Source organism: Dermacoccus sp. MPR-E5 (genome assembly GCF_058809565.1).
Genome location: NZ_JBXASS010000015.1, coordinates 1 through 56313 on the forward strand (window position 1 = coordinate 1; position 56313 = coordinate 56313).

Sequence of the window (56313 nt, forward strand, 5' to 3'; positions counted from 1 at the left end):
GGCGTTGGAACACGCCGTGGACACCCGCGCCCGAGCGGGCGTCGACGTGGCCGGCTGCATCGTCCACAGCGACCGCGGGTCCCAGTTCCGGTCCCGCAAGTACCTGCGCGCCCTGTCCCGGCACGACCTGCTCGGATCCATGGGACAAGTCGGCTCGAGCGCGGACAACGCCGCCATGGAGAGCTGGTTCGCACTCCTGCAGAAGAACGTCCTGGACCGCCGAACCTGGGACACCCGCGACCAGCTGAGGCTGGCCATCGTCACCTGGACCGAACGGACTTACCACCGCCGACGACGCCAAGCCCGCCTCGGCAAGTTGACCCCCATCGAGTACGAGACCATCATGACCACAGCGGCCACCCAGGCCGCATGACCAACATGTCACCTATCCGTGCAGCAGTCCCCACCAAGAGCGGCGCCGACCTGATCGACACGCTCAACAAGACCCAGGAGTGGCTCATCTGCTCACTCGTTCACAAGTTCCGCGCCGCTGACAATGACAAGAACCAGGACGAGGCGGCGGGTGACTTCATCAAGGAACTGAGCGCCTCGATCCCGAAGGACTTCTCGGCCAAGGGCAACCTGTTCGTCTTCGTCGACGAAGCCCACCGCCGCACTCAGTCCGGCAAGATGCACACCGCCATGAAGCAGCTGCTCCCGGGTGCCATGTTCATCGGCTTCACCGGTACGCCGCTACTCAAGGCCGACAAGGCCACCAGCATCGAGACGTTCGGCTCGTTCATCCACACCTACAAGTTCGACGAAGCGGTCGAGGACGGCGTCGTGCTCGATCTGCGCTACGAAGCCCGCAACATCGACCAGCACCTGACCAGCCCGAAGAAGATCGACCAGTGGTTTGACATCAAGACCAAGGGCATGACCGACCTCAGCAAAGCCGAACTCAAGAAGCGCTGGGGCACGATGCAGAAGGTCGTCTCTAGCGAGCCTCGAGCCAAGCAGATCGTCAACGACATCTTGCTCGACATGGAAACCAAGCCCCGCCTGATGAACGGGCGCGGCAACGCCATGCTGGTCGGAGCCAGCATCTACCAAGCGTGCAAGTTCTACGACCTGTTCGTGGCCAGTGGCTTCAAGGGCAAGTGCGCCATCGTCACCAGCTACGCTCCCAACGCCAGCGACATCTCCAAGGAAGACTCCGGCGAGGGTAAGACCGAGAAGATCCGCCAGTACGACACCTACCGCAAGATGCTGGCTGACTACTTCGACCAGCCCGAAGACGTCGCCGTCACCCGAGTCGAGGAGTTCGAGAAGGCGGTCAAGAAGCAGTTCGTCGAGAACCCAGGCCAGATGCGCCTGCTGATCGTGGTCGACAAGCTGCTCACCGGCTTCGATGCACCGAGCGCCACCTACCTCTACATCGACAAGAAGATGCGCGACCACGGGCTGTTCCAAGCCATCTGCCGCGTCAACCGACTCGACGGCGACGACAAGGACTACGGCTACATCGTCGACTACCAAGACCTGTTCAACTCACTCGAAGATGCGATCACCGACTACACCTCGGGTGCGCTCGACGGGTACGAGAAGAAGGACATCGAGGGTCTGCTCTCTGACCGTGTTGAGAAAGCGCGCCAAGATCTGGACGAGGCGCTGGAAGCTGTGCGGGCGCTCGTCGAGCCGGTGCCGAATCCGAAGAACACGGTCGACTACTTGCGCTACTTCGCGACCGTCGACGCCGACGGCGAGCTCCTGAAGAACAACGAGCAGAAGCGCGTCGCCTTCTACAAAGCCGTCACTGCCGTCACTCGCTGCTACGCCAACCTCGCCAACGAGATGACCGAAGCCGGCTACACCGACGCCGAGGCTGCGGCCATCAAGCACGAGGTTGCCCACTTCGTTGACGTCAGGGCTGAGGTCAAGCTCGGCGCTGGCGAGGATGTCGACTTCAAGCAGTACGAAGCCGGCATGCGCCACCTCCTCGACACCTACATCCAAGCCGACGACTCCGAGGTGGTGTCCGAGTTCGACAACGTCGGACTGGTCGACCTCATCGTCAAGCTCGGTGCTGGAGCGATCGACACGCTGCCAACGGGCATCAAGAAGGATCCCGAGGCCGTCGCCGAAACGATCACCAACAACATGCGCAAAGTCATCATCGACGAGCACGCCACCAACCCGGCGTACTACGACAAGATGAGCGCCCTGCTCGACTCGATCATCGAGGCTCGCCGCAAGGCCGCAATCGACTACAAGCAGTACCTCGCGTCACTGCTCGATGCCGCGAAGCAACTCGGCAGCAAGGGATCTGACCAGGCATACCCGGAGTGGGTACACAACGGAGCGCAGCGAGCCCTGATCGACTTCAGCTTCCCAGACAAGGCCCTGGCGATTGATGTCGATACTGCGGTTAGGACGTCGAAGCCACACAACTGGGTCGGCAACGCTATGAAGGAAAAGGTCGTGCGCCGCGCCGTTGCCCGAGTGCTGCCTGACGGATTTGACCGCCTGGATGAGCTGTTCGATCTTGTAAAGGCGCGTGATGAATACCGCTAACGCCTACCTGACCGTCCGAGGGATCGACATTGACGTCATCTACAAGGACATCAAGAACCTGCACATCGGCGTTTACCCGCCGCTTGGTCGAGTCCGTGTGGCCGCGCCCACTCGACTTGACGACAACGCTGTACGGCTAGCCGTCATACAGCGGTTGCCGTGGATCAAGCAACAGCGCCAGCAGTTCAAGGACGCGGAGCGGCAATCCGAGCGCGAGATGGTCGCCGGAGAGTCTCACTACGTCTGGGGCAACCGGTATCGACTTAAGACCATCGAGCGCCCCGGAGGCACTCATTTTGAGATCGACGGCGACCGTCTCGTGCTCTATATCCCGCCGGGGCGTGACAGCGCCCAACGCCGCACTGCCCTCGATCGGTGGTACCGCGAACAGCTACGCCACGTGCTACCCGACGTGATTGCCACGTGGGAGGACAAACTTGGCCTGTCGGTGCCGAAGTGGTCGATCCGACGGATGAAGACGAAGTGGGGCTCGTGCAACCGGGAAACCCGGCACATCTGGTTCAACACTGAGCTCGCCAAGAAGCACCCCGACTGTGTGGAGTACATCGTCGTCCACGAGATGACCCACTACCTCGAACGGGGACACGGCGAACGGTTCACGAAACTGATGGATCGAGAACTGCCCGATTGGCGGAGCCGCCGCGAACGACTGAACCGCGAACCGTTGGCCGAGGACACCCGGGGTCGTAAGGACGAGGCCTGATGGCAAGCCAGGTCATGAAGGCTCTGCACGGGTAACCTCGGGCCCATGCCCCAGTGCAAGCCTCGCAAGAAAGACCTCCCCCACGGTTTCGAGCCGGCCTCGAGCTCAGCCTGGATACTTCGCCGTGCCAGCACCGGCGAAGGCTTCCTGTGGCAGGGCCAAACTCACGACGGCCCTGAGGGGCAGCTGTGGCACTGCACGGCCGATGGGTGGGCGAGCGAAGCTCGTCCGAGTGCGATGCCCGACGAAGTGAGCGTGTTCGACGTCCCGGCGAACGTCGCGATGTGGGTGTGCGGATTCCCCGAGGACGAGGTGCTGCACCGACTCCGCACGGCTGGCGACGGAGAGCCCGACGAGCACGACTGGGCCTTCTCCACCAAGCAGTTCGAGTCGCAGGACGACGAGTTCCCTGGCTCCTGGGAGGCGTCGGCACGCCGGTATGTATGTGTCGACGGCAGGCGAGTCCAGTTCGCCGAACCCAGCGGGGCCCCGTTCCTCACACAGAATGACGCGCCCGTGGGCGTCACACTCGCCACGTTCCACTGGGGAAGCGAAGACGGCATGATGAGCGGCGCATCCAGCTGGACCCTCACCCAGGTCAGCCCCACCCGCGCCATCGCGAGCGCCGACGGTGACGCCACCGCCCCGCCCGTCGAGATGGCCCTCTCCTCCGAGCGCCTCGCCGAGGTGGTCGCGCGCTGGCTGGCTGACGTCGAAGGTGGCACGATCGGAGTGCCGTTGGCCGCAGCGATCGAGCTCGAACCCTTCGACCTCGCCGGGCAGTTGCCCGACGCCGAACGTCGCTCGTGGGAGAGCCTCCTGGCCGATCTGCGCTCCGGGTACGGCACCACGCTCAAGTGCACCGTCGCCCTCGACGGCGACGATCGGGAACACCTACGCAACATCCTCGCCGAGGATGACGAGTACCGCGCGATTCGCGACGCCCTGGCGAACCCGGCGAAGCACGATGAATGGCTGCGGGCCCAGCTCCAGCAAGACGATCCCTACGACCTGGACGACTGATCCACGGCCGTCAGCGTTGCTGTCGGCGTTCTCTCCTCGGCGCGCCAGGGCCGTAGTCGAGTTGCGGGTCGCGTCGAGCTGACCGCACGATCTCGTCGAGGTCGGCGTCGCCGGCGTCCTCCCAGTACGCCGCATGGCCCATGGCAGCGATCGTGCCCAGCCTTTCCGCCGGGTAGAGGACGCCACCACGTTCGACGATGCGGGCCATGCCGTTGCCCAGACCCACGACATAGCGCCCGTCGCCCATGTTCGCCGTGAGCTCGACGGCGTAGAAGTCCCCCGCGAGCCATAGGCAGCCTTGGGCTCCGTCGCAGTCGAGTTGCCCGCACTCTCCGCAACGGCGCACCAGGCCCGACGCGACGCGACGCGCCTCCCCTGCGTCGAACTCATCGACCCGCGTGACGGCGCGGACCCACGACACGTCGCCGTCAGAGACCACGTCAGCCGCGTGGAGTTGCACGACCTCGCCGACCGTGACGGGAGCGCCGGCGTCCGCCGTCCACGGTTCGTGACCCCACACCCAGACGGCGTCACCACTTGGCACGCGCAGTTGGAGGAAGCCGTCGACGACCGACAACACCTCCGCCTGGGCAGGATTGCTCGACGCATGCACCGACCGCATCCGAGGCGGGCTCATCTCGTGCCCACCCCCGACCCAGCACTCGTGGTCGGGGCCGTACCCATTGATCCTCGTGATGTCCACTCGTCGACCTCTCGTCTCTCTCGGCGCGCGGGGCGCGCGGGGCCCTGGCCGTCAGGCCGGGTTGCTCTGCGTTCCTGACGTGTCTGTCAGCTCCGCCACCGCATCGAACGCCAGGGCGCGGGCAGCGGGCGTGTAGTCCTGCCCCGATCGTCGCAAGCGCCAGTTCTGTTCGACGTGCTCGAGCATGCGCATCATGGGCCACACGCACGGGCCGATGTCGCGCCAACTCGGCGGTGAGCCGTCGGGCATGCGCCATCCCACGTCCGCGATGAGTTCGCGGATCATCTCGTACGTGTGCTCCTGCGGAAAAGCTGAGGCGACGAGCAGCGCGTAGAGCGTTCGCGCGCAGGCCTCGAACTCGTCGGCTTTCGCCGGCACCAGCGCGGCAGCGAGGTCGCGCCACAACTGCTCCAACTCGCCCGCAGCGATCGCCTTCGCGACCACCTGGCCACGCTTCGTCAGCACGAACTCGCCGCGATAGTGACGCGCGTAGCCCATCGTCTTCAACGACTCGTGCAGCGCCCTCACCGGCACGACATCCATCTCTCGACGGCTACTGCCGTGCGTCCAGATGCCTAGCGCGTCGACGATCCTGCCGACGGTGTCAGGCTTCAGGTAGCCCGCCTGCGTCAGCGGCAACGCGCCCTCCGCGAGCATGCCGATGAGCGTCACCCACGAGCGCAACGCGTCGGCGCGCTCTGCGTCCGTCGGTTCGACACGCTCCTTGCGAGCCCGCGACACCGAACCGAGCAACACCACCTGCGCACGCGGCGACGCCCGCCGCATCGTCTGGCCGAGCATCGAGGACGGATCCACCGCCCCCTCTTCAGCGATCCTCTGAAGAGCCTCCTTCTCCTTCGACAGCACGATGATCGCGGCGTTCGCCTCGTCGACCGAGAAGCGCGCCGGATCCCAGCCCGGCGGCACCCACTCGGCCAATTCCCGTGGCAAGGTGCGCGCCTTGTGCCCCTGGACGAGTTCGTTGTACTGCCACGGTCCGCCCGAATCCTCCAACGGGCACGCGTTACGACCGGCAACGCACTCCGCGAGCGGACCGTCGCCGTCAGGTGCACCGCTCGTCGCGAGCTCGACGACCTTCTCGACGTTGATCGTGTGCACCCAGTCGTCACCGAAGTCGTACACATAGAACACGCGATCGCCGGGAGCGCGCAGCACCTGATCGAGCACGACCTCGGTCTCGACGCCGGACGCTTCGTCGAGGTCGTCACCCGTCTCTACGTCTGCCACGCTCGCGAGGAACGGCCCACGCCAGACATCCTTCTTCGGCCCGAGCGTGAACCGGTGCAGATGGGCGTCCGCCCAGCCGAGCGTCGCCTGGAGGACGTCGTGGAACTGCGCCATCGTCACGTCGCTGCGCACCTCGATACGGCGCCAAACAGCCGGTTTGACCTCGTCGACGTCGACGCGGACGGTGAGGAGCCGCACGCCGTCACGTGCAGGCGGCAACGTCACCCTCGGCCGCGGCGGTGGTGGCGTGAAGAACCTTCGCGCGATGCCTTCCGTCGAGCCTGCGGGCGCGCCCGCTGCGGGAAGGCCGAACGCCGCACCGGGCATGCTGCCGGCGCCTGACGCCTGCTGGTCGCCCCCGGCCTGCGGTGGCAACCCGAGCTCACGGGCAACGTCAGGCCAGTTCTCCTCATCGTTCAACTGCTCACGAAACGACTGGATGAACGCCTCGACCGACGGGTCGTCAAAATCAGCCATGCCCCATCGTGTCATCGCGGCCCCGGTTCGATGGGACAGCCGTCGCGACCTTCGCCACCCCGGTCACTCTCAACGAGAACCGAGGCTCCGCGATCAGCACATGACCCGGCGCTCCGAACGGGTCAGACACCGATAAGGGCGTTCTTCCCGATAGCCCGCTCAGCAGGGAGCGACCTGGCACGATGAGGCGAATGGAATACTTCAACCCGCCTCCTGGCTGGCCCCCGACGCCCCACGCCTGGCGACCGTCCCAAGGTTGGCAGCCGGACCCTCGCTGGCCAGACGCCCCCGCAGACTGGCCCTTTTGGGTCGACGAATCCCGACGCCCTGTCGCTGGACCCGAGGGCCTGTATGGCGCGGAATCATCTCCCTCGTGGCGCGATGCCCGTGAACGAATCGGCGGCGCCCTCCGCTCCCTCGACGCCAATACGGCAGAAGCCAGACGCGCGGCGGCGAGCACGGCGGCGGAAGCCACGCGAACGGCCCGAAACACGGCCGCGAACCTGCGCCAGCGCTACGAGAACCGGGGCGCAGACGACCAGGCCCCAACTGTTCCAGAGCCAACGCAGCCCGTGACGCAAACCCGGGCTCACAACCTGCCGCAGTCGATCCCACGCTCCTGGCCCCGTCAGACACCAAGTGGGGCTACGGTGGCGGCCTCGTCGACGGCGTCAACCGCCAACCGAACGGGCCTTCTGAAAAAGGTCGGAATGGGAGGCGCTGGTCTCGTCCTTGTCTCATTGCTCGTCGCGCAGTGCAATGGCGGCTCAGGCGCCAGTTCGAATCCGTCAGTCTCCGCGTCATCGGCTACGACAACCGCCACTCAGTCGAGCGTGGCGCCATCTCGGACAACCCCCACGACGAGCACCGCCGCCAGCACGGCGAGCACGGCCGAGACCAGCCAGGAACGAGATACCTCGGACAGCACGCGTTCCCGAACAACACCCGTCACCCCGCGGGCCGCGACAACGCGATCAACAGCACCGACTCGCAACGAAACGCCCGCGACCAGCGAGCCCATTGCACCCGTGGTGCCGCAAAGGACGGACGAGCCCGACACCCCAGACGCCGAACCCACTGGCTCCGCCAGCTACAGCAACTGTAGGCAGGTCAAGGCAGCAGGGGCTGCTCCGCTCTACGCCGGCCAACCTGGGTACAGCCGCAAGCTCGATCGTGATGGAGACGGAGTCGCCTGCGAGAAGTGATCCTCATCCGAGAAATCGCAAACCCGTGAGCGTTCGCCAGACTGAGGATAGAGGTGCATGCCGTAACGCTGACGCGGGCGCTACTCGGCCAGCGAGCCGTACCTCAACACGTGATCGTCAGCGCCGCCCGAACACTCGGGCAGGTGCAGTTCGATGAGTTTCGCGAGCGTCAGCACGTAATGGCGCGCGCAGAAGAGTTGCGCGTCGCCGCCGCCGGCGTGCTCGGCGAACACGACGTAGTGCGTCGGGGTCTCGGTGCACACGCACTCGTTCCACGTGCAGCGGGTGCTATCGCCGTCGTCGAACTCGTCGAACCCGGTGTCGCCCAAGTCGAGTTCGTGCGTCACGTTCGTCATGCCAGCTCCTTCATCGTCGCTTCGACAGCGCCGACGCCGCGCGCCAATTCGTCACGCGTCAGTTCCTCGTCGGTGTTGAACCAGCGCGCCCACTTCAACCGGAAATCCTGCTCGGCACGCCTGCGCGCGACGCTCGTCTCGGCCTCTTCGGCGCGGAACACGAAGCTCGCTCCGTCCGCATCCGTCGACACCGTGACGAACGAATCCTCCACGGGCACAGCGATACCCGACACCATGCCTTGTGCGCGCACGGCTATCCACCGGCGAGACGCGGGTACATCGTCCGCGAACTCGTCGGCGACGAACGGCGCCACCTCACCCCATGCGAGCGCCCGCTCGACGGCGAACGCTGACACCTGACCGCCCCCTTCGGAGTAACCCCACACGTACGCCGAGCCGACACCGCCGTCCGCCGTCGTGAACCACGTCTGCGCCGACTCGACGTCGGGCTTCACCGCGAGCCACTTCACGACGATCTGCGATGGATCGTCGTCGGACGTCTCGTGGTACTGGTGCAACAGGCCGTCCTCATCCTGCGCACGCTTGGCCTCGAGCCAGCCAGCCGCGTCGAACGCGACGATCTCGAACGGCACGAGCGGCTTCGGCGAGAGCCGTGCCACCCACTCGCGAATCGCCGCAACACTGTCGAACACCGACAGCAGCGCTGTCTGCTCGCCCATCGCGACGACGTCAGCCTCCGCGCGCTCGAGTTGCGAGTCGACGTCGTCGCCCGCCCACTCATCGCTACGCGGCTCCGACGCCATGAGCGCATCACGACGCTGCAGCCACGCGAACCATGCGACGAGCGGCTGTGCATCGTCGCCGGTCTCGAACGTCAGGTCGTCGCGGAACTTGACGACCGCCCCTGCGTCATGGCACACGAACGTCGGCTCGCCGGCCGGTCCGCCGTCGACGGATGCGAGGCACAGCTCGTACGTGACGAGTTCGCGCTCCTCGTCGTAGGCATCGAGACGCCACAGCCCCGGCAGCTCCACCGCGTCCGCGTCGTCGTCTTGACTGGTGACGGCGATGAGATCCGACGGCGTCACCCGCGCCCACTGCGGCTGCTCACCCTGCGGCCACCAAGCCTGCTGCGGCCCGGCCTCCTGCACCCGACGCGCCTCACCCCACGTCACACTCACGCCATCCACCCCTCGTCGCTCGATGACCGACTCATTCGGCCCGCTCACAACGTAGCCCCCAGCGGTGACAACCCCCACACCATCGCGATGGAGGGCTCTTGATCGGGGCGCAGCAGACCTCGTCATCAGCGGCCAGCGCCGAACCGCGAGACACGAACACCCCCGCGCCTCGCCGCGCTCCCGCCGGGCCCCGCTAGGTGGGCGCGGTAAGTATGAGTTCGGTTGTAAGTTCAGCCCCCACAACCCCGATGAAGAGCTGTGGACCGTTGCAGCGCGACGCTCTTGCCTTGAACTCATGATCCGCCGCGCACTATGAGTTCAGCTTTGAGCCCCTCAGTCAGGCACCTCGACGAACGTCGTCACCGTCGTGACGGCGGGTCGGCGCGGCGTCGAGCTGAATCCGAAACCGGGCTCAGGGGTGACGTCCGCGAGCGCCCCGACGTCATCGCCCGCCCACGTGCCGCGCACGGCCGTGACGGCGCGCAGATCCTGCGCGAGATAGAACTCGCGACGCCCGTTTCCGGCCGTCCCCGCCGTGCGAACCCCCGGCATGAGCACGCGCGCGAACGGGTCGATCGCGCGCGCCGTGCCCGGGTGAACGAGCGCCCCACGAATCGGCCACAGCGGCCACGCGAGCGCGCGGCGGCGACCGAACGTCAGGCTCAGATCCAGTTCACCGGCGGCGATGTTCCACGTGAAACCAGCGCCCGTGGCGCCGTCGATCGCGACGTCGACGACCGTCACGTCGTCGAACTGATAGGTCGCACAGACGTATTCGGCCACCTCCCCGTTCGGGGCGAGCAGTTCCCGTCGCCCGTCAGGGTGTGCCACCATGACGTCCGCGAACGATCCCAACGGCGAGCGCGACCACCGTCCGACGACGAAACGTCGACCTGACGTCGTCCCCACGCCGGCGATGTGCCCGTCGAACCTGTCGCGTCTCATGCGTCCACCATCACTCATGCCCCCATCGTCCCTGTTCCGCCGCGCCACGTCACCCACCCCGACGTCGGGCACCCGCGATGTCGACGAAACGCCCAGGCAAGCGTGGGTGATCTCACGACGCTGCTGGTCGCAGCCCCCCCAGCGCGCCGGGGGATAATTCGACGGCACCCCCACCGACGAAACCGACGAAAGAGGCTTGATGTCGACGTCCCCCGCACCACGAGGTACCTACCGCGCGGAGGACGGCACGCCCGTCGAGTTCGCCGACGCCCTGAAGGTCTGGACGCGCATCGCCTACGAGCGGCTGCAGCAGGTCGCGACGCACTACAACGGCCTCATCACCTACAAGGAGCTCGCGCAGCACGTGCAGCGCGAATCGGGCATCCACACCTCGTCGACGCCGGCGAACATGGTCGGCAAGATCCTCGAACTGTGCGCCGTGCAGGCCGCCACCGCCGGCGACCCGCCCCTGACGTCGCTGTGCCTCAAGACCGACGGAACCGTCGGCACCGCCTACTGGCGCACGCCCATCGCCGAGGGCCTGACGATGCCCGAACTCGTCGGCGAACCCGACGTCGAAGCGGACGCCGCCGAACACCGCCTCATGTGCTACCGCGCCTACGCCACCGACCTGCCCGAGAGCGGCGGCGTCGCCCGCATCCCCGAACAGGTCATCGTGCGCCGCGAACGCGCCGACCGCGCCGCCGAACGCACCCGCGCCGCCAAGCGCGAGGACGAACCGCAGCCCGTCTGCCCGTCATGCTTCACCCAGCTGCCCGCCAGCGGCGTGTGCTGGCAGTGCGACTGAACCGCCACCAGGACGTGTGAACGCCCCGTCGACGGATGCCGTCGGCGGGGCGTCGTCCACCCGGGGCTGCAGGTGCCTCGGACTCAGACGTGTGTGAGTCAGGCGTGCTCGCGCTTACCGCGGAAGTGCTTGACGACGAAGAAGCCGATGATGCCGACGAGCAGGGCGATGCCGATCCAGTTGGCGTAGCGCTCGACCGACTTGTACTGGCTGCCGGCGATGTAGCCGATGAGGACGAACGCCGTCGCCCAGATCGACCCGCCGAGCGCGTTCCAGAACACGAACTTCACGTACGGCAACCCGCTCATGCCCGCGGCACCGGGGATGAGGGCGCGCAGCGCGGCGATGAAACGCCCGAAGAACACCGATTTGCCGCCGTGACGGCGCAGCGCGTCCTTCGCGTTCTCCATCTTGCGCTTGTCGAGCAGGCGGTCGGGCAGCTTGCTCAGGATCTGCTCACCCCAACGCTTGCCGACCTCGTAGCCGATCGAGTCGCCGATGACAGCCCCCGCGATCGACGCCACGAGCACCGCCCACACGGGCAACTTCCCCTGATTCGCGACGACCCCCGCGAGCACGACGCCGATCTCACCCGGCACGACCACGCCGACGAACGCCGACGCCTCGAGCGCCGGAAAGAGGAACGCGCAGACGAGGACGAGCCACGGCGGCAGGTTGAGGATGAACTCGAAGATCCTCGACACGAGGGCACAGCGTACGGCTCCACACTGGAAGGCGCCCGCGAGCGCCGCGCTGCCGCATCGGCCACGCATCGTGCGCGCAACTGCGACGCGCCCGGCGCCCACCCCGCCATCCGCGCCGCAGTTGCACGCGAACACCGTTGCGCGACAGGCTGGAAACAACCAGGTGGCATCAGCCACGACCCCGCGCGAAGGAGCACCGTCATGACAGCGAACACGTACGACGTCAAGGGCAAGGTCGTCATCGTGACGGGCGCCGGCACCGGCATCGGCGCCGCCATCACCGATGCGTTCCTCGACAACGGCGCCACCGTCGTCGTCGCCGGGCGCCGCAAGGAGAAGCTCGACGAGGTCATCGCCGGGCGCGACAACGCCCTCGCCGTGCAGACCGACGTGTCGAAGCACGACGACGTCGCCGCCCTCGTCAAGACGGCCGTCGACACGTACGGCCACCTGGACGTCGTCATCAACAACGCCGGCCAGCACGTCGGCGGTGACGTCACCGAGACGAGCGACGACGACTTCGCGGCCGCCTACGGCACCAACGTCGACGGCTTCTTCTACATGCTCAAGGAAGCGCTGCCCGAACTGGCGAAGACGAACGGCTCGATCACCGTCGTCACGAGCGTCAGCGGCATCGGCGGCGACTGGGGCCAGCCCGTCTACAACTCGACGAAGTACGCGCTCAACGGCCTCATCCAGAGCGCCGCCCTCGACTGGGGCGCCAAGGGCGTGCGCATCAACGGCATCGCGCCCGCCTTCACCAAGACGCCGATGACGGCCGACATGGCCGACAGCGACGACGACCTGCAGCCCTTCGTCGACCGCCTCGCGCTCGGCCGCGTCGGTGTGCCCGAGGACCTCGCCGGCATCGCGCTGTTCCTGTCGACCAAGGACGCTCAGTACATCACCGGCCAGATCATCCCCGTCGACGGCGGCACGACCGCTTCCAACGGCCAACCGCGCCGCTGACGCATCGGCGGCTCTCCCCGAGCGAATGACGGGGAGAGCCGCTGCGGTGCGCCGTTTCCGCGTTTTCGTCCGGTCGGACTCGACGGAGCGTCGCCTCGTCGGCTCGTCGACGCCGGGTTCGTCGGCGTTGGTGACGACCGCGTGTGGGTACTCGTCGGAGCGCATGCCGCGCCTTCTCGAGGCGAGCCAGCACGAACGTCGCGTGAACCTTGGGTACTGCACACGCCGAACCACCACGCGGCGCCCACGTGTGATGTGCTCATGGTGAACCCACAGGCAGCACGCTGACCCCGGGAGACACCATGGCCCGTACTCGCTCACTCACCCTCGCGTCGTTCGGTGCGCTGACGCTCGCCCTGGCGGCATGCGGCGGCTCCGGCGACACGACCGCCGACTCCACCCCACCCAGCGCGACGAGTACCTCGCCCTCACCGAGTTCCTCGACGTCAGCCTCCTCGACGACCTCGACGTCGACGCCGGCTGCTGCTACGTCGACATCGTCGTCCGCCACGTCGGCGTCCTCACCAGCTACCAGCGCGAGCGCGTCGTCAGGTCCCTCGGAACCGTCCGCGACGTCGCCCTCCCCGGCCGGTTCTTCGTCACGAGCATCGAACACCGCGCGATCGTCGGCCCCGGCCACCGTCGCTGGTGCCCCCACCGTCAGCACGACCGTCTGGCCCGACGCATCGTGGAACGTGCCGACCCTCGACAACGACGGCTGCAGCATGGGCTTCGATTCGTCCTCACCCAGCGCCGATGTGAGCCCCTACTCCAAGACCGGCAAGTCCTTCACGTGCGGGGCGATCGCCGCCGGTCTCATCGCGTGCCAGAAGGAGAAGTCGACCGGAAACGTGTTGTGCCTGCAGAGCCTCGAACAGAGGATGGCGGTTCGGTTCCCGTCGAACGTGTCGAAGATCCGGCCGCGTGACCCCGGCGAGCAGCCGACTCCCCTGCAGGTGAAGCTCGCCAACGGGGCGACGTGTTCTGCTGCGTCGCACGACCAGACGACGCACTACCAAGACCGTCGCAGCTGGCTTTACTGCGACAGCGCCGGCGACGCAGTGCTGTTGCTGCCCAAGGATTTCGACCCTACGAAGGGTGCTGGGCAGAAATACTTCGACAAGACCAACGCGACGTGGACGGCTCAGTACAGCGTCAACAACATGGCCCCGAAGACGGTGGCCGTGACGAATGTCGTCTACGCACCGTGACCGCGGTGCGACGTCATGGGCGGTGCTGACGCGCGCCGACCGCGGCGCCCGCGCTGCCCGGCAAGCACCGGCAGAAGACCGACGAAGAAGGCGCGCACGAGGGCGTTGATTCCAATTTGCGTGGGCCCATGAGATCACTGGATCCCACCTCGCAGGGTGAGTAGAACTACTCACGGCCGAGGGATGATCTAGACGTCTGCATCACGCGCATGGAAGGACAAGTGACGTGGCGAAGAACCAGGACAAACGTGGCTCGAACGACGACCCGGGCCCGTCGGTCAAGGACGACGAGATGTACGAGGCGCTGCGGCGCGAGGGCAACAGCAAGGAGAAGTCGGCCCGCATCGCCAACGCGGCCGCGAACTCGTCACGCAGCGCCGTTGGTCGCAAGGGCGGCGAGCACGGCAGCTACGACGACTGGACCGTCGACGAACTGCGTGAGCGCGCCCGCGAACTCGAGGTCGAGGGCCGCAGCACGATGACGAAGGACGAACTCATCGAGGCCCTGCGCGACGGGTGACGCCCGGCGCTCAGACGGCGGTTTCGACTGGACGCCCACCGTCTCGACTGCCTCTCGGCGGATCGCCCACCTCGGCGCGCCGTTCGGGCAGCCGAGCGCGAGACCTCGCTCTCACATGTCATGAGGCACTCAGCGGGCGTTCTGGCGGCGTGCCTAGGCTGGGGACAAATCCGTTGTTCTCCAAGCGAATCGGGGTCAGCATGAGCACCATCACGACGAAGATCGCCGACACGCTGGGCAAGCTGCCGGATCAGACGGCCGCCTTCCTCGCGGACGGTTACCTGTTCCAGAGCCGCGTCCGCGAGGCGCGCGGGCGCGACGCCGGCGACGGGCGTCCGCTCGGTCTGCGCATGCTCGGCAAACCAGCCCTCCTCGTGCGCGGGCGCGAAGGCGTCGAGCTGTTCTACGACACGACCCGCATGAAGCGTGACGGCGCGATGCCGCTGCCCATCCGCGGCCCTCTGTTCGGCAAGGGCGCCGTCCACGGCCTCGACGACGACGAGCACCGTCACCGCAAGGCCATGTTCGTGCGCATCGCGTACGACGACGCTCAGGTGCGCCGTCTCATGCCGTACCTCGAGGACGAGATGCGCAAGACGCTGGAGCGCTGGGTCGAGGCACCCGGCACGGTGTACGACGGCAGCGTCATCACATACGGACGGGCCGCGCTGCGCTGGGCCGGCATCCCCGGTGACGACGCCGAGCTCGACGTCTGGGCCGAGCGCCTCGGCCAGATCGTCGACGGGTTCGGCAAGAAGAGCCCCGCCCACGTCGAGGCGTGGCTCAACCGCCGCCGCTGCGACGCGTGGGCCGCCGACCTCGTCGCGCGCACGCGTCGCGGTGAGATCACGCCCGCCGAGGGCACCGCGCTCGCTGAGGTCGCCAAGCAGACCCACCTCGACGGCTCCCTGCTCGACGAGCACACGGCCGGAGTCGAACTGCAGAACGCCACTCGACCGACGATTGCGGTCGCGCGTTTCGCCGCCTTCGCGGCGCGTGCGCTCGTCGAGCATCCCGAGTACCGCGAGCGCATCGCGGGCGAGGTGGTTTCACGTGGAACGTTGCTCGGGAATCCGACGGCCGTCGCGTTCGCGCAGGAGGTGCGTCGCACGTCGCCGTTCGTCCCGATGCTGCCGGCGTTCGCGCGCGACACGTTCGAATGGGGCGGGCAGAAGATCCGCAAGGGCCAGCGCGTGCTCATCGACGTGCTCGGCACGAACACCGACCCCAGCGGCTGGGAGCGCGCAGACAGCTTCGAGCCGGAGCGCTTCCTCGGGGTCGAGGACGCCGAGCAGATCGAGAACTTCATCCCGCAGGGCGGCGGTGACGTCGCGACCGGGCACCGCTGCCCCGGCGAGAAGATCGCCGTGACGGCACTGTCGGTGACGATCTCCGGTCTGTGCACGCCCGGTGTCGAGATCGACCCCAAGGGTCTCGACTTTTCCTGGACGCAGCTGCCCACGATGCCGGGCAACGGCGCCCGGGTGCGCGTCACCCGTCAGGCCTGACAGGACGAGCAGATCCTCCGAATCGGACGCCGGGCCGGGCCGCCGCAGCGCGACTCGGCGCGGCGTTCGGCGTCTTGCCGACGGTGGGGGTTTCGCCGACGCCGGGCGGCAGCCGTCAGCCCCTGGCCGGCTGCGGTGCGCCGGGGTAACGCCAGTTGAAGACGACGTTGCCGGAGCCGTCGACGCACTTCGCCGGCGCGGCACCCTGCATCACCATGATGTCCGGATTGTGCGAGCACGTGTAGGCGTCGACGCGCGCCTCGCTGCCCTTGGCTGACGCGGGCGTCGCCTCGTACTTCTGCATGGCCGAGCGCGCTTCGACACACGTCACGCCGTGCCGGTCATAGATACGTGAGGACCCCGCGTAGCAGTCCGTGGCGTCGGGCCTCGACATCTTCTCCGGCGGCAACGAGGAGGCGGAGCCGCCCAGGTCGATCGAGGCGCGGCCGATGGGCTTGTCGGCCGAACCGGATGCGGCCGACGGCGCCGACCCGCTCGGCGTCGCGTCGGCGGCGTCACTCTTCGCCGAATCGGTGGCCTTCGACACGGCGTCCTCGACGGCGCCGCACCCGGTCAGCATGACGGTGAGCGCCGCGGCCAGCGCGACGCCTCCCCTGCGCATGTGGTTCATTTTTCTTTCCCTCCCCGTGGCTTGATCGGGAGATATCGTCGCAAAGACTGGCGTACACGGCCAATGTCGCCGTCGGCGTTTTCCCTGCGTTTCACGTGAAACATCGCTCATACTTCGCTGAGAACGCCGTGCCACGACGACCGAAGGAGGCCCCGTGCCTGAGGGCGACACCGTCATGTGGGCTGCGGCGCGCCTCAACCGCGCCCTGCTCGGGCAACGCCTGACGCGCACCGATCTGCGCACGCCGCGGCTCGCGACGGTCGATCTCTCGGGGCGCGAGTGCCTGCCCGTCGTCACGCACGGCAAACACATGCTGCATCGGCTCGAGGGTGGCGTGACGATCCACTCCCACTTCAAGATGGAGGGCCGCTGGAGCCTGCTGCCAGCCCCGTCGACCCTCCAGGGACGCGCCGCTGCCGGCGCCGAGGCCGACGTCCGACGCGCCGTCACCGCCCACACGACGCGGGCGCTGCTCTACACCCCGCGGACGCTCGCCGTCGGCTCGAAGCTCGGGGTGCTCGACGTCCTCGAGACCGCGCGTGAGGGCGACGTCGTCGGGCACCTCGGGCCCGATCTGCTCGCCGATGACTGGGACGGCGGCGGGCGCGGGCGGGCGCTGGACAACCTGCGCGCACAGCCCGAACGCCCGGTCGGTGAGGCGTTGCTCGACCAGCGGCTCGTCGCCGGTCTCGGCACGTTCTGGATCAGCGAGATGCTGTGGGTGCACCGCATCCTGCCGTGGACGCAACTCGCCGCGATGCCGGACGGGGTGCTCGAGGCGGTGCTCGACGACGCGCGACGCCTCATGCTCGTCAGCGGACGCACCGGGGTCCAATCGTCGACGGGTGACGCCCGCGCGGGGCAGGACCGCTACGTCCACGCCCGGTCGGGGATGGCGTGCCTGCGCTGCAACGACACGATCCGCGTCGCGATGGCCGGCGACCCCGGGCGCGAACGGACCCTGTTCAGCTGCCCGACGTGCCAGGGCGGTCTGGCACCGAACGACGACGGCCGGCCACAGGGCGTGCTGCGCGAGCGCAAGAAGACGGGCAAACGCGACAAGGGATGACGGTGCAACGTGGGGGTGCGGCATCCACCCTCACGGGTCATTGCCGACGGTGCTCGCGCGCGGGTAGCGTCCTGAGCAAGCCAGTGCTGCACCACTGTTCGCCACATTTTCCGGATCGCCCGACGTGCCAGGAGGCCCGCGATGACCGACAAGAAAACCGATCAGTACACCTTCACCAACCCCGTCACGCAGTACCCCTCGGACAACTTTCCCAAGCAGGAACTGACGTGGCCCGGGCTCGACGCGAAGCTGACGCCGAAGGCCGATCACGGCGAGGACACCTACCGCGGCACCGGCCGTCTCGAGGGTCGCAAGGCACTCGTCACGGGGGCAGACTCCGGCATCGGGCGCGCCGTCGCCATCGCCTACGCGCGTGAGGGCGCCGACGTCGCGCTCAGCTACCACCCGCGCGAGGAGAAGGACGCCGCCGAGGTCGCGAAGCTCGTCGAGGACGCCGGGCGTCAGGCCTACTTGCTGCCGGGCGACATCAGCGAGGAGGCGACCGCGCGTCAACTCGTGCGTGACGCCGTCGACAAGCTCGGTGGGCTCGACATCCTCGTCAACAATGCCGGCTTCCAGCAGGCGCAGGCCGACATCGCCGACATCACGAGCGAGCAGTTCGACCAGACGCTCAAGACGAACGTCTACGCAATGTTCTGGATCACTCAGGAGGCGCTGCCGCACATGCCGGCCGGCTCCACCATCATCAACACGACCTCGATCCAGGCCTACGGCCCGAGCGAGCACCTGCTCGACTACGCGACGACGAAGGCCGCGATCAACACGTTCAGCAAGGCTCTGGCTGCGCAGCAGGGGCCGAAGGGCATCCGCGTCAACGCCGTCGCACCGGGCCCGTTCTGGACGCCGCTGCAGGTCTCCGGCGGGCAGTTCCAGGAGAACATCCCCGAGTTCGGCCAGAACACGCCCCTCGGGCGCGCAGGCCAGCCCGCAGAGCTCGCAGGTGCGTACGTATACCTCGCGAGCGCCGAGTCGGGATACGTCTCCGGCGAGACGCTCAACGTCAACGGGGGCATGGTCAGCCCGTGACCGCGGCGGCCCTTCTCTGAGCTCGTTCGTCGCGGCGCCCCCTCACGTCAGGGGGCGCCGCGATGGCGTGAGAACCGCGTCGTTCCGGGGTTGTCGGTGTTCACTCGTACGGTGAAGTCATCGCCGCAGGAGACGGCGACGCGCCGCTCACGAGGTGGCGCGCGACCAGCAACGGGAAGTGGCTCACATGCCTGCACCGAGCGTTGTCCCCCCGCCCGCGCGGCGCGGTTTCGCCGTCGTCGACGTGGAGACGAGCGGGCTCGACCCGCTGCGGCACCGCGTCATCGAGGTGGCGGTGACGCAGCTGACGCCGTCAGGAGGCCTGGAGCGCGAGTGGAGTTCGCTCGTGCGAGCCCGCGGGGGCACCGGGCCCGTGCACATCCACGGGTTGAGCGATGACGACGTGCGCGACGCACCCGGTTTCGCCGACCTGGTCGACGAACTGAGCGAACTGCTCGATGGGCGCATCCTCGTCGCCCACAACGCGGCGTTCGACTGGGCGTTCCTCGCTGCGGAGGCGCGCCGCGCCGGGCGTGAGCTGCCCGTCAGCGAACGCCTGTGCACGTGGCATCTCGCGCGGGGGCTCGAGCTGCCGACCGACAACCTGCGTCTCGGCACGCTCGCCGAGTACTGGAGCATCCCCGTCGAGAACGCGCATCGCGCCGGTGACGACGTGCGCGTGCTCGTCGAGGTGCTGCGACGCTGTCTCGACGAGGCGGGGCGCCGCGCTGCGCCGCTGCCGCTCGAGGAGTGCGCCGCGCTGCCGCGATGGTGGCGCACGCAGATCCGGTGGCAGCGGTTGCGTCGGCGGCTGCGAAAACGGCGGGCCGGGCGGCGTCGATCGTCGCGCTGACTAGACTCGGGGCATGTCTGACGCTGATCGCGAGGTCGCCCTCGTCGCCTCCGACATGGTGGTGCTCACCCTGCGCGACGACGAACTGCACGTCGCGCTCATCCGGCGGGCCGCCGCGACGGAGCGAGGCAAGTGGGCGCTGCCGGGCGGTTTCATGCGTCGCGGCGAGTCGGCGGAGCAGGCCGCCTATCGCGAGCTGCGTGAAGAGGTCGGCATCGCGGAGCGCGACGTCGTGCTCGAGCAGTTGCGCACGTACACCGAGGTCGAGCGCGACCCGCGGCCGGAACGCGTCATCGGCGTCGCGTGGACGGTGTTCGGCGCGCGCCTTCCCGACCTCGAAGCGGCGTCCGACGCGCTCGAAGCGGTGTGGGTACCGGTCGACGAAGCGCTCGGGATGCCGCTCGCGTTCGACCACCAGCGTATCCTCGCCGACGGCGTCGAACGCGCCCGCTCCAAACTCGAATACACCTCTGTCGCAACGGCTTTCCTCGACGACGAGTTCACGATGTCGCAGCTTCGCCACGTCTACCAAGCCGTGTGGGGCGGCTCGCTCGAACCTGCGAACTTCCACCGCAAGGTGTTGAGCGTCGACGGGTTCGTCGAGGAGACGGGCGACAGCCGCGTCGGGCGCGGGCGCCCCGCCAAGCTCTACCGCCGCGGCAGCGCCCAGACGATCTACCCGCCACTGACCCGCGCGTCGGTGCGCGAGGCGCGGGCGCGCAGCTGATCATGCGCCCGGCGCGGGGCGCAGCTGATCAGTCGCTACGACGCGCGACGAGAACGATGTCGGCCTGGTGGTGGGCACCGGCACCCTCGGTGACGTGGCGCTCCGACTCGAACTGCTCGATCTGCCACCCCTGACCGAGGCGGCCGATCACGTCGGCGATCGTGACGTAGGAGTCCGGGTCGAAGCCGTGCTCGAGCGCGCGATCGCGATCGACGTGTGCGTGGGCCACGACGATCAATGCGCCACGGGGGCGGACGAGGTCGCGAAGCGAGCGCTCGATCGACTGATCTTCGGTGCGCAGTAGAGCGGGATAGAAAACACTGACGAGATCGAGACCTTCGGGCGCCAAGGTCGCGTCGAGCAGCCCCGCGCACACCCACGTAATACGGGAGGCGACGTCATCTCCGCTTACTTCGGCTGCCGCGCGCCCCCGTTCCAGCGCAGGTGCTGCAACGTCGAGGGCCGTCACCTGCCACCCTTGCTCAGCGAGGTGGATGGCGTCAGCGCCCTCACCGCAGCCGACGTCGAGCGCTCGACCCGGGGATAAGTCGGCCAGCTGCTCCGTCAGCACCGCGACGAGCGCGTCGTTCGGGTTGCCTCTCCAGACCTGCTCGCCCTTCTAGACGTCGTGCCAGTTCATGTCATGCCCAGCAGGGCCGCTCGTCGCCGCGTCCGGCGTCGTTTCAGAGTGCATGTCACCATGCTCGCCGCCACTGCGTGATCGGACAATCTCTACGCGTCTATAAAATGCGCTAGCCACCCTGAGACAACGCCCGCACCGCATGGCCGATGCCTCCCGACGACCTCCGTGCGTGCAAATGGACCCGCGTGCATTTGCACGCACGGAGCAACCGATTCGTCCGCGACAAGACGCAGGTCGTACGGTTTTCTCGATGATCTCGCTGATTCCTGACTACCTCGCGGCGACGCTCGAGGCCTGCCCGCCCGACGCCCATGCCCGGAATGCCGACTACATTCCGGAACTGGCCCGCGTCGACTCGTCACTGTTCGCCCTCGCAATCGCCACCGTCGACGGCATGATCTACAGCGCCGGTGACGCCGAGGCGGAGTTCACCATTCAGTCGGTCAGCAAACCGTTCGTCTACGCGATGGCGATCGAGGATCGCGGCCTCGACGAGGTGCAGCGTCGCATCGGCGTCGAACCGAGCGGTGAGGCGTTCAACGAGATCAGCCTCGAGGCGGGCAGCAAGCGCCCTCTCAACCCCATGATCAACGCCGGCGCCATCACGGCGCACTCTCTCGTCGCCTCCCCCGATGACGACGAGTCGGCGCGCGTGCGACGCATCGTCGCCGGTCTGTCGGCCTTCGCCGGGCGCGAGCTGAGCATCGACAGGACCGTCGCCGAATCGGAATGGCACGACGCGCACCGCAACCTCGCCATCGGGCACATGCTGCGCAGCTACGACATGCTGACGGACGACCCGGACGTCGTCGTCCACGGCTACGTCGAGCAGTGCGCCGTGCGCGTGACGACGCGTGACCTCGCCGTCATGGCGACGACGCTCGCCAACGGCGGCCTCCACCCGGTGACCGGTGAGCAGGTCGTCAGCTCGCGCACGGCCCGCCAGGTGCTGTCGGTCATGCTGAGCTGCGGCATGTACAACGCCGCCGGTGACTGGCTGACGGCCGTCGGCATCCCCGCCAAGAGCGGCGTCGGGGGCGGCATCATCGGCGCGCTGCCCGGGCAGGTGGGGCTCGCGACGTTCTCGCCGCCGCTCGACGAGCACGGCCACTCGGCCCGAGGGGTGCAGGTCTTCGAGCGACTCAGCGAAGACATGGACATGCACCTCATGGACGTCCCGCCGCCTGCCCGCTCGGTCGTCCGACACTCCCACGTCGTTCCGCTCGGGCGAGGTTCGCGCGGCGTCGACGCGCACGTTTACGACCTGCAGGGCGACATCCGGTTCGCCGGCGCGGAGCGCGTCGTCCGGCTCATCAGCGACGAGCCGCCGACGACGAAGACCGTCGTGTTCGACCTCGTCGACGTCCACGCGCTCGACGAGACCGCGGCCCGCATGATCCTCGAGACGGTGCGGCGCCTCGCGGCTGACGGGCATGAGGTCTGGTTCGCCGGCCTCGATGACGCACCCCTCACCCATGGGCGGCTCGACGACGAAGGGTTCGACCTCGGGCGCGGGGTGCACGTGCGCATGGGCCGCGACCTCGACGATGTCGCCGAACAGATCATGAGGGCCTGAACCTCGCCGTTTCACGTGAAACAGGCACGAGGCTGTCGAGCGCTCGTCGTTCGAGGCTGTGCGCGTGTTTGGTGAGGTTCTTGATAGACCCGACAACTCCCGGCCGCGTGCATGCCGCTGCCGGGCCGTCGCGCCGTCAGACCTAGGGTGGGACGCATGTCCGAAAGCGATGCACGGCCCTTGCCACCAGGCCTCACCCCGGTGAGCCCTCGGCTGACGTCGGCGCGCCTGCTGACGCTCGCCATCGCGGCGGTCGTCGCCGGTGCCGGCGTCGCGGCCACGATGTTCTTCGCGCCACGCTGGGTGACGGTTGCCCTCGCCGTCGCGCTGATCGTCGCCGTCGTGTGGGTGGGCCTCGTCATCGCGCGTCAGGTCAGGCACATCGGGTACGCCACGCGCGACGACGACCTGCTCATCGTCAGGGGCGTCATGTTCCGTACGACGACGGTCGTGCCGTACGGGCGCATGCAGTACGTCGAGGTCTCGAGTGGACCGATCGCGCGGATGTTCGATCTTGCCACGCTCGAACTGCACACCGCGTCCGCGTCTTCCGACGCCACCATCCCCGGCATGCCACGCCACGACGCGGAGGCACTGCGCGATCGTCTCGCGGCGCTCGGCGAAGCGCACCTCGCGGGGTTGTGACGATGGCCGATACCCACACGCCCGACGACTCGGCCGCCACCCCCGGGCCGCCCGACGACACGCTCGCCGACGGAGCATGGCATCGCGTTCACCCGTTGACGCCAGTCATGAAGAGCGGCGCGTTTCTGCTCGTCGTCCTCGGTATCGGCATCTCCCGCGCCGAGGACATGCTGAAGGATGCTCTCAACGGCGCGGCCGGTGGCTCCTCGTCGTCGAGCAATGCCGAGACATACGCGGCGAGCCGCTGGCTCGTCGCGCTCGCCATTCTCGTGGGCGTGCTTGCCGTGCTGCTGCTCGCCAACTGGATCATGTGGCGCAAGAACGAGTTTCGCGTCGACGCCGACAGCTTGCAGGTGCGCAACGGCGTCGTCGGCAAGGCGCACCGCAAGGCGCGTCTCGATCGCGTGCAGGCCATCGACCTCACCCAGCCGCTACTTCCCCGACTGCTCGGGCTCGCCCAGCTCAAGTTCGACGTCGCCGGCGGCAGCGATTCCAACCTGACGATCGAGTACCTGCGGCGCGCCAACGCCGAGAAGCTACGCGCCACGATGCTCGAACGGGTGCGAGTTTCACGTGAAACCTCCCACGAGAGCGACGGTGCGTCCCGGACATCCACCAGCCTCGGCGCTGGCGGCCAAGAGGCTGCCACCAACCCCGGCGATGCACCCGAGGTCGAGGCGCATACCACCCGCCAGGCCGCGCGCGTCCGGGAGGACGCCGCCACGGCGAGGGCCTCGCGGCCCGGCGCCTCGTTGGGTAGTCGGCTCGTTCACGGCGTCGTCCCGGGCGTCGTCGATGACCTGAGTGGCACGCCGACCGAAGCCCTCGCGCCGTATCGCGTTCGCGTCGCAGCGGACGCGGAAGGTGCCATCGTCAGGGTGCCGCCGCATCGCGTCTTCATCGCCCAGGCGCTGACGGGTGGTGCGCTCGTCGCGGAGGCGGGTTTCGTCGTCCTGCTCGTCCTGTTCGGTGTCGGCGTCAGTACGGGGCACGCGTCGGAGGCGTTCTCGATCGCACTGACGGTGCTGTTCGTCATGTTCGGCGCGGTGAATGCGGCCGTCCGCGCGTTCCTGCGCGACTCGAACTTCTCCGTGGCGCTCACGTCCGACGGGATCGTCGTCACGCACGGCCTCACCTCGACGACGCGTCGCGTCATTCCGGTCGACCGCATCCAGGCGGTCGAACTCACACAACCCGTGCTGTGGCGCCGGTTCGGGTGGTGGCGCGTGCGGATGAACCTCGCGAGTTCCTCCGCCCTCGGTGACGACGCCGACGCCATCCTGCTGCCGGTCGGATCCGTCGATGACGCAATGATGCTCATGGAGCTCGTCCTGCCGGAGCCGGGCACGCCGCCGGACGTGACCGGTCGCGACCTCATGCTCGAGGCGATGATGGCGGAGCGCACGACATCGACATCAGCCGCCGCAGCGATGTTCACCAGGCCCGGCCGGCGAGCGCGGCTGCTCGATCCGTTGTCGTCGCGGCGCGAGGCGTGGGCGCGCACGGCGACGATGACCGTCATCCGCGAGAGCCGCATGAAGCGCCGAGTCGTCTGCGTGCCACATGCGCGGGTGCAGTCGATGGCGCTCGCGCAGGGTCCTCTGCAGCGGTGGCTGGGCTTGGGCACCGTCGAGTTGCATTCGACGAGTGGGCCGACTCGCCCGCGGCTCGTGCATCAGGACGCCGAGGTCGCGCAGCGTTTTCTCTTCGATCACGCCGAGGTGACGCGGCGTGCGCGCGCGGCGCTCGACGCCCCCGACCCGCAGCGGGTCGGCGTCTGACGAGACTGCCCCGCCGGATGCGTCCGGCGGGGCAGTTGTCTCGGGCGAGCGTCGGGTGCGATCAACGATGATCAGGCGTTCTTGCGTAGGCGGTAGACGAGGGTAGATCCGCCGAGAGCGAGCGCGGCCCCTCCGACTGACGAGGCCGCGATGCTGGTCGTGTGGTCGTTCTTTGCGGGGGCCGCGGTCTGCGAGAAGGCGCCGGCAGAGCCTGACTTGAACATCAAGGTCAGGGCTCACAGATCGACCGCCAGCGCCACAGCGCCCACCCAAGCGATTTCAAGGCCGAAAACCCCTCGGAAAACACGAATCCCGGCCTGAGATTTCTCTCAGACCGGGATTCGTGAACTGTAGCCACAGAGATTCGTGAACTACCCCGCGTGCGCGAGGGGGGATTTGAACCCCCACGCCCTTTCGGACACTGGCACCTGAAGCCAGCGCGTCTGCCGTTCCGCCACTCGCGCGAGTGCTCACCTATCATTCCCTACCTTGGGCGAGTTCACCAAATCGGCGCGGCGCCCGTGCCCCGCCACCACGCAACCGGCCGCCCTCACAGGCACGCGGACGCGCGCTGCATCCAGCGCAGGCAGGAGTGCGCCCGTTACGATCAAAACCCCGGCGAACCGTTGGGCGCACGTCCCCGCTCAGGGGTGAGGTACGAGACTGGAGGCACCCATGGGTCTGTTCGACAAGCTCGAGAGCAAACTCGAACAAGGCGTCAACGGCGCTTTCGCGCGCGCGTTCAAGAGCGAGGTCCAGCCCGTCGAGATCGCGTCTGGAATCCGCCGCGCCATGGACGACCGCGCGGCGTCCGTCGGCAAGGGCAAGCGACCCATCGTCCCCAACCTGTTCACGATCGAGTTGTCGCCGACCGACTACGACCGCCTCTCCGAATGGGGCGAAGAACTCGACGACGAACTCATCGCGAGCGCCCAGGAGCACGCCGACGAGCAGCGCTACATGCCCGGCGGCCCCCTGACGATCGTGCTCACCGAATCCGACGACCTCGAGACGGGCGTCTTCCGCCTACGCCCCGCAACGGCCAAGGCCGCGGATGCCCTCGCCCACCAGCGCAACAACCCGCGCCCGCAGCGCGAGACGCACCACGACGACACGAGCCACGACGCCGCGGCGCAGCCCACGGGCGCGATCCACGACGCCCACCTGGACACCCGCGATGCGTCCGATGCCTACGACGCTCACTCCGGCACGCACGCCGGCGTCGCGGGTGCCAGCTCCGCGAGCGCTCTCGGATCGACGACGTCACCGCACCCGACCGGCCGCACGTTCGGCACGCGCATCAAGGACTACCTGCTCGGCAGCCCGCAGCCCACCACCGACTCGTCGCGCGGCCACGCCGACGGCCCCCCGTCCGCAGCGTCCGAGTACGAGCGCAACGATGAACGCGGCTACCTCGACCGCGAGGCGCACGTCAGCACCCCGCCAGTACAAGACTCATACGCCGCCGGCGACCACCTCGTCGAAGACGAAGCCGGCTACGACGACTACGACCACCACGGTTTCGACGATGCCCACGCCGACGGTCGCGTCTACTCGGGCGATGTCTACGCCGACGCCGAGAATCACGACAACCATGACGCGAACGCTCACCACGCCTGGGATGACGACAGCGACGCCGGCGACCCGACGGGCTACGAGCCTGCGCCGCGCCCGGAATCGGCGCGTCCGCGTCAGATGTCGCCGCGCGAACGCCCGTGGCTGAAGATCGACGGGCAGCGCTACCCCCTGCTCGGAGCCATCACCGTCCTCGGGCGTGACGACGACGCCGACATCGTCGTCGATGACCCGGGCGTCAGCCGTCGTCACAGCGAGATCCGCATCACGCACGACGGTCCCCACCTCGTCATGAGCGTGCGCGATCTCGGGTCGACGAACGGCACCTACGTCAACGGCGAGCACGTCGGTTCGACGCACGTGCACGACGGCGACCGGTTGACCCTCGGGCGCACCCCCATGACCATCCATCTCGGAGACCGCCCATGAACGAACTGACGATGACGGCCATCCGCTACGGCCTGCTCGCGCTGCTGTGGTTCTTCGTGTTCGCCGTCGTCGGCGTGCTCCGTTCCGACCTGTACGGCGCGAAGACGGGTGGTGGCCGTGCCTCGCGCGCTGTTTCACGTGAAACGAAGGCCAAGACACCCCGCGCCGTGCGCAAGGGCCCGACGCATCTCGCCATCATCGAAGGCGCGATGCGCGGCACCACGCTGCCGCTGTCGGAATCCGGCACCCTGCTCGGACGCAACCCCGAGTGCTCGCTCGTGCTGAGCGACGACTTCGCCTCGGGTCGCCACGCCCGCATCTACCCCGAATCCGACGGCTGGTACCTCGACGACCTGGGATCGACGAACGGCACGTACATCGGTGCTGAACGCATCGGTGAGCACGTGCGCGTCGAACCGGGCACCCGCATCCGTATCGGCCGCACCGTCCTCGAACTGAGGAAGTGACCATGCCCATCGCACTCAGATACGCCGCACGATCCGACGTCGGTCTCGGCTCGAAGAAGCGCAACGAGGACTCGGCCTACGCGAGCAGCTCGATGCTCGTGCTCGCTGATGGCATGGGCGGCCACGCCGCAGGTGACGTCGCGAGCTCCACCGTCGTCGGCGAACTCGTGCAGCTCGACGGCGACGACATCGGCGCCGACGACGCTCTCGACCAACTCGCCGACGGCATCGCCGAGGCCAACGAGAAGTTGCGCAGCGAGATGGACGCCGATCCCACCCGCGAGGGCATGGGCACCACCCTGATCGTGCTGCTCAAGACCGGCCGTCAGCTCGCGATGGCGAACATCGGCGACAGCCGCGCCTACCAGCTGCGTGACGGCAAGTTCACGCAGATCACGAAAGACCACTCCTTCGTCCAGAGCCTGCTCGACTCCGGCCGCATCACCCCCGACGAGGCCGTCCACCACCCGCAGCGCAGCCTCGTCACGCGCGTCCTGACGGGCCGCGAGGGCGACGTGCCCGACCTCAGCCTGCGCGAGGCACGCGTCGGCGACCGCTACTTGTTGTGCTCCGACGGCCTCTCCGACTACGTCGGCGCCCGCACGATCGAGGAGATCTTCACCGAGGGCGCGTCGAAGAGCGTCGGCGAGGTCGCCGACTCCCTCATCGAGATCGCCCTCAAGGCCTCGACGCTCGACAACGTCACCGTCGTCGTCGCGGAGGTTGCGAACATCGACGACGTCGACCTCGCCGCGCGCCCCGACGTGGTCGGCGCCGCCGTCGCGCACGGCCTGACTCAGAGCCTGCCGACGCGCGAGCAGACGCCGGCGGAGAAGGCCCGCGCCCTCTCCCGCGAACTCGACGGCGACGACGAACCCGACGAGACCGACAAGGGTGCCCACCTCGCCGAGACGCGCCCGCGTCGCCGCGGACGTCTCTACGCCGCCATCGCCGCGCTCGTCCTGCTGCTCGCCCTCGCCGTCGCCGCCGTGTGGGGCTGGACGTGGTCGCAGAGTCAGTACTTCATCAAGGATTCGGGCGGCCGAGTCACCGTCTATCAAGGAGTCGACTCGAAGCTCGGCCCGATCGACCTGCGCCATCAGCAGGAGAGCACGAACATCCCGACCGCCGACCTGCCTGAGTTCTGGCGCTCCAAGGTGACGAGCGGCATCGACGCCTCCAGTGAGAAGGAGGCCGCCGCCACCGTCGAGCGTCTGCGCGCGGAGATGGTCGCGTGCCTCGCCGCGTCCGCCTCCGGAAACGAGTGCACGAAGTGAGCCCAGACCTCGCGACCATCACGGGCCGAGGCACGAAACGCGGCACCGAGCTCATGCTGCTCGCGTTCGCCGTCGGCATCGTGCTGTTCGCCTACGCGAACGTCGGGCTCGCGGTGGAGGGGTCGCTGCCGACCGACATCCTGACGCTCGGCGTCGGGATGGGCGTCATCGCCCTCGTGTTCCATCTCGTGGTGCGCGTCGTCGCCGCCTACGCCGACCCCGTGCTGCTACCGGCCGCGACGCTGCTCAACGGCCTCGGACTCGTCATGATCCGTCGTATCGACATGGCCCGCGGCAAGGGCGTCATGGAGGGCGCAGCCGTCCGACAGCTCATGTGGTCGGCCATTGCCGTCGCCGCCGCGATCGGGCTGCTCTGCCTCATCCGCGACCACCGGCGGCTGCGGCGCTACACGTTCACGTTCGCCCTCGCCGGCCTCGCGCTGCTCATGATGCCGCTGCTGCCGTTCATCGGCATGAACATCAACGGCAACCGCATCTGGATCCACGTCGGGCCGCTCAGCTTCCAGCCGAGCGAGGTCGCCAAGATCCTGCTCACGATCTTCTTCGCGAGCTACCTCGTGCAGACGCGTGACGCGCTCAGTCTCGTCGGCAAGCGTGTGCTCGGCTTCCCGCTGCCGAGAGCGCGCGACATGGGCCCCATCCTGCTGGCCTGGCTGACGTCCCTCGCCGTCCTCGTCTTCGAGAAGGACCTCGGCACGTCGCTGCTGTTCTTCGGCCTGTTCGTCGCCATGCTCTACGTGGCGACGGAGAGGCGCAGCTGGATCGCCATCGGTCTCGGGCTCTTCTTCAGCGGCTGCTACCTCGCGTACCTGCTCTTCCCCAACTTCCAGAACCGCGTCACCCTCTGGCTCGACCCGTTCGCGCCAGGCCTCTCCGACCAGGTCGCCCGCTCCCTCATGGGCCTCGCGTTCGGCGGACTCACCGGCACCGGCCTCGGACGTGGCTACCCGACGTTCAACTACGCCGAGGCGAACTCGGACTTCATCATGTCGAGCTTCGGCGAAGAACTCGGCCTCGTCGGCCTCACGGCGATGATCGCGCTGTTCGCCATCATCGTCGAACGCGGCCTGCGCATCGCCATTGCCTGCCGCGACGGCTTCGGCAAGCTTCTCGCGACAGGCCTCGCGTTCTCCATCTGCCTGCAGTGCTTCGTCGTCCTCGGCGGCATCACCCGCGTCATCCCCCTCACTGGTCTGACGACGCCGTTCCTGTCAGCCGGCGGTAGCTCGCTGCTCGCGAACTGGGCGATCATCGCGCTGCTGCTGCGCATCAGCGACCAGGCGCGACGCCCCGCCGTCACGGAGGCGAAGCCGACGCTCGGCTCCGACGACACCCAGGTGGTGAAGATCCGATGAACACGCCGATCCGCAAGCTCGGCGTCGTGGCCTCGATGCTGTTCTGTGCCGTTCTCGTTGCCGCGAGCTACATCCAGGTCGTCCAGGCGCCCTCGCTCGACGCCCGCGCCGGCAACAGCCGCGTCATCAACGACGGGTACAAGAAGGAACGCGGCAGCATCCTCGTCGACGGCAAGGCCATCGCAACGAGCGTGAAGTCGAACGACAAGTACGTCTACCAGCGTCAGTACTCGAACGGCTCGCTCTATGCGCCCGTCACGGGCTACAGCTCGATCGTCTACGGCAACGGCGGCGGCATCGAGGGTGCCTCCGACGGCGTCCTGAGCGGCACGAGCGACTCGTTGTTCTACCGCCGCCTCGCTGACGTCGTCACGGGCAAGAAGCCCGCCGGGGCCAACGTCGAGCTGACGATCAACCCCAAGATCCAGGCGGCCGCGGCGAAGGCGCTCGGCAACCGTCGCGGCGCGGCCGTCGCGCTCGACCCCAAGACGGGCGCCGTCCTCGCCATGGTGAGCTCACCGACGTACGACCCGTCGACCCTCGCCTCGCACGACACGACGTCGGTCGTCAACATGTGGAAGCAGCTCAACGCCGACTCGACGCAGCCGATGGTCAACCGGACCATCTCGGGCAATCTGTACCCCCCGGGTTCCACGTTCAAGCTCGTCACGACGGCCGCCGCGCTCGAATCGGGCAAGTACACGCCCGAGTCGACGCTCAACGGCCCTGCCACCATCAGGCTGCCGCAGACGACGCACTCACTGCCCAACGACAACCACCTGCCCTGCGGCGACAACGACAAGACGTCACTGACGCACGCGCTCGAGATCAGCTGCAACACGGCCTACGCCGAGCTCGGCATGGATCTCGGCCAGGACAAGCTCGCCGCACAGGCCAAGAAGTTCGGCTTCGGCCAGGTCGTGCGCCTGCCGATGCGCGTCTCGCCGTCGAGCTTCCCCTCCGACATGAACACGCCGCAGACGGCGATGGCCGCCATCGGCCAGTACGACGTGCGGGTCACGCCGCTGCAGATCGCGATGATCTCCGCGACGATCGCGAACGGCGGCACGCAGATGGAACCGCACCTCGTGAAGAACGTCGTCGACTCCGACCTCGACGTCATCTCCTCGACCGACCCGAAGATCATGTCCAAGCCCATCTCATCGGACACGGCCGGCAGCCTCAAGACGATGATGGAAGCGGTCGTCAACAACGGCACCGGCAAGCTCGCCGCCGTCGACGGCTACCAGGTCGCGGGCAAGACGGGCACGGCGCAGGGCGACACGAGCAAGGCCGCCGACCTGTGGTTCACCGGTTTCGCACCGGCGAACGACCCCAAGATCGCGCTCGCGCTCGTGCTCGAGAACGGCGGCGATCAGGGCGTCGAGACCCTCGCCGGCGAGGTCGCCGCACCCGCCGCGCAGCAGATCTTCGAGGCAGCCCTGCGATGACATCTGCGATTCCCGTCCGCATCTGCGATCTTCGTCCACCTCTGCGGCGCTCCACGGCCGCCGCGCACCGCCCCATCCCGACCCTCGCGAAGGACATCTCATGAGCGCGACACCACGCATCCTCGGTGGCCGCTACGAAGTCGGCGAACTCGTCGGCCGCGGTGGCATGGCCGACGTCCACGCCGGCCACGACACGCGCCTCGGACGCCCCGTCGCCATCAAGATCCTGCGATCGGACCTCGCGCGCGACCCCAGCTTCCTGCAACGCTTCCGCCGCGAGGCGCAGGCGTCCGCCGGGCTCAACCACGCCAACATCGTCGCCGTCTACGACTCGGGTGAGGACACCTTCGTCGAAGCGGCGGGCGGCACCGTCGACATCCCCTACATCGTCATGGAGTTCGTCGACGGGCAGACGCTGCGCGAGATCCTCAACGAGGAGAAGAAGGTCAGCGCCGACGAAGCCTGCCGCATCATGATGGGCGTCCTGTCAGCCCTCGAGTACAGCCACTCGAAGGGCATCGTGCACCGCGACATCAAGCCCGGCAACGTCATGGTGACGCGCGGCGGTTCCGTCAAGGTCATGGACTTCGGCATCGCCCGCGCCCTCGCCGACGTCGGCGCGACGATGACGAGCGCCCAGGCCGTCGTCGGCACCGCCCGGTACCTGTCGCCCGAGCAGGCGCAGGGCCAGAGCGTCGACGCGCGCACCGACCTGTACTCCGCCGGCTGCGTCCTGTTCGAGCTGCTGACGGGGCGCGCACCGTTCGTCGGCGAGCCCGTCAGCCTCGTCTATCAGCACATCGGCGAACAGCCGCAACCCCCGTCGCTCTACGAGTCGTCGGTGTCGCCGGCGCTCGACGCGGTCGTGCTGCACTCGCTCGCGAAGGGGCGCGACGATCGCTACCAGAGCGCCGCCGACTTCCGCGCCGACGTCCTCGCCGCCCGCTCCGGCCAGCCGATCTCCGCTGCCGCGCAGGCGAGCACGGTGACGTCCGCCGACCACACGGAGGTCGTCGACTACCCGACGCGCCGCGCCGCGGCGACGGCGGCTGCCGCTGACTCGACGGCCGAACTCGACTCGCGCGAACCCAGCCGATCCCATGCCGGATGGTGGGCCCTCGCGGCCGTCGCAGCCCTCGCGGCCATCCTCGGCATCGGCTACTTGTTCATGCACTCGCCCAGCTCGCCGGAGAAGGTCACCGTCGCGAGCGTGCGCGGCATGACGTACGAGCAGGCCGCGAAGACGCTGTCGCCCGACTTCACCGTCACGAAGCGAGAGGTCGCCGACAACGCCGCGGAGAACACCGTCATCGACCAAGATCCGGCGGGCGGGACGGAGGCATCCCGACGTTCCGACGTGACACTCACCGTCTCCACGGGCCCCGACTCGGTCAAGGTGCCGAACGTCGTCGGTGACGCCGTCAACGAGGCGAAGGCGGCCCTTCTCGCCGCCGGCATCGACGAGAACCACATCAAGATCTCGCCGACGAAGAAGGACGACACCGGCCTCGACGCCGGCATCATCGCCGAGAGCAACCCGAAGGCAGGCGCATCACTCGGCACGTCGAGCGACATCACGCTCTACGAGAGCAGCGGCAAGGCCACCGTGCCTGACCTCGAGGGCAAGACGGCGTCGGAGGCGGCGCAGGCGCTGTACAAGGCGCACCTGTCGATCGACTCCAAGGACCAGGTCACCGACAGGCCCGACGAGGTCGGCAAGGTCGTCTACGTGCCCGACGCCGGCAAGAAGGTCAACAACGGCTCGTCCGTCACCGTCTACATCGGCAAGTCACCCGAGAAGACCGCGACGGCCACCGTGACGCAGCCGCCCTCGTCGTCAGCGGCCCCGTCGTCCAGTTCCGTGCCCGCGACGTCGCAGTCCCCCTCGTCGTCGACACAGTCGCCGTCGCCGTCGACGAGTCCGTCGTCGACATCGGACGGTAGCGCGATGACGCCGTCGCCGTCGCAGTCGTCGAGCAAGTGAGCTGACGAAGGAAGCCCCCGGCCCTGTGGATCGGGGGCTTTCCTCGTTCGAGAGCCGCTGGTGGGGCGCGGCGTTCGGGCTATGTGCCGCTCAGGCGGTGCGCACGAGCGGTGCCATGCCGGCGCTGGCGGCGACGGCCGTCGTCGAACCGCACATCGCGAGCCAGTTGGCGAGCATGCGGTGGCCGCCGACCGTCATGACGGATTCGGGGTGGAACTGCACGCCGTGCAGCGGCAGGTCGCGGTGGTGGGCGGCCATGATGATGCCCGATTCGGTGCGGCCGTTGACGACGAGTTCGTCGGTGACGGTGGCCGGGTCGATCGTCAGCGAGTGGTAGCGCGTCGCGGTGAACGGATCGTCGAGCCCCTCGAGGACGCCCGTGCCGTCGTGGTGCACCTGCGAGGTCTTGCCGTGGAGCAGTTCGGGCGCGCGCCCGACGGTGCAACCCGTCACGACGCCGAGCGCCTGGTGGCCGAGGCACACCCCCAGCATCGGCTGGTTGCGCTCACCGCACGCCTCGATCATCGCCATGCTGACGCCGGCGTCCTCGGGCGTGCCGGGACCGGGCGAGACGAGGACGCCGTCGAAGTCGGCGCCGTCCTTCGCGCTGATCGCGTCGTTGCGCACGACGGTCGTCTCGGCACCGAGCTGCTGGAGGTAGCCGACGATCGTGAAGACGAAGCTGTCGTAGTTGTCGACGACGAGGATGCGCGGCGAATCGGTCATGCGCGCCAGTCTAGGTGGGAGCGCCAACACCGCCGTCAGGATGCCTCAGGATGCCAGGTAACTCACGGGTCGGCGGGCAGTTTACGCGCCTACCCATGAGTCAGCCGCCATCCTGCCCGGGGTCAGGCTGCAGGCGCAGCGACACAGGCGTCACGGCTGGACGTACGCGTGCTTCATCGTGACCGAGCCCGTGAAGGCGGGCAGCGTCGTGTTCTGGATGGCCTTGACGTCGTAGCCGAGGCCCACGAGGTCGACGTACTGCTTGTAGATCTTGACGGATTCGTCGGCCTCGAGCGCGGCCTTCAGCTTCACCGGGTCCCCGACGGCGGTGATCGTGAACGGCGGTGAGTACACGCGGCCCTGGAGGATGAGCGTGTTGCCGACGCAGCGCACGGCGCTTGTCGAGACGATGCGCTGATCCATGAGCTGGATGCCGCGAGCGCCGCCCTCCCACAGGGCGTTGACGACGGCCTGGACGTCCTGCTGGTGCACGACGAGCCAGTCCGGCGAACCGTCCTTCGGCAGCTCCTCGACCTTCTTCTTGCTGTCGTCGAGCGTCACGCTGATGGCCTGCCCGCTCAACGGCGCGAGACCTGCCGGATCCTGCGCCTTGTCGGCCTGCTTCGTCAGCTCCAACGCGCGCGCCGCGCCCGAATCCTTCTTCGCCGCAGCGAGCTGCGCTGCCTCGAGGTCGGCTCGCAACGTCGCGACGTCCTCCTGCTTGGTCTTGACGCGCTGATCCGCGCGCCGCACCACATCAGCGAGATTGGTGGTGTCGGAGCGCAGATCCGTGCCGTTCGCCGCACGGGAACTCACCCCGAACATCGCCCCCGCGACGAGCAGCACGATCGGGACGGCGGCCTTCCACGCCAACGAGCCGCGACGGCGCGCGGGCGGCATCTCGTCGATCGGCAACGCGTCGCGCGCAGCGTCGTCGGCGGCGCGTTCGACGTGTGCGGGCGGCGCCGCAGACGCGTCGCGCTCGGAGTCGCGTTCGCTCATGGGGTCGGCCTCCTTCACTCGACGCATCGCACGGCCGGATCAACTAGGCTCTCACCCTAGTTGACGCACCGAACTCAGATGGGAGCCATGCCGTGGCCCGCAAGACCACCGACGCCACTCAGCGCGCCGCCGCCGGAGACGGCCTCAACCCCCGCTGGTGGCTGCCGGTCGCCCTCGGCCTCATGCTCGCCGGGCTCGCCTGGGTGATGGTCTACTACATCGCCAGCGGCACGACGAGCTACCCGATCCCCGGCATCGACGCCGGCAACATCGTCATAGGCTTCGCGGCCATCATGGTCGGCTTCGTCATGTTGACGCGCTGGAAGTGACGCCACCTTCTGTCCGCTGCTGACGCGCCACCGAACCGAACGCCCGTTCCCTCGTGGGAAGGGGCGTTCGTCTGTCTCTGCTCACTCGGGTTCGCTGCATCGTGGCCCCACGAGGTCACCGGGCGCCGCGCCGCAAGGCCTGACGGTGCGGGCGCGCCCTGCGGACGCAGCCCAGGCGTTGTCCCCAGACTTGTCCACAGCCTGTGTGTAGTTACACGCGTGTGGTTTTCCACACCTGGGGACAAACCTGTGGAAAACAGTGGACGGCCGGTGGACGAGCCGCTGTTTACGGTGGAAAACATGCCGCTGACGGTGGACGAACCACCCCACGGCTGGGGATGACTCTGCCCATCGCCCCCACCCCTCGGCATAGATCAGCGCCGTTCCGCGGGTTTTTCCCCACCCCAGCCTGTGGAAACTGTGGACAACCATGTGGGTGACGGCTCGTCCTCACCGTCCCCAGGTGGTGCACCGCGTCATCCACAGCTAACGGCACACCATCCACAGGCAACTCATCCACACGCATCGTGGGGTGCCACCCGACGGCAGCACCCCACGAACGACAACGGCCTCGCTCAGCCCACGGCGACGATCATCCGACGATGTGCGGCCAGCTGACGCCCACGACCGAGAAGTCGACGTACGCAGCGGCGATGAGCGCCACCGCCAACGCGCCCAGCGCCGAGGCCTGCATCGCGGCCGGGCGGCGCCGCAACGCGTAGAGGATGAGCGCGCCTACGGCGCCGGCCACCGCACCGCCGAGGTGCGCCTGCCACGCCACGTTGGACGCCATGAAACCGATGACGACGTTGATCGCGATCATCGTCATCATCGGCCCGATCTCCCGGCCGAGTCGGCGGTTGAACACGACGACGGCGAGGAAGAGCCCGAACACACCGCCGGAGGCGCCGACCAGCGGCGTCACCCACCCTGACGTCAGCAGATCGAGCTGTGACGACGGCGCCGTCATGATCTGGTAGACGACGGAGCCACCGAGCACGGAGAGCAGGTACAGCGCCCCGAAGCGCACACGACCGATGAGTGGTTCGAGGTACTGCCCCATGAAGTACAGCGCCATCATGTTGAACAGCAGGTGCATCGGGGTGCCCGTGTCGTGGGCGAACCCGCTCGTCAGGTAGCGCCACGGCTCGTCCCTCGCGAACACCGCGACGAACGACACGTCGCGGTACAGCGCGTCACTCGCCAGCTGCCCCAGCCACACGAGACAGCAGATCGCGATGATCCCGATCGTGACGACGGGTCGACCCTGCGCCGCGGCGCCCGTCGTCATGCCGAGGGACGAGCGGGTCGGCAACGTCGGGTTCGTCTTCCGTTCGGCCGCGACGCAGTCGACGCACTGGAACCCCACCGACGCGGGGATCTGGCAGCGCGGGCACGCCGGGCGACCGCAGCGTTGACAGCGCGTGTAGGCAGCGGTGTTGGGGTGGCGCGGGCAGACGGGTACCGCGTCCGGCGCCTCGGGGGCGCCGAAGGCACCCGAGCCGGATCCGGCGGGCGGCTGCGTCATGTCGTCTCGTTTCGTCGGAGGCGTGCGTGAAGAAGGCGTGAGACCAAGGATGGCCCCGTCATGCTCGACGGGGCCATCTCGGCTGCGCTGGCTGACGAGGAGTCGTCAGCGGAACCTCCCGACTTGCGGCGAGAGGCGAGGTGTCACTCGGAGATCGTCACGCTCTCGATGACGACGGGCTCGAGCGGCTTGTCCTGAGCGCCGGTGGAGACGGCGGCGATCTCGTCGACGACCTTCTTCGACGCGTCGTCGGCGACCTCACCGAAGATCGTGTGCTTGCCCTGCAGCCAGGACGTGTCGGCGACGGTGATGAAGAACTGCGAGCCGTTCGTTCCCTTGCCCATGCGGGTACCCGCGTTGGCCATGGCCAGCATGTACGGCGAGTTGAAGTTGAGCTCCGGCGAGATCTCGTCGTCGAAGTTGTACCCCGGGCCGCCCATGCCGACGCCGAGCGGGCAACCACCCTGAATCATGAAGCCGGGGATGATGCGGTGGAACGTCAGACCGTCGTAGTACGGCTGCGGGTTGGTGCGGCCCGCGTCGTCCTTGTACTCCTTGGTGCCCTTCGCCAGGCCGACGAAGTTGTCGACCGTCTTCGGCGCCTGGTTGGGGAACAGGTTGATGTTGATGTCACCGTGGTTGGTGTGCAGAGTCGCGATCATGCCTCCAGTGTTTCACGTGGAACACGACAGGTCATGATGAGGTCTCGGGCGTTCGCGCTCAGCGAAACGACCTCCCACAGCGTCCAATACCTCACAACCGGTTGGTAAGCCCCGCCCGAACAAGGCAGGATGAAGTCAAGAACTGCTGCCGACTGGAGAGGAAGACCAGCCATGCTGTGCAAGTCCGAACCCACCAAGTCCGAGAAGGCCAAGGGCGCCGCCCTCGCTGTCGCCGGTCTCGCTGCCGAGAAGGCCGTCGAGGCCAAGGTCAAGACGGAGAAGGACGTCGTGCCGACCCTCGTCGAGAAGGCCGAGGAAGCCCGCGACGTGATCGTCGAGAAGCTCGAAGAGGCCCGCGACGCTGCTGCGCCGCACGTCGAGGCAGCGACGGAGAAGGTCGCCGACAAGACCGCCGACCAGCGCGAATCCGTCGCCGAGAAGGCCGGCGCTGCGAAGGCCGCCACCGTCGCCTCGCTCGCCGCCGTCGCCGACTCCGCCAAGGACGCTCGTGACGACGCACAGCAGAAGGGGAAGAAGGCTGCCAAGAAGGCAGACAAGAACTCCTCACGCTTCATGAAGAAGGCTGACAAGAAGACGTCCAAGGCGTCGAAGAAGGCCGACAAGAAGGCCGGGGCCCTTGCTGCGCTCCTGGCCGCGAAGGCCGCCAAGGGCGAGAAGAAGGCCGTCAGCGCCTTCGGCCCGGGCGCCCGCGAGGACGTCGCGTACAAGGCCGCCGCCCTGCGGGGCCGCGCCGAGGCCGTCGCCGAGGACAAGGGCATCTCAGCCGACAACGCGCGCGACTTCTACAAGGACGAGCTGCTGCCGCACCTCAAGGAGATCCTCGCGACCGCTGCTGCCGCCGGCACCGCCGCGTCGCACAACGTCGTCGGCCAGCTGCCCGAGGGCGCGCAGAAGCAGGTCGCGCAGTACGCGCCGGCCCTCGCGCCCAAGAAGAAGAAGGGCGGCTTCCTCATCACGCTCGGTGTCGCCGCTCTCGCGGGAGCCGGCTACCTCGTGTACGCCGACCAGCAGAAGAAGCGTGCGGCGGACGCTCGCCTCTCGGAGGCCGCCATCGCCGACTCCAAGACGGCTCGCGGTGACGAGATGACGATCAACAACCCCGTGACGAACTTCGCGAAGGCCGACGACACGACGATGGTGCGCCCGGCCGGTGTCGACACGCCGACTGCCGAGCCCGCCGGCGCCCCCGGCACGGCTGCGTCGTGGACCGACGCCGAGGCTTCGGGCCACATGACGACGGAAGGTCTCGAGGACCCGAGCGCGGGCGAGACGCGCAGCTCGCGTCGCGCGGCTCGCGACGACCACTGAGTTCGACGCTCCACCCCGACGCCAGGCCCCGTTGAGGGCCTCGCGATCGGGCACGACGAGGCTCCCGTCCGGGCCTCTCGTGCTGGTCGGGGCCGTACGCGTCGCTACTCGTGACGACGTCACGAGCACCATGTCAGCGCTTGCTACCTCGCTGTACTCGATCTATTAGATACGCGTAGATGAAACCATCGAGACGGATCGACGCTTGATGCCCACAGGAGTAGTGTCGAGGCATGCGTATTGCTATTGCAGGAGGACATGGCCAGATCGCCCGGTTGCTCGGGCAGCGGTTGAGCGGCGAGGGCCACGACGTCGTCGGCCTCATCCGTACACCGGAGCAGGCGGACGACCTGCGCGCCGCGGGAATGGAGCCCGCCGTCATCTCACTCGAGGACGCCTCGGTCGACGACGTCGCCGAGGTCATCAACGGCTGCGACGCCGTCGTCTTCGCCGCGGGTGGCGGCCCGGAATCGGGTCGGGCGCGCAAGTGGAGCGTCGACCTCATGGGAGCGGTGCTGCTCGCCGACGCTGCGGAGCAGGCGGGCGTGCGACGCTACGTCATGGTGTCGTCGATCGGCTCCGACGCGCCGGAGAACGTCGACGCCGGCGTCTTCCAGGTCTACCTCTACGCCAAGGGCGGCGCGGATGCCGACCTGCGTACCCGCGACCTCGACTGGACCATCGTCCGCCCCGGAATGCTCACCGATGACGCGCCCACGGGCCAGGTGACGATCAACCCCGACCAGCAGCGTCAGCCCATCACGCGCGGCGACGTCGCCCACACGCTCGCGCAGGTGCTGACGAGCGGGCATGCCGTCCGAGAGACGTTCGTCGTCGTCAGCCCAGCATGGACTAGGTTGGAGCCATGGCTCAGCGCACCACCTACCTCCTCATCGACGGCGAGAACATCGATGCCACGCTCGGCACCTCGATCCTCGGCCGCCGCCCCCACCCTGACGAGCGCCCGCGCTGGGACAGGCTACTCAAGTTCGCCCAGCGCCAGTGGCACCAGGACGCCAAGGGGCTGTTCTTCCTCGCGGCCAACGGCCCCGAGCTGCCGATGGCGTTCATCCAGGCCCTGACGGCGCTCGGCTACCAGCCAATACCTCTCTCCGGCGCGGAGGGCGAGAAGGTGGTCGACATGGCCATCCAGAAGACGCTGGACGCCCTCGTGACGCTGCAGGCCGACGTCATGCTCGTCAGCCACGACGGCGACTTCCTCCCGCAGCTCGAACCGCTGCTCGGCGGCTCCCGCAAGGTCGGGCTGATCGGCTTCAAGGAGTTCCGCAACGCCGGCTTCTCGCCCCTGGAGGCACAGGGCCTCGAGTTCTTCGACCTCGAGCACGACGTCAAGGCGTTCAACGCGACGCTGCCGCGCCTGCGCGTCATCCCGATCGACGAGTTCGACCCACTGGCCTTCCTCTGAGCGCTGCCCGCGCCGTCGCGGGCACCGGACGGCGAAGAGCCCCTCACGAATCCGTGGGGGGCTCTTCGTTCTCGGTGGAGGTAAGGGGACTCGAACCCCTAACCCCCTGCTTGCAAAGCAGGTGCGCTACCAATTGCGCCATACCCCCGAGGGTTTTTCAGCCAGGTTGTTCGGTGGCCGCCTGCGTGGCGGGCTCCTGCGTGGCCTTCGCCCACAGCTCCTTGCCCAGCTTCTGCTTCTGGTATTCGCTGTTCGCATACAGGGCGGCAGCGGCCGCAGCAGATGCGAGAAGTGCCTTGAACATGCGACTCCTTGGCGAAATCAAGGGGCAGTGGTGGTGGGCCTAACTGGACTTGAACCAGTGACCTCTGTCTTATCAGGACAGCGCTCTAACCGACTGAGCTATAGGCCCCTGCACCGCGTGCGTGCCGTTCACCTGCGTGATCAGCACGAGACGTAAGATTACCCACCGCAGGCGTGGCCCGCAAATCGCGGGCGGCGCCTTATCCCACCGCGTCGCCACGGGCCAGCTGCGACCCGCACCCACCAGCCTGGGCAGACGACGACGGGCCCGCCCCACCGTCGTGGAGGGCAGGCCCGTCGCGCGATTGCTCAGGCTGCGATCACTCGTCGCTCAACGTCAGCTGCACGCCGCCGACGAGGGAGGCGCAGATGTTGTAGAGGAACGCGCTCAGGGTCGCGATCGCCGTCATGAGGATGATGTTGAGCACGCCGATGACGATGCTGAACGAGATCGAGCGGCCGAACCCGAGGTAGTCGAGGATGTCGAACTTCGAGCCTTGACGATCCAGCGTCCGCAGCAGGTCGTTGATCGCGCTGAAGGTGCCCATGCCCGCGAGCACCGTCCACAACGTCGCCACGAGGACGACGGACGCGATGGCGACGGCCACCGACAACAGGAAGGCGATCTTGAGCACCGACCACGTGTCGACGCGCGACAGCGTCAGGCGCACTCGGCGCGGCGTGGAGCGACGTGGGGCGCCGCCGCGGCCCGACGAGGCCGGCGCGCGGCCGGCCTGCGTGCTCACGCGCTGCTGCTGGGGTCGTGTGGCTGGCGCCGCTGCACCACTGCCCTTGACCGCTCGGGGGGCGCCCCCGGCAGATTTCGGCAGCTTCGCGCGCGCGTCTCGCGAGTCACTCACTCACTGTCTCCCGACTCGTTGTTCTCCGTGGAGGCCGACTCGTCGTCCGGAGCGTGCGTTGCGTCCTGAGTTGACTCCGCGGCCTCGTTCGTCTCCGAAACTACCGCGTCATCGTCGATTTCCTCAGAATCCTTCTCGGCGTTGCGCGCGACGGCGACGATCGAGTCGCCCTTGCCGGGCGTCGCGAACTGCACGCCCTGCGTGTTGCGGCCCGTCTCACGCACCTCGGCGACGGCCGAGCGGACGATCTTGCCCTTCTCCATGACGACCATCACTTCGTCACGGTTCTCGACGACGAGCGCGCCGACGAGGTCACCGCCTCGCTCTGAGATCGTCGCGACCTTGACGCCGAGCGTCGCGCGCCCCTTCGTCGGGTACTCCTCCACGGGCGTGCGCTTGGCGAGCCCGTTCTCGAAGACGACGAAGACGCACAGCTTCTCGTCGGCCCCGCGCTCGACCTCGTTCGCGCCCTTCGGCACGACGTTCATCGACAGCAGTTCGTCGCCTTCTCGGAACTTCATGCCGGTGACACCCGACGTCGATCGGCCCATCGGACGCAGTGAGTCGTCCGTCGCAGCGAAACGCACGGCCTGGCCCTTGCGGCTGACGAGCAGGACGTCGTCGTCGTGCGTCGCGAGGCCGGCACCGACGAGCTCGTCGCCGTCACGCAGGTTGACGGCGATGAGGCCGCCCGAACGCGGCGAGTCATACTCCGACAGGCGCGTCTTCTTGACGAGGCCGTTGCGGGTCGCGAGCAGAAGGTACTCCGAGTCGGCATAGGTGCGCAGCGCCATGACCTGAGCGATCTGCTCGCCCGGCTGGAACGCGAGCAGGTTCGCGACGTGCTGGCCCTTGCTGTCGCGCGAGCCCTCCGGCAGCTCGTAGCCCTTCGTCCGGTAGACGCGGCCGGCGTTCGTGAAGAACAACAGCCAGTCGTGCGTCGAGGTCGTGAAGAAGTGCCCGACGACGTCGTCACCGCGCAGCGTCGCGCCGCGCACACCCTTGCCACCGCGACGCTGGCTGCGGTACTCGCTCACCTTCGTGCGCTTGACGTAGCCGCCGCGCGTGATGGTGACGACCACGTCCTCTTCGGGGATGAGGTCTTCCATGTTCATGTCACCGTCGAACGGCACGATCTGGCTGCGACGGTCGTCGCCGTACTTCTCGACGATCTCGGCGAGCTCGTCGCTGACGATCTGACGCTGACGCTCCGGCTTGGCCAGGATGTCCTTGTAGTCGTCGATCTTCGACTGCAGCTCGTCGTGCTGCTCGATGATGCGCTGACGCTCGAGCGCCGCGAGGCGACGCAGCTGCATCTCGAGGATGGCGTTGGCCTGGATCTCGTCGATGTCGAGCAGCTCGATGAGGCCCGTGCGGGCATCGTCGACCGTCGGGCTGCGACGGATGAGGGCGATGACCTCGTCGAGCATGTCGAGGGCCTTCAACAGACCGCGCAGGATGTGGATGCGCTTCTCGGCCTCGTCGAGACGGAACTGCGTGCGGCGCACGATGACGTCGATCTGGTGCTCGACCCAGTAGCGGATGAACGCACTGATCGGCAGCGTGCGCGGCACACCGTCGACGAGGGCGAGCATGTTCGCGCCGAAGTTCTGCTGCAGCTGCGTGTGCTTGTAGAGGTTGTTGAGCACGACCTTGGCGATCGCGTCACGCTTGAGCACGATGACGAGGCGCTGGCCGGTGCGGCCGGACGTCTCGTCACGGATGTCGGCGATGCCGGCCATCTTGCCGTCCTTGACGAGCATCGCGATCTTCTCGGCGAGCGCGTCTGGGTTGACCTGGTACGGCAGCTCCGTGACGACGAGGCACTGACGGCCCTGGATCTCCTCGACGTTGACGACGGCGCGCATCGTGATGCTGCCGCGGCCGGTGCGGTAGGCGTCCTCGACGCCGCGCTTGCCCATGATGAGCGCGCCGGTCGGGAAGTCCGGGCCGGGGATGCGACGCAGGCACTCTTCGAGCAGTGCCTCACGCGAGGCCTCGGGGTTCGCGAGCAGCCACTGCGCGGCGTCGGCGACCTCGCGCAGGTTGTGCGGCGGGATCTGCGTCGCCATGCCGACAGCGATGCCGGCGCTGCCGTTGACGAGCAGGTTCGGGAAACGGCTCGGCAGGACGCTGGGCTGCAGCGTCTTGCCGTCGTAGTTGGGCTCGAAGTCGACGGTGTTCTCGTGGATGTCGCGCACGAGCTCCATCGCGAGGGGCGCCATGCGGCACTCGGTGTATCGCGGGGCGGCTGCGCCGTCGTTGCCGGGCGAACCGAAGTTGCCCTGGCCGTCGACGAGCGGGTAGCGCATCGACCACGGCTGCACGAGACGCACGAGGGCGTCGTAGATCGCCGAGTCACCGTGCGGGTGGTACTGACCCATGACGTCACCGACCACACGGCTGCACTTGTTGTAGCCGCGGTCGGGACGGTAGCCACCGTCGTACATGGCGTAGACGATGCGACGGTGCACGGGCTTGAGGCCGTCACGCACGTCCGGCAGGGCACGCGAGACGATGACGCTCATCGCGTACTCGATGTAGCTGCGCTGCATCTCGGCGTTGAGGTCGATCGGGTCGACGCGGTGCGCAACCGGAGCGGCGACGGCGGCCTGCGCCTCCGGCGTGTTCGGCACCTTCATCGTCGGCGGCTCGGGGCGCGTGGGGTCGATGCCGGCCGCGGCTGCTGCGGCGTCGCTGGCGGGAGCGTCGGCTTCGCCCTGGGGGACCTCGGGGAGATCGTCCGGCAGGTCGGACGCGTCGTCGCCCGGCAGGTTCGTGTCGTCAGACATGTGTCATTCCTTCGATGAAGGGTTGTCGAGTTGTCGCGATGTTTCACGTGAAACGGAGCGGCTCGTCGCTCACGTTTCACGTGAAACGCAGATCAGATGTCGAGGAACCTGACGTCCTTCGCGTTGCGCTGGATGAAGCTGCGTCGCGATTCGACGTCCTCACCCATGAGCACGGCGAAGATCTCGTCGGCGGCCGCGGCGTCCTCGAGCGTGACCTGGAGCAACGTGCGCGACTCCGGGTCCATCGTGGTCTCCCACAATTCCTGGTAATTCATCTCGCCGAGACCCTTGTAGCGCTGGACGCCGTTCTCCTTCGGCAGGCGCCAGCCCTTCGACTGGCCTGCGTCGATCATCGCGTCGCGCTCGCGGTCGGTGAAGGCGAACTCGTGCTCGTGGTTGCTCCACTTGATGCGGTACAGCGGCGGCTGGGCGAGGTAGACGTATCCGGCCTCGATGAGCGGGCGCATGAAGCGGAACAACAGAGTGAGCAGCAGCGTGCGGATGTGCATGCCGTCGACGTCGGCGTCGGCCATGAGGACGATCTTGTGGTAGCGCGCCTTCTCGATCGTGAAGTCTTCGCCGATGCCCGTGCCGAAGCCCGAGATCAGGCCCTGAACCTCGTTGTTCGCGAGCACCTTGTCGAGGCGTGCCTTCTCGACGTTGAGGATCTTGCCGCGGATCGGCAGGATCGCCTGGTTGAACGGGTTGCGCCCCTGGACCGCCGAGCCACCGGCCGAGTCACCCTCGACGATGAACACCTCGGAGATCGACGGATCCTTGCTCTGGCAGTCGCGCAGCTTGCCCGGCAGTCCACCCGATTCGAGCAGGCCCTTGCGTCGCGCGGTCTCGCGCGCCTTGCGGGCCGCCATCCGCGCCGACGCGGCGGCGATGGCCTTGCTGACGATCGCCTTGCCCTCTCGCGGGTGCATCTGCAGCCAGTGGTCGAACTCGTCGCGCACCGCGGTCTGGACGAAGCCCTTGACCTCGGAGTTGCCGAGCTTCGTCTTCGTCTGGCCCTCGAACTGTGGTTCGGCAAGCTTGACGCTGATGACGGCCGTCAGCCCCTCGCGGATGTCGTCACCGGTGAGGTTGTCGTCCTTCTCCTTGAGCAGCTTCTCGCGGCGCGCGAAGTCGTTGACGAGCTTCGTCATCGCCGCGCGGAAACCCTCTTCGTGCGTGCCGCCCTCGTGCGTGTTGATCGTGTTGGCGTACGTGTGGACGGACTCGCTGTATGCCGTCGTCCACTGCATCGCGACCTCGACCGAGAGGTAGCGCTCGGCGTCCTCGTGCTCGAAGGCGATGATGTCCTCGTTGACGACCTCGGCGCGCTTGGAGGAGTTGAGGTGCTTGACGTAGTCGAGCAGACCGTCCGCGTAGCAGTACGTGACGCTCTTGCCCTTCTTCGCCTGCGCGGCGGCCTCGTCAGCCTGTGCGGCGTCGGCACCCTCGGCTGCAGCGTCGGCCGCAGCTTCCTCTGCAGCACCCTCGTCGACGGCGTCGGGACGCTCGTCGGTGAGGGAGATCGTCAGGCCCTTGTTGAGGAAGGCCATCTGCTGGAAGCGCGCACGGATCGTCTCGAAGTCGTAGACGGTCGTCTCGAAGATCTCCGGGCTCGCCCAGAACGTGATCGTCGTGCCGGTCTCGTCGCTCTCCTCTTCCTCACGCAGCTCGCCGAGCGGCACGCCGCCCGCGAACTCCATTCGGTAGACGTGGCCCTTCTGCCGCACCTCGGCCTCGAGGCGCGTCGACAAGGCGTTGACGACCGAGCTGCCGACGCCGTGCAGACCACCGGAGACCTTGTAGCCGCCGCCACCGAACTTGCCTCCGGCGTGCAGCTGGGTGAGGACGAGCTCGACGGTCGACATGTCGTACGCCTCGTTGCGGCCCGTCGGGATGCCGCGGCCGTTGTCGGAGACGCGGATGCCGTTGTCGGGCAGGATCGTCACGTCGACGCGCGTCGCGTGACCGGCGAGGGCCTCGTCGACCGAGTTGTCGACGATCTCCCACACGAGGTGATGCAGGCCGCGCTCACCCGTGGAGCCGATGTACATGCCGGGCCGCTTGCGGACGGCCTCGAGGCCCTCGAGGACCTGGATGGCGTCGGCGTCGTACTCCGTGTCGATCTGGGACCGGACGTGCTGCTCGACCTGCTCTGACGCGCCGTCGGCCGCGTCTGCGAGCGAGGGATCCTGCGTCGTAGGGTCGATCGAGTCGTCGCTGGGCTTGTCGGCCACTGTGCTCCTTCACCGTGCGTGGCACCGTTGCAGTGCGCCGGCTCTCGGAGCGGGAAACCCGAGGCGTGACTCCCGCAACGACGTGCGTGCGGGCTCGTGACGCGATACAACGTGCGAATCATGTCCATCTTACTGGTAGCACGGCTCAGAACATAGCCACGAAACGCTCCAGAGGGCCTCGTGCACGCGGGAACGAGGCCTCGACGTGCCGGGGATCGTCGACCGGGGCCTCGAGGGCACTCATCGGCCTCTGGCGCGGCTTGGCTCACTGCGCTCCGTCCCGCACGTAGATGATCGTGTGCTTGATGGATCCGACCACGGCACAGGTGCTCAGTTGCTTCTCCCTGGTGCAGTCGACGGTGTAGTCATGGTTCTGACCTCCGCGCGATGAATGCTGGGTGACGGTGAAACTCGTGGCGGCCGGATCGCTGCTCACCTTGGAGGACACATTCCGGGCAACGGCGTGAACGAAGGAGCATCCGGGCGCTTCGTTCGGGTCGGAATACACCTTGATGTCAGACAGCGGTTCCACCGTCTCGTCGGGATAGGCCGCACCACCGCCGCATGATGCGACGGAGTCCGAGGGAAACGCGGCCACGCCTGTAGAGGTCGCCTGTGAAGACAAGGATCCTGACCCCGGGAGAGAAGAACGAGGGGTCGTCGAAGGCTGGTTCGAGGCGCCCTGCGGCGCGGACCCTTGGGTCGTCGACAGCGCAGTCACGGTACTGATCGAGGAGATCGAGGCGTGAGCCGGATCGGAGTGCTGGCGATGCATGAACAGCGTCACCCCGCCGAAACTGAGACCGCCTGCGGCGATGAGCGCCAATGGTAGAAGCCAGGTGCTCCGCCGCCCGGTGCGGCTCGTCCGCTCGTCTTTCGGCGGCGGAGTCCGTTCGTTCGTCATGGCTGTATTCTGCCTCGTCCCCCGCGCGAATCAGGATCCCTCGACACAGACGTGGCGAAAGGCTCGTCTGGCCGTCAGGGGTTGCGGATCCACATCTTGGCGCTGGCGCCGCCCTCGCAGTAGGTGAATCCGTGCGACACGGCGCAGTCGAGCGAGATGATCTTCTGCGTCGCCTGGCTGTACGGCTTCACCGTGAACGACGTCGCCTTGGGATCTGCCACCAGCTTGGCGAGAACCTCATTCCTGGTAGCGCCGAGGAAGGCACAGGAAGTCCGCGCCCCCTCCTTCATGCGCACTTCCTCCCGTTGCGCATTGTCGATGAGCTCATAGTCCCCTGACGACGACTCGGCCGTGCACTGCGTAGAAGCCTCGGCGGGGAACCCCTCCGGCGTGGAGGGTGGACTCCCCGAGACGGTTGCGGGGCTGGACGCCGAGGCCAACGAGGATGACGACGCCGACGAAGGGTTCGCGGCGATGGTGGCAGGTGCCATCGCATCGTGGTTCGTGGATGACGACTTGTGCTGGAGCAAGAACGAGACGAGGCCGAAGCTCGCCACAGCCACCAATCCCAGGATCAGCGGAGTCAACCAGGGCATGCGCCTCCTGCCTGAGCAGTGGTTGTCCTGATCGACGCGCGCCCCATCGTGGTCGCGGGTGTCGTCATTCGGTCGCATGTGTGCTGCTCGATTCGTCGGAAGCTGTGACACTGATCCCTAAGCGGGATCGTACTTGCGGCGTCTCCGTCTGAGGCCGTTTTCCCAATGAGTGCGTGGTTCCTCTTTCGGGTGCAACCGGAAGGTTTCACGTGAAACAGGCGCGGCCGTCAGCCGTAGGTGTCGCGTGGTCCGCGTCCTGCGACACGACGCGGGCCGCGCACCCAGCTCGGGGCGCTCGGGCCAACGACCCGCAGTTCGTTGACGACGCCCTCACCGACGCCGTCAGCGATGGAGGCCAGCAGGGATGCGGTGAGCAGCTGCAGCTGCGTGGCCCAGGCCGTCGATTCCGCGCGCACGGTGAGCACGCCGTCCTCGAACGTGAGGGGCCGAGCGTGCTCGGCCACGCCCGCACCGACGAGATCGGCCCACCGCGACATGACGGCCCCGGCTGCCACGTCGACGTTCCACCCCCGCTCGAGCAGGAGGCGTTTCATCGTCGAGTCGATGAGTTGGGGGTCGCGTCCATCGCGATTCGACGACGGCGTGAAGCTCTGCGTCGAGCGGGAACGCCGGGGCGCAGGACGCGAGCCCGGACGAAAACCCCGCTCGGCGGCATTGCGCTGAGCCCGAGCGAGCGCCAACCGCGCGGCGACGGCGCGCTCGTCCTCAGCGTTCGACTCGACCGGCGCCCCGGCACTATCGGTGCCAGTGCCAGTGCCCGGGGCCTGATCGTCCGGTGCCCCCGCATCGATGCCGCTGGTCTCACTCATCGGCCGCGTCACCGTCATCACGGTCGTCCGCATCACGGGCGGGCCCATCCGGGGCGTCCTCGGCCTCGGGCAGACCCGGGTGAGCCGCCGGCTGCACGCCGCCAGGCGCCTCCTCGAGGGATCCATCGCCTCGAGGCGCGACGTGGCCCTTCGTCACGTGGAAGACCTGGCCGGAAAGCCGCGCGGGAACGTCCTCCTCAACGGCGGCGGTGATGAGCACCTGCTCGGCGTCGCTCACCATGTCGGCCAGCCGTTCGCGGCGCCCCGCGTCGAGTTCGGCGAAGACGTCGTCGAGGACGAGGACGGGGTCGGTGCCGAGGTCATGACGCAGCAGGTGGAAGGCCGCGAGGCGCAGGGCGAGCGCAAACGACCACGACTCACCGTGACTCGCGTAGCCCTTGGCGGGCAGGTCTCCGAGCGTCAGGGTGACGTCGTCCCGGTGCGGCCCCACGAGGGTGACACCACGTTCGATCTCGCGGGTCCGCTGGAGCTCGAACGCCTCATGAAAGGCCTTCTCGAGCTCGTCGCGCTCCGGAACCTCGCCCGAGGCGATGCGCGCCGCGGTCGACTCCGGCAGTGACGACACATACGCGAGGCGCGCATCAGAACGCCCGGCACTCACCTCGTCGTACGCCTGGGCCACGTAGGGGGCCAGATCTTTCAGCAACCGTAGACGGGCGTAGACGAGGGCAGAACCGACTGACGCGAGGTGCGTGTTCCACTCGACCAGCGTGTCGAGCGCTGTTTCACGTGAAACCTCTTCATCCGCCGAGAGGCGAGGGCCTCGCGCGCCCTTCTTGAGCGCCGATTGGGCGGAGCGCAACAGGGCGTTGCGCTGCTTGAGAATCTTGTCGTAGTCCGAACGAGCACCGGCCCAGCGCGGTTGACGCGCGACGAGGAGGTCGTCAAGAAATCGGCGACGTTCCCCGGGGTCGCCCTTGACGAGCGCGAGATCCTCCGGCGCGAAGAGCACGGTTCGCAGCGTCCCGAGGATGTCACGGGGACGCCCCGCGGCCGCGCGTCCGATGCGTGCCCGGTTGGCCCTACCCGGAATGATCTCGAGCTCGAGCACTGTTTCACGTGAATCACGGACGACGGCCGCGCGCACGAAGGCCCGCTCGGCTCCGAAGCGGACGAGGGGAGCGTCCGTCGAGACACGATGCGACCCCAGGGTCGCGAGGTAACCGGCGGCTTCGACCAGGTTGGTCTTGCCCTGGCCGTTGAGGCCCACGAATGTGGTCACTCCGTCAGCGAGCTCGACTTCCGCCTCCGTGTAGGAGCGGAAGTCACGCAGCGACAGATGGCGGAGTCTCACAGCGCTTTCGGTCGGTGGCTCGGATGCCCTGGGGTCGAATCGTCAGATCAGCGAACGCCGATCAGTGCTCGTTGGGGGCAGCGCCTGGGCGCGCGGCGCCCGCGTCCTTCTTCGGCTCGGCGGCGCCGGAGACCTCGGCCTGGCCTTCCTTCGCGGCGCGCCACGGCTCGCGACCGAACTGCATGACCTCGTGCCCGCCGAACTGACCGCGCAGTGCGGCGACCGCCTGCATCTGCGGGCTGTTCTCCTGGCGCGAGGCGAAACGGCCGAACAGCGCGGCGGCGAGCACCGGCATCGGGACGGCGTTCGCGATGGCCTCCTCGAGCGTCCAGCGACCCTCACCGGAGTCGGTCGAGTACTCGGAGACGCCCTCGAGGTGCGGCGTCTCCTCGAGCGCCTTCACCATGAGGTCGAGCAGCCAGGAACGCACGACGGTGCCGCGCGTCCAGGCCTTGAAGCAGCCGTGGACGTCGGTGACGATGTCCTTCGCCTCGAGCAGCTCCCAGCCCTCGGCGTAGGCGTGCATGAGGCCGTACTCGATGCCGTTGTGGACCATCTTGGCGTAGTGACCGGCGCCGACCTCACCGGCGTGGACGAAACCCTCCTCGCGGGGGCCCTCCGGGCGCAGTGCGTCGAAGACCGGCATCATGCGCTCGACGTCGGCGTCGTCACCGCCGCACATGAGGCCGTAGCCGTTCTCCTTGCCCCAGATGCCGCCGGAGACACCGCAGTCCATGAAGTGCACGCCCGTCTTGGCGAACTGCTCGGCGTGGCCCTGGTCGTCGGACCACTTGCTGTTGCCACCGTCGATGACGAGGTCGCCCTCGGCGAGCAGGCCCTGCAGCTCGGACATGACGGAGTCGGTGATCTTGCCGGCCGGCACCATGACCCAGATGTTGCGCGGTGCGTCGAGCTTCTCGACGAGTTCGGCGAGGTCCGCGACGTCGCTGATCTCGCGATTCGTGTCGTAGCCGATGACCTCGATGCCCGCAGCCTTCATGCGATCGCGCATGTTGCCGCCCATCTTGCCGAGACCGATCAAACCAAGCTGCATGGGTCTTCTCCTTCGTGACGTTGCATGTCCGACACGCACGTCTGGAACGCGCGCATCACGAAAACTCAGGGTTCACGCTACGCCCGTCCGGGCAGGGGCGCGAACGCTGTCCGAACGGCCGTCAGTTCGCGAAACGCACCGGCATGATGAGGTAGCGATAGCTGTCGTCGGCGTCACCGTCGATCTCGTCCTGACCGGACAGGACAGCCGGACGCGTCGGCTGGGTGAAGCCGAGGCGGACGTACTTCGTGCCGACGACGCCGAGCCCGTCGAGCAGGAACTGGGGGCTGAACGCGATCTCGAGCTCGGGGCCGTCGATCTTCGCTTCGAACGTCTCCGACGCCTGCGCGTCCTCGCCCGTGCCGGCCTCGATGCGCACCGAATCCTCGGCGAACCGCAGACGGACGGGCATGTTGCGCTCAGCGACGAGGGAGACGCGCTTGCACGCCTCGGCGAGCTGCGCCGTCTCGACGATCGCCGTCGTGTCGACGCTCGTCGGGAACAGGCTCGTCACCTTGGGGTAGTCGCCGTCGAGCAGACGCGTCGTCATGCGACGCTGGCCGGCCTCGAAACCGGCGAGACCGGAACCCGTCGACGCGCCGCTCAGGGAGAGCGAGACGTTGCCGGCGGCACCGAGGGACTTGGCAAGCGAGTCGAGGGTGCGCGCGGGCACGAGCGCCGCGTACTCGGCGCCCTCGTCTCCGGCGTTCCACATGACCTCGCGCATCGCGAGGCGGTAGCGGTCCGTCGCGAGCAGCGTCAGCTTGTTGCCGACGACCTCGACGCGCACACCGGTGAGGATCGGCAGGGTGTCGCCGCGGTCGGCCGCGACGCTGACCTGCGCGACGGCCTGCGTGAAGACGTCCCCAGCGATGACGCCCGTCGGATCGGGGTTGGCGGGCAGCGTCGGGTACTCGCCCGTCGGCATGCTCTGGAGGCTGAACTTCGCGCTGCCGCACGTGACCTGCACCTTCGAGCCCTCGCTGACCAGTTCGATCGGCTTGTGCGGCAGACTCTTCGTGATGTCGGCGAGCAGGCGGCCCAGGACGAGGACGGTGCCCGCCTCTTCAACGTCGGCGTCGACCGTCACCTTCGCGGAGACCTCGTAGTCGAACGCGGACAGCGTCAGACCCTCGGGGCTCGCCTCGAGCAGGACACCCGCGAGCACGGGGACGGGCGGGCGCTGCGACAGACCGCGCACTGCCCAGGCCACCGCTTCGGCCAACACATCGCGTTCAACCCGGAGCTTCACGTCCACCGTCCCTCATCGTTCGTCGTCGCAGGCGAGCTGTGACCCTCGTGCGATGTCTCGTCACGCGCGGGGTGGCTTTCTGCTGCGAACGAACTCCGCGTCGATGCCACAGGCACAGCTGTGCGCTCGTGAGCCTAGCTCAGGTCGTCGGCCTGGCCCAAGAGACGACGAGGGGTGCTGACGGGGGACGTTGCCGGCTCGTCGGCAGTGGGGTGCGGTGTGGATACGTGGGGCGCTTTCTCGCCATGGTGAAGATGTTGGTCGTCGTCATAGGGGGTGTGGATGGTGGGGAAAACCCCTGTTCGCCCTCGTCAGCACTGGGATCTCGGGTGTGGGTGACGTGGGGATCGGTGCTGTGGACGGTGACAGCCGGTTGTGGAGAGAAAATCTTCATCCACAAGCGGCTGTCGTTGCGGTGTGGGTTTTCCCCTGATCGGACGGGTTTTCCACTGCTTCATCCCCAGAAACTGTGGATAACCCCGTGGATGAGGGGTGAGTCACTCGATGCTGGCTGAGCGTCCGCCGTGGACCAGACCTGAACTACATCCATGTCATCCACATTTCCACAGCGTTGTCCACAGGTGTGGATGAGCGCCATTCCGGGGTTCGTTGACCTTCGGATGTTCGCGGGCCGTCCGCGACCCACACCGTGCCCACATGGTTTTCCCCAGATTCTGTGGACAACCATGTGGGTGGCACCTGCGAGCCGCCGAACGGCAGTTTGGCAGCTGTCGGGCGTTGGCCCGCCGTTCACTCACGCACTCATCGACGCGCCGCCACGTGGGCGGCCCAGAGCAACGCGCCCGATGCGACGCAGCAGAAGGCGGCGAGCGCCCACGGGACGTCGCTGCCCCACGGCTGCAGTGCGATGACGACGCCGACCGTGGCTGAGGCGAGGGCGAACAGCAGGCCGTACGACGCCTGACGGGCGGCGCTGAGGTGCCCGGCTGCCCGCGCGCTCAGCCAGGAGCCCGCGATCATGCACACCACCATCGGCACGAAGAACATCCAGTAGTCGTTCTCGCCAAGCCCGAGTAGCCCTCCGAGGAAGAGAGGCGCGTTCGAGATGAACAAGAACTGTCCTGCGAACGCGAGCGACGCGGCCAGCGCGATGCGTAGGAACCGACCGCTGCGCAGTGCCGCCAGGAGAGCGCTCACGATGGGCCCGAGTGCGAGGGACGAGCGTTGTTCCACGGGAAGTGTCTCGGGCAGGAACCTGTTCACGCAGATGGTCATGACCACACCGAACGCGGTGAGGAACCAGAAGATCGAGCGCCAGTCGCCCACCGTCAGCAAGGCACCGCCCAGGATCGGCGCGAAGGCCGGCGCGAGTCCGAAGATCATCGACACCTGGCTCATCAGGCGTTGTGCCTCGGGGCCGGAGAAGAGGTCGCGGATCACCGCACGCGCGATGATCTGACCCGCCCCGGCCGCGAACCCCTGGAACGCGCGGAAGACGAGCAGCAGTGGCAGAGACGGCGCCAGGGCGCAGCCGACGGAGGCGAGGACATAGACACCGATCCCCACCGTCATGACGGGTTTGCGACCCACCGCGTCCGACACCGGCCCGTGGAACAGGCTCATGACGGCGAACGACAACAGGTAGACGCTGACCACCTGCTGCATCGCGGCCGGTTCCACGTGAAACTCGGCGCCCATGCGGGCGAACGCGGGCAGGGGCGCGTCGACGTTGAAGGGGCCGAACATAGACAGCCCGGCCAGCACGAGCGTGAGGACGGCGCCGGCACGACGCGTCCCTGATGTGGCTGCGTCAAGGGGAGCAGCATGCGGGGCGCGGTGCGTTGTCATCCGCGCATTGTCTCAGCGTCAGGCGCCTACAGTGACGCCGATCACGCCGATGTGCCGTGGAGTCAGTGACTGCGACGGCGGATCTGCGTCGTCAGCTCCGTGATCTGGTCGTACACGGGGCGACGCTCACCGATGAGCTGGCGGATCTTCTTCTCCGCGTGCATGACGGTCGTGTGGTCGCGCCCACCGAAGTGCTGTCCGAGCTGTGGGAATGAGTGCTCCGTCAGCTCACGCGACAGGTACATGGCGATCTGACGCGCCATCGTCAGGTTGCGTGAGCGCGACGGCCCCTTGATGTCGTCGACCGTCACCCCGAAGTAGACGGCCGTCTCGGCGATGATGTGGCCGACGGTGATCTGCCCCGTCTCGCTCGGCACGACGTCCTTGAGGACGAACGCGGCCTTCGCCCGGTCGACCGGTTCCTTCTGCAGCGACGCATAAGCGGCGACACGGATGAGCGCGCCCTCGAGCTCACGGATGTTCGTCGAGATCTTCGAGGCGATGAGCTCGAGCACGTCATCGCCGATGTCCATGCGCTCGGCGTTGGCCTTCTTGCGCAGGATCGCGATGCGCGTCTCCAGCTCGGGCGGGTGGACGTCCGTCGTCAGGCCCGACTTGAAGCGGCTGCGCATGCGGTCGGCGAACGTCGTCAGCTTCTCCGGCGGCTGATCCGAGGTCAGCACGATCTGCTTGCCGGTGGAGTGCAGCGCATTGAAGGTGTGGAAGAACTCCTCCTGCGTCTGCTCCTTGCCCTGCAGGAACTGGATGTCGTCGATGAGCAGGACGTCGACGTCGTCGCGGTAGCGGCGCTGGAACGTCGCGGCGCGGTCGTCACGGATCGAGTTGACGAAGTCGTTCGTGAACTCCTCGGAGCTGACGTATCGCACCCGCAGCTTCGGGTGGTAGTCGTGCACGTAGTGACCGATCGCGTGCAGCAGGTGGGTCTTGCCGAGCCCCGAGTCGCCGTGGATGAACAGGGGGTTGTAGGCCTGGCCCGGCTCCTCGGCGATGGCGATGGCGGCGGCGTGCGCGAACCGGTTGCTCTCACCGATGACGAACGTGTCGAACGTGTACTTGGGGTTGAGGCGCGGGGCCTCGGTGTCGCTCGGAGCGGCAGCGGCATCGCGCTGATAGCCCGTCGAACGAGGCGGCAGGACGACGCCCGGGTCGGCCTTCGTCGGCCTGGGTGCGCCCTGGCCGGGTACGGTGAACCCGAGCGTTCCATCACCGGATTCGGTTGCTGCAGAGGTGTTCTCGTCGGACGCGTCACCCTCGTCGTCGAGGTCGCGCACCGCTGCCTGGAGACTCTCGTCCACGCTGATGGCGACGCGCACCTGCTGGCCGAGCTGATCCGACAGCGCCTTCGCCACCGGTTCGCGCAGCGGCCCCTCGAGCATTCGCTTCGTCTGGTCGAAGGGCACGGACAGCAGCACGTTGTCACCGAGCAGCCCGACGAAGCGCGTCAGGTTGAGGTAGGCGCGATCACGCGAGCCGATGCCGTGCTTGTCCATGTCCTCCAACGCGGCGTGCCAGGTGCGCTCGTAGTCGACGGGTTCGTCGGTGGTCACGTGGCTCCTCCTGGCGCTGCGGGGGTCGCAGCCGGTCGGTCGTTGGTGCTCGAGGCCGTGATGGCGACGAGGCGGGCTTGGCGTCTCCCCATAGTAGGCCCCATATCCACAGAGTTATCCACAGCCTGTGCACGGTGTGTCGTGGGGCTCGTCGGGCGGTGTGGCGCCAGATGAGGGGAATGTCGTTTTCTCGCCAGGCTAACGGC

52 protein-coding genes, 3 tRNA genes and 1 pseudogene are annotated in these 56313 nt (G+C 67.8%); 27 read left to right on the forward strand and 29 right to left on the reverse strand.

From position 1 onward, the window contains the following. From AC1RS9_RS11535 to AC1RS9_RS11550, 4 genes are all read left to right on the forward strand, one after another. The coding region (locus AC1RS9_RS11535) for a transposase (protein ID WP_492921571.1) at nt 1-373 on the forward strand (373 nt) is incomplete at its 5' end. Continuing rightward, a complete protein-coding gene (locus AC1RS9_RS11540; protein WP_492921573.1) occupies nt 370-2514 on the forward strand; it encodes a type I restriction endonuclease subunit R in 2145 nt (714 codons plus the stop codon). The genes AC1RS9_RS11535 and AC1RS9_RS11540, both read left to right, overlap by 4 nt. Further along, nucleotides 2501-3238, forward strand: coding sequence for a M48 family metallopeptidase (locus AC1RS9_RS11545; RefSeq protein WP_062256639.1), 738 nt, complete (start codon nt 2501-2503; stop codon nt 3236-3238). Before AC1RS9_RS11540 ends, AC1RS9_RS11545 begins: the two co-directional genes overlap by 14 nt. Before the next feature lie 237 nt (nt 3239-3475). Beyond that, on the forward strand, nt 3476-4261 hold the full coding sequence (locus AC1RS9_RS11550; protein ID WP_473957874.1) for a hypothetical protein: 786 nt from the start codon (nt 3476-3478) through the stop codon (nt 4259-4261). Nucleotides 4262-4271: 10 nt separating this feature from the next. Here the strand turns inward: AC1RS9_RS11550 and AC1RS9_RS11555 are convergent, their stop codons facing one another. The 3 genes from AC1RS9_RS11555 to AC1RS9_RS11565 all read right to left on the reverse strand — a co-directional run bounded on the left by AC1RS9_RS11555 (nt 4272) and on the right by AC1RS9_RS11565 (nt 7710). Continuing rightward, a complete protein-coding gene (locus AC1RS9_RS11555) occupies nt 4272-4964 on the reverse strand; it encodes a hypothetical protein (protein WP_312295846.1) in 693 nt (230 codons plus the stop codon). 51 nt (nt 4965-5015) lie between these two features. Further along, nucleotides 5016-6689 carry a plasmid pRiA4b ORF-3 family protein gene (locus AC1RS9_RS11560; protein WP_473957873.1) on the reverse strand — a complete coding sequence of 558 codons (1674 nt, stop codon included), beginning with the start codon at nt 6687-6689 and terminating at the stop codon, nt 5016-5018. Nucleotides 6690-7512: 823 nt separating this feature from the next. Further along, entirely contained in the window at nt 7513-7710 is a 198-nt protein-coding gene (locus AC1RS9_RS11565; RefSeq protein WP_038566383.1) for a hypothetical protein, read from the reverse strand. Nucleotides 7711-7720: 10 nt separating this feature from the next. Here AC1RS9_RS11565 and AC1RS9_RS11570 point away from each other — a divergent pair, with 10 nt between their 5' ends. Next, nucleotides 7721-7894 (forward strand): excalibur calcium-binding domain-containing protein, encoded by a 174-nt coding sequence (locus AC1RS9_RS11570; RefSeq protein ID WP_231729393.1) that lies wholly within the window; start codon nt 7721-7723, stop codon nt 7892-7894. Between the two features lie 80 nt (nt 7895-7974). Here the strand turns inward: AC1RS9_RS11570 and AC1RS9_RS11575 are convergent, their stop codons facing one another. The 3 genes from AC1RS9_RS11575 to AC1RS9_RS11585 all read right to left on the reverse strand — a co-directional run bounded on the left by AC1RS9_RS11575 (nt 7975) and on the right by AC1RS9_RS11585 (nt 10337). Then, the gene (locus AC1RS9_RS11575) at nt 7975-8250 is read right to left on the reverse strand and encodes a hypothetical protein (protein WP_006944769.1); all 276 of its coding nucleotides are present in this window, start codon (nt 8248-8250) and stop codon (nt 7975-7977) included. Further along, complete coding sequence (locus AC1RS9_RS11580) at nt 8247-9392, reverse strand: hypothetical protein (RefSeq protein ID WP_472607548.1); 1146 nt, start codon at nt 9390-9392, stop codon at nt 8247-8249. Before AC1RS9_RS11580 ends, AC1RS9_RS11575 begins: the two co-directional genes overlap by 4 nt. A gap of 333 nt (nt 9393-9725) precedes the next feature. Continuing rightward, on the reverse strand, nt 9726-10337 hold the full coding sequence (locus tag AC1RS9_RS11585) for a hypothetical protein (RefSeq protein ID WP_131940234.1): 612 nt from the start codon (nt 10335-10337) through the stop codon (nt 9726-9728). A gap of 199 nt (nt 10338-10536) precedes the next feature. Here AC1RS9_RS11585 and AC1RS9_RS11590 point away from each other — a divergent pair, with 199 nt between their 5' ends. Beyond that, nucleotides 10537-11145: a hypothetical protein gene (locus AC1RS9_RS11590; RefSeq protein WP_006944651.1), complete on the forward strand. Its 609-nt coding sequence runs from the start codon at nt 10537-10539 to the stop codon at nt 11143-11145. Nucleotides 11146-11243: 98 nt separating this feature from the next. Here the strand turns inward: AC1RS9_RS11590 and AC1RS9_RS11595 are convergent, their stop codons facing one another. Next, nucleotides 11244-11849 carry a DedA family protein gene (locus tag AC1RS9_RS11595; RefSeq protein ID WP_235006048.1) on the reverse strand — a complete coding sequence of 202 codons (606 nt, stop codon included), beginning with the start codon at nt 11847-11849 and terminating at the stop codon, nt 11244-11246. A gap of 201 nt (nt 11850-12050) precedes the next feature. Between AC1RS9_RS11595 and budC the strand changes: the two genes are divergently transcribed. Further along, entirely contained in the window at nt 12051-12818 is a 768-nt protein-coding gene (gene budC, locus AC1RS9_RS11600) for a meso-2,3-butanediol dehydrogenase (protein ID WP_473957872.1), read from the forward strand. Between the two features lie 259 nt (nt 12819-13077). On the opposite strand, the gene AC1RS9_RS11605 is transcribed toward budC, so the two are convergent. Continuing rightward, complete coding sequence (locus tag AC1RS9_RS11605; RefSeq protein ID WP_074040043.1) at nt 13078-13545, reverse strand: hypothetical protein; 468 nt, start codon at nt 13543-13545, stop codon at nt 13078-13080. Between AC1RS9_RS11605 and AC1RS9_RS11610 the strand changes: the two genes are divergently transcribed. The 3 genes from AC1RS9_RS11610 (at nt 13544) to AC1RS9_RS11620 (ending at nt 16057) form a co-directional block, all read left to right on the forward strand. Continuing rightward, the gene (locus AC1RS9_RS11610) at nt 13544-14029 is read left to right on the forward strand and encodes a hypothetical protein (RefSeq protein ID WP_074040042.1); all 486 of its coding nucleotides are present in this window, start codon (nt 13544-13546) and stop codon (nt 14027-14029) included. The genes AC1RS9_RS11605 and AC1RS9_RS11610 overlap by 2 nt on opposite strands. 226 nt (nt 14030-14255) lie before the next feature. Then, a complete protein-coding gene (locus tag AC1RS9_RS11615; RefSeq protein WP_006944676.1) occupies nt 14256-14549 on the forward strand; it encodes a DUF7218 family protein in 294 nt (97 codons plus the stop codon). 200 nt (nt 14550-14749) lie between these two features. Next, nucleotides 14750-16057, forward strand: a complete 1308-nt coding sequence (locus AC1RS9_RS11620; protein ID WP_115296752.1) for a cytochrome P450 — start codon at nt 14750-14752, stop codon at nt 16055-16057. 115 nt (nt 16058-16172) lie between these two features. Here the strand turns inward: AC1RS9_RS11620 and AC1RS9_RS11625 are convergent, their stop codons facing one another. Further along, on the reverse strand, nt 16173-16688 hold the full coding sequence (locus AC1RS9_RS11625; protein WP_131940230.1) for a hypothetical protein: 516 nt from the start codon (nt 16686-16688) through the stop codon (nt 16173-16175). 154 nt (nt 16689-16842) lie between these two features. On the opposite strand from AC1RS9_RS11625, the gene AC1RS9_RS11630 reads away from it, so the two are divergent. The 4 genes from AC1RS9_RS11630 to AC1RS9_RS11645 all read left to right on the forward strand — a co-directional run bounded on the left by AC1RS9_RS11630 (nt 16843) and on the right by AC1RS9_RS11645 (nt 20384). Then, the gene (locus AC1RS9_RS11630; protein WP_492921580.1) at nt 16843-17757 is read left to right on the forward strand and encodes a DNA-formamidopyrimidine glycosylase family protein; all 915 of its coding nucleotides are present in this window, start codon (nt 16843-16845) and stop codon (nt 17755-17757) included. A 141-nt stretch (nt 17758-17898) separates the two neighbouring features. Then, nucleotides 17899-18804 carry a glucose 1-dehydrogenase gene (locus tag AC1RS9_RS11635; protein WP_131940216.1) on the forward strand — a complete coding sequence of 302 codons (906 nt, stop codon included), beginning with the start codon at nt 17899-17901 and terminating at the stop codon, nt 18802-18804. 187 nt (nt 18805-18991) lie between these two features. Continuing rightward, complete coding sequence (locus AC1RS9_RS11640) at nt 18992-19657, forward strand: exonuclease domain-containing protein (RefSeq protein ID WP_051805448.1); 666 nt, start codon at nt 18992-18994, stop codon at nt 19655-19657. Between the two features lie 13 nt (nt 19658-19670). After that, nucleotides 19671-20384: an NUDIX hydrolase gene (locus tag AC1RS9_RS11645; protein ID WP_062256663.1), complete on the forward strand. Its 714-nt coding sequence runs from the start codon at nt 19671-19673 to the stop codon at nt 20382-20384. A 28-nt stretch (nt 20385-20412) separates the two neighbouring features. Here AC1RS9_RS11645 and AC1RS9_RS11650 read toward each other — a convergent pair whose 3' ends face one another. Next, nucleotides 20413-20955, reverse strand: a complete 543-nt coding sequence (locus tag AC1RS9_RS11650) for a class I SAM-dependent methyltransferase (protein ID WP_082740556.1) — start codon at nt 20953-20955, stop codon at nt 20413-20415. A gap of 322 nt (nt 20956-21277) precedes the next feature. On the opposite strand from AC1RS9_RS11650, the gene AC1RS9_RS11655 reads away from it, so the two are divergent. The 3 genes from AC1RS9_RS11655 (at nt 21278) to AC1RS9_RS11665 (ending at nt 25029) form a co-directional block, all read left to right on the forward strand. Continuing rightward, nucleotides 21278-22603, forward strand: coding sequence for a glutaminase (locus tag AC1RS9_RS11655; RefSeq protein WP_082740558.1), 1326 nt, complete (start codon nt 21278-21280; stop codon nt 22601-22603). A 156-nt stretch (nt 22604-22759) separates the two neighbouring features. After that, on the forward strand, nt 22760-23248 hold the full coding sequence (locus tag AC1RS9_RS11660) for a PH domain-containing protein (protein ID WP_062256667.1): 489 nt from the start codon (nt 22760-22762) through the stop codon (nt 23246-23248). A gap of 2 nt (nt 23249-23250) precedes the next feature. Beyond that, complete coding sequence (locus AC1RS9_RS11665) at nt 23251-25029, forward strand: PH domain-containing protein (protein ID WP_131940214.1); 1779 nt, start codon at nt 23251-23253, stop codon at nt 25027-25029. Nucleotides 25030-25410: 381 nt separating this feature from the next. Here the strand turns inward: AC1RS9_RS11665 and AC1RS9_RS11670 are convergent. Further along, nucleotides 25411-25493, reverse strand: a tRNA-Leu gene (locus AC1RS9_RS11670). A gap of 211 nt (nt 25494-25704) precedes the next feature. On the opposite strand from AC1RS9_RS11670, the gene AC1RS9_RS11675 reads away from it, so the two are divergent. The 6 genes from AC1RS9_RS11675 to pknB all read left to right on the forward strand — a co-directional run bounded on the left by AC1RS9_RS11675 (nt 25705) and on the right by pknB (nt 33588). Continuing rightward, complete coding sequence (locus AC1RS9_RS11675; RefSeq protein WP_338084700.1) at nt 25705-27033, forward strand: FHA domain-containing protein; 1329 nt, start codon at nt 25705-25707, stop codon at nt 27031-27033. Continuing rightward, the gene (locus tag AC1RS9_RS11680; protein WP_006944783.1) at nt 27030-27500 is read left to right on the forward strand and encodes an FHA domain-containing protein FhaB/FipA; all 471 of its coding nucleotides are present in this window, start codon (nt 27030-27032) and stop codon (nt 27498-27500) included. The genes AC1RS9_RS11675 and AC1RS9_RS11680 overlap by 4 nt, the downstream gene beginning before the upstream one ends. 2 nt (nt 27501-27502) lie before the next feature. After that, the gene (locus AC1RS9_RS11685) at nt 27503-28777 is read left to right on the forward strand and encodes a PP2C family protein-serine/threonine phosphatase (protein ID WP_038566302.1); all 1275 of its coding nucleotides are present in this window, start codon (nt 27503-27505) and stop codon (nt 28775-28777) included. After that, complete coding sequence (locus AC1RS9_RS11690; protein ID WP_038566299.1) at nt 28774-30153, forward strand: FtsW/RodA/SpoVE family cell cycle protein; 1380 nt, start codon at nt 28774-28776, stop codon at nt 30151-30153. The genes AC1RS9_RS11685 and AC1RS9_RS11690 overlap by 4 nt, the downstream gene beginning before the upstream one ends. Continuing rightward, complete coding sequence (locus tag AC1RS9_RS11695) at nt 30150-31604, forward strand: peptidoglycan D,D-transpeptidase FtsI family protein (protein WP_074040026.1); 1455 nt, start codon at nt 30150-30152, stop codon at nt 31602-31604. Before AC1RS9_RS11690 ends, AC1RS9_RS11695 begins: the two co-directional genes overlap by 4 nt. A gap of 100 nt (nt 31605-31704) precedes the next feature. Continuing rightward, entirely contained in the window at nt 31705-33588 is a 1884-nt protein-coding gene (gene pknB, locus AC1RS9_RS11700) for a Stk1 family PASTA domain-containing Ser/Thr kinase (protein ID WP_492921586.1), read from the forward strand. A 90-nt stretch (nt 33589-33678) separates the two neighbouring features. Here pknB and AC1RS9_RS11705 read toward each other — a convergent pair whose 3' ends face one another. Beyond that, nucleotides 33679-34314 (reverse strand): aminodeoxychorismate/anthranilate synthase component II, encoded by a 636-nt coding sequence (locus AC1RS9_RS11705; protein WP_006944795.1) that lies wholly within the window; start codon nt 34312-34314, stop codon nt 33679-33681. A gap of 150 nt (nt 34315-34464) precedes the next feature. Beyond that, nucleotides 34465-35316 carry a DUF881 domain-containing protein gene (locus AC1RS9_RS11710; RefSeq protein WP_492921588.1) on the reverse strand — a complete coding sequence of 284 codons (852 nt, stop codon included), beginning with the start codon at nt 35314-35316 and terminating at the stop codon, nt 34465-34467. A 92-nt stretch (nt 35317-35408) separates the two neighbouring features. Here AC1RS9_RS11710 and AC1RS9_RS11715 point away from each other — a divergent pair, with 92 nt between their 5' ends. Next, nucleotides 35409-35645, forward strand: a complete 237-nt coding sequence (locus AC1RS9_RS11715) for a cell division protein CrgA (protein WP_006944615.1) — start codon at nt 35409-35411, stop codon at nt 35643-35645. Between the two features lie 592 nt (nt 35646-36237). Here AC1RS9_RS11715 and AC1RS9_RS11720 read toward each other — a convergent pair. Together AC1RS9_RS11720 and AC1RS9_RS11725 are read right to left on the reverse strand one after the other, a co-directional pair. Continuing rightward, on the reverse strand, nt 36238-37173 hold the full coding sequence (locus tag AC1RS9_RS11720; protein ID WP_492921590.1) for a rhomboid family intramembrane serine protease: 936 nt from the start codon (nt 37171-37173) through the stop codon (nt 36238-36240). A 143-nt stretch (nt 37174-37316) separates the two neighbouring features. After that, nucleotides 37317-37835: a peptidylprolyl isomerase gene (locus AC1RS9_RS11725; RefSeq protein ID WP_006944662.1), complete on the reverse strand. Its 519-nt coding sequence runs from the start codon at nt 37833-37835 to the stop codon at nt 37317-37319. 171 nt (nt 37836-38006) lie between these two features. Here AC1RS9_RS11725 and AC1RS9_RS11730 point away from each other — a divergent pair, with 171 nt between their 5' ends. The 3 genes and pseudogenes from AC1RS9_RS11730 (at nt 38007) to AC1RS9_RS11740 (ending at nt 40590) form a co-directional block, all read left to right on the forward strand. Beyond that, complete coding sequence (locus AC1RS9_RS11730) at nt 38007-39164, forward strand: hypothetical protein (RefSeq protein ID WP_492921592.1); 1158 nt, start codon at nt 38007-38009, stop codon at nt 39162-39164. 233 nt (nt 39165-39397) lie between these two features. After that, nucleotides 39398-39955: pseudogene (locus AC1RS9_RS11735) on the forward strand (SDR family oxidoreductase); the annotation flags it as partial. A 74-nt stretch (nt 39956-40029) separates the two neighbouring features. Next, nucleotides 40030-40590, forward strand: a complete 561-nt coding sequence (locus AC1RS9_RS11740; protein WP_006944737.1) for an NYN domain-containing protein — start codon at nt 40030-40032, stop codon at nt 40588-40590. Nucleotides 40591-40665: 75 nt separating this feature from the next. Here the strand turns inward: AC1RS9_RS11740 and AC1RS9_RS11745 are convergent. The 14 genes from AC1RS9_RS11745 to dnaA form a co-directional block, all read right to left on the reverse strand. Continuing rightward, a tRNA-Ala gene (locus AC1RS9_RS11745) sits at nt 40666-40738 on the reverse strand. 9 nt (nt 40739-40747) lie between these two features. Beyond that, nucleotides 40748-40894 carry a hypothetical protein gene (locus AC1RS9_RS11750; protein WP_006944753.1) on the reverse strand — a complete coding sequence of 49 codons (147 nt, stop codon included), beginning with the start codon at nt 40892-40894 and terminating at the stop codon, nt 40748-40750. Nucleotides 40895-40925: 31 nt separating this feature from the next. Then, nucleotides 40926-41002, reverse strand: a tRNA-Ile gene (locus AC1RS9_RS11755). Nucleotides 41003-41213: 211 nt separating this feature from the next. Then, nucleotides 41214-41639 (reverse strand): DUF3566 domain-containing protein, encoded by a 426-nt coding sequence (locus tag AC1RS9_RS11760; protein ID WP_231729406.1) that lies wholly within the window; start codon nt 41637-41639, stop codon nt 41214-41216. Between the two features lie 110 nt (nt 41640-41749). Continuing rightward, nucleotides 41750-44545: a DNA gyrase subunit A gene (gene gyrA / locus AC1RS9_RS11765; protein WP_376745330.1), complete on the reverse strand. Its 2796-nt coding sequence runs from the start codon at nt 44543-44545 to the stop codon at nt 41750-41752. A 92-nt stretch (nt 44546-44637) separates the two neighbouring features. Continuing rightward, complete coding sequence (gene gyrB / locus AC1RS9_RS11770; protein WP_165584314.1) at nt 44638-46779, reverse strand: DNA topoisomerase (ATP-hydrolyzing) subunit B; 2142 nt, start codon at nt 46777-46779, stop codon at nt 44638-44640. A 265-nt stretch (nt 46780-47044) separates the two neighbouring features. After that, on the reverse strand, nt 47045-47683 hold the full coding sequence (locus AC1RS9_RS11775) for a hypothetical protein (RefSeq protein WP_338811819.1): 639 nt from the start codon (nt 47681-47683) through the stop codon (nt 47045-47047). A 74-nt stretch (nt 47684-47757) separates the two neighbouring features. Continuing rightward, nucleotides 47758-48357, reverse strand: coding sequence for a hypothetical protein (locus tag AC1RS9_RS11780; protein WP_492921596.1), 600 nt, complete (start codon nt 48355-48357; stop codon nt 47758-47760). Between the two features lie 149 nt (nt 48358-48506). Beyond that, nucleotides 48507-49109 (reverse strand): DciA family protein, encoded by a 603-nt coding sequence (locus AC1RS9_RS11785; RefSeq protein ID WP_338811810.1) that lies wholly within the window; start codon nt 49107-49109, stop codon nt 48507-48509. Continuing rightward, nucleotides 49102-50424: a DNA replication/repair protein RecF gene (recF, locus tag AC1RS9_RS11790; RefSeq protein ID WP_239303947.1), complete on the reverse strand. Its 1323-nt coding sequence runs from the start codon at nt 50422-50424 to the stop codon at nt 49102-49104. Before recF ends, AC1RS9_RS11785 begins: the two co-directional genes overlap by 8 nt. Nucleotides 50425-50485: 61 nt before the next feature. Then, nucleotides 50486-51478, reverse strand: coding sequence for a phosphogluconate dehydrogenase (NAD(+)-dependent, decarboxylating) (gene gnd, locus AC1RS9_RS11795; protein WP_038566270.1), 993 nt, complete (start codon nt 51476-51478; stop codon nt 50486-50488). A 121-nt stretch (nt 51479-51599) separates the two neighbouring features. After that, a complete protein-coding gene (gene dnaN, locus AC1RS9_RS11800) occupies nt 51600-52730 on the reverse strand; it encodes a DNA polymerase III subunit beta (RefSeq protein ID WP_492921602.1) in 1131 nt (376 codons plus the stop codon). A gap of 762 nt (nt 52731-53492) precedes the next feature. Next, nucleotides 53493-54539, reverse strand: a complete 1047-nt coding sequence (locus AC1RS9_RS11805) for a Bcr/CflA family efflux MFS transporter (protein WP_354944831.1) — start codon at nt 54537-54539, stop codon at nt 53493-53495. Nucleotides 54540-54601: 62 nt separating this feature from the next. Continuing rightward, complete coding sequence (gene dnaA, locus AC1RS9_RS11810; protein WP_062256879.1) at nt 54602-56107, reverse strand: chromosomal replication initiator protein DnaA; 1506 nt, start codon at nt 56105-56107, stop codon at nt 54602-54604. Nucleotides 56108-56313 lie beyond the last annotated feature (206 nt).

Excerpts from the sequence above, each read along its gene's own strand:
- AC1RS9_RS11540 (WP_492921573.1), top strand. The coding sequence starts at position 370 with ATGACCAACATGTCACCTATCCGTGCAGCAGTCCCCACCAAGAGCGGC.
- AC1RS9_RS11545 (WP_062256639.1), top strand. The coding sequence starts at position 2,501 with ATGAATACCGCTAACGCCTACCTGACCGTCCGAGGGATCGACATTGAC.
- AC1RS9_RS11550 (WP_473957874.1), top strand. The coding sequence starts at position 3,476 with ATGCCCGACGAAGTGAGCGTGTTCGACGTCCCGGCGAACGTCGCGATG.
- AC1RS9_RS11560 (WP_473957873.1), bottom strand. The coding sequence starts at position 6,689 with ATGGCTGATTTTGACGACCCGTCGGTCGAGGCGTTCATCCAGTCGTTT.
- AC1RS9_RS11565 (WP_038566383.1), bottom strand. The coding sequence starts at position 7,710 with ATGGGCTCGCTGGTCGCGGGCGTTTCGTTGCGAGTCGGTGCTGTTGAT.
- AC1RS9_RS11575 (WP_006944769.1), bottom strand. The coding sequence starts at position 8,250 with ATGACGAACGTGACGCACGAACTCGACTTGGGCGACACCGGGTTCGAC.
- AC1RS9_RS11585 (WP_131940234.1), bottom strand. The coding sequence starts at position 10,337 with ATGAGACGCGACAGGTTCGACGGGCACATCGCCGGCGTGGGGACGACG.
- AC1RS9_RS11590 (WP_006944651.1), top strand. The coding sequence starts at position 10,537 with ATGTCGACGTCCCCCGCACCACGAGGTACCTACCGCGCGGAGGACGGC.
- budC (WP_473957872.1), top strand. The coding sequence starts at position 12,051 with ATGACAGCGAACACGTACGACGTCAAGGGCAAGGTCGTCATCGTGACG.
- AC1RS9_RS11610 (WP_074040042.1), top strand. The coding sequence starts at position 13,544 with ATGGGCTTCGATTCGTCCTCACCCAGCGCCGATGTGAGCCCCTACTCC.
- AC1RS9_RS11605 (WP_074040043.1), bottom strand. The coding sequence starts at position 13,545 with ATGCTGCAGCCGTCGTTGTCGAGGGTCGGCACGTTCCACGATGCGTCG.
- AC1RS9_RS11620 (WP_115296752.1), top strand. The coding sequence starts at position 14,750 with ATGAGCACCATCACGACGAAGATCGCCGACACGCTGGGCAAGCTGCCG.
- AC1RS9_RS11625 (WP_131940230.1), bottom strand. The coding sequence starts at position 16,688 with ATGAACCACATGCGCAGGGGAGGCGTCGCGCTGGCCGCGGCGCTCACC.
- AC1RS9_RS11635 (WP_131940216.1), top strand. The coding sequence starts at position 17,899 with ATGACCGACAAGAAAACCGATCAGTACACCTTCACCAACCCCGTCACG.
- AC1RS9_RS11640 (WP_051805448.1), top strand. The coding sequence starts at position 18,992 with ATGCCTGCACCGAGCGTTGTCCCCCCGCCCGCGCGGCGCGGTTTCGCC.
- AC1RS9_RS11645 (WP_062256663.1), top strand. The coding sequence starts at position 19,671 with ATGTCTGACGCTGATCGCGAGGTCGCCCTCGTCGCCTCCGACATGGTG.
- AC1RS9_RS11655 (WP_082740558.1), top strand. The coding sequence starts at position 21,278 with ATGATCTCGCTGATTCCTGACTACCTCGCGGCGACGCTCGAGGCCTGC.
- AC1RS9_RS11660 (WP_062256667.1), top strand. The coding sequence starts at position 22,760 with ATGTCCGAAAGCGATGCACGGCCCTTGCCACCAGGCCTCACCCCGGTG.
- AC1RS9_RS11665 (WP_131940214.1), top strand. The coding sequence starts at position 23,251 with ATGGCCGATACCCACACGCCCGACGACTCGGCCGCCACCCCCGGGCCG.
- AC1RS9_RS11675 (WP_338084700.1), top strand. The coding sequence starts at position 25,705 with ATGGGTCTGTTCGACAAGCTCGAGAGCAAACTCGAACAAGGCGTCAAC.
- AC1RS9_RS11680 (WP_006944783.1), top strand. The coding sequence starts at position 27,030 with ATGAACGAACTGACGATGACGGCCATCCGCTACGGCCTGCTCGCGCTG.
- AC1RS9_RS11685 (WP_038566302.1), top strand. The coding sequence starts at position 27,503 with ATGCCCATCGCACTCAGATACGCCGCACGATCCGACGTCGGTCTCGGC.
- AC1RS9_RS11695 (WP_074040026.1), top strand. The coding sequence starts at position 30,150 with ATGAACACGCCGATCCGCAAGCTCGGCGTCGTGGCCTCGATGCTGTTC.
- pknB (WP_492921586.1), top strand. The coding sequence starts at position 31,705 with ATGAGCGCGACACCACGCATCCTCGGTGGCCGCTACGAAGTCGGCGAA.
- AC1RS9_RS11705 (WP_006944795.1), bottom strand. The coding sequence starts at position 34,314 with ATGACCGATTCGCCGCGCATCCTCGTCGTCGACAACTACGACAGCTTC.
- AC1RS9_RS11710 (WP_492921588.1), bottom strand. The coding sequence starts at position 35,316 with ATGAGCGAACGCGACTCCGAGCGCGACGCGTCTGCGGCGCCGCCCGCA.
- AC1RS9_RS11720 (WP_492921590.1), bottom strand. The coding sequence starts at position 37,173 with ATGACGCAGCCGCCCGCCGGATCCGGCTCGGGTGCCTTCGGCGCCCCC.
- AC1RS9_RS11725 (WP_006944662.1), bottom strand. The coding sequence starts at position 37,835 with ATGATCGCGACTCTGCACACCAACCACGGTGACATCAACATCAACCTG.
- AC1RS9_RS11730 (WP_492921592.1), top strand. The coding sequence starts at position 38,007 with ATGCTGTGCAAGTCCGAACCCACCAAGTCCGAGAAGGCCAAGGGCGCC.
- AC1RS9_RS11740 (WP_006944737.1), top strand. The coding sequence starts at position 40,030 with ATGGCTCAGCGCACCACCTACCTCCTCATCGACGGCGAGAACATCGAT.
- AC1RS9_RS11750 (WP_006944753.1), bottom strand. The coding sequence starts at position 40,894 with ATGTTCAAGGCACTTCTCGCATCTGCTGCGGCCGCTGCCGCCCTGTAT.
- gyrA (WP_376745330.1), bottom strand. The coding sequence starts at position 44,545 with ATGTCTGACGACACGAACCTGCCGGGCGACGACGCGTCCGACCTGCCG.
- AC1RS9_RS11775 (WP_338811819.1), bottom strand. The coding sequence starts at position 47,683 with ATGACGAACGAACGGACTCCGCCGCCGAAAGACGAGCGGACGAGCCGC.
- AC1RS9_RS11780 (WP_492921596.1), bottom strand. The coding sequence starts at position 48,357 with ATGCGACCGAATGACGACACCCGCGACCACGATGGGGCGCGCGTCGAT.
- AC1RS9_RS11785 (WP_338811810.1), bottom strand. The coding sequence starts at position 49,109 with ATGAGTGAGACCAGCGGCATCGATGCGGGGGCACCGGACGATCAGGCC.
- gnd (WP_038566270.1), bottom strand. The coding sequence starts at position 51,478 with ATGCAGCTTGGTTTGATCGGTCTCGGCAAGATGGGCGGCAACATGCGC.
- AC1RS9_RS11805 (WP_354944831.1), bottom strand. The coding sequence starts at position 54,539 with ATGACAACGCACCGCGCCCCGCATGCTGCTCCCCTTGACGCAGCCACA.